The sequence below is a fragment of the Bartonella sp. ML70XJBT genome (assembly GCF_028618425.1).
In the GTDB taxonomy this organism is placed as follows: domain Bacteria; phylum Pseudomonadota; class Alphaproteobacteria; order Rhizobiales; family Rhizobiaceae; genus Bartonella.
Genome location: NZ_JAQISX010000017.1, coordinates 1 through 47,413 on the forward strand (window position 1 = coordinate 1; position 47,413 = coordinate 47,413).

At 38.0% G+C, this 47,413-nt stretch carries 39 protein-coding genes, 1 tRNA gene and 2 pseudogenes; 19 read left to right on the plus strand and 23 right to left on the minus strand.

The window, feature by feature from the left end:
* From PVV65_RS07075 to PVV65_RS07085, 3 genes and pseudogenes are all read right to left on the minus strand, one after another.
* Window positions 1-343: pseudogene (locus PVV65_RS07075) on the minus strand (late control protein); the annotation flags it as partial.
* On the minus strand, window positions 343-597 hold the full coding sequence (locus tag PVV65_RS07080; RefSeq protein WP_273789701.1) for a tail protein X: 255 nt from the start codon (window positions 595-597) through the stop codon (window positions 343-345). The pseudogene PVV65_RS07075 and the gene PVV65_RS07080, both read right to left, overlap by 1 nt.
* Entirely contained in the window at window positions 594-1,055 is a 462-nt protein-coding gene (locus PVV65_RS07085; RefSeq protein WP_273789702.1) for a phage tail protein, read from the minus strand. The genes PVV65_RS07080 and PVV65_RS07085 overlap by 4 nt, the downstream gene beginning before the upstream one ends.
* A 724-nt stretch (window positions 1,056-1,779) precedes the next feature.
* Here PVV65_RS07085 and PVV65_RS10035 point away from each other — a divergent pair.
* Together PVV65_RS10035 and PVV65_RS07090 are read left to right on the plus strand one after the other, a co-directional pair.
* Window positions 1,780-2,475: pseudogene (locus tag PVV65_RS10035) on the plus strand (right-handed parallel beta-helix repeat-containing protein); the annotation flags it as partial.
* Window positions 2,476-2,496: 21 nt separating this feature from the next.
* Window positions 2,497-6,072, plus strand: coding sequence for an autotransporter outer membrane beta-barrel domain-containing protein (locus tag PVV65_RS07090; protein WP_404978396.1), 3,576 nt, complete (start codon window positions 2,497-2,499; stop codon window positions 6,070-6,072).
* 603 nt (window positions 6,073-6,675) lie between these two features.
* Here the strand turns inward: PVV65_RS07090 and PVV65_RS07095 are convergent.
* The 12 genes from PVV65_RS07095 to PVV65_RS07150 form a co-directional block, all read right to left on the minus strand.
* Complete coding sequence (locus PVV65_RS07095; RefSeq protein WP_273755720.1) at window positions 6,676-7,458, minus strand: ABC transporter ATP-binding protein; 783 nt, start codon at window positions 7,456-7,458, stop codon at window positions 6,676-6,678.
* Window positions 7,445-8,329, minus strand: a complete 885-nt coding sequence (locus tag PVV65_RS07100) for an ABC transporter ATP-binding protein (RefSeq protein WP_273755721.1) — start codon at window positions 8,327-8,329, stop codon at window positions 7,445-7,447. The genes PVV65_RS07095 and PVV65_RS07100 overlap by 14 nt, the downstream gene beginning before the upstream one ends.
* Window positions 8,322-9,251, minus strand: coding sequence for an ABC transporter permease (locus PVV65_RS07105; protein ID WP_273755722.1), 930 nt, complete (start codon window positions 9,249-9,251; stop codon window positions 8,322-8,324). Before PVV65_RS07105 ends, PVV65_RS07100 begins: the two co-directional genes overlap by 8 nt.
* A gap of 2 nt (window positions 9,252-9,253) precedes the next feature.
* Window positions 9,254-10,327 (minus strand): ABC transporter permease, encoded by a 1,074-nt coding sequence (locus PVV65_RS07110; RefSeq protein WP_273755723.1) that lies wholly within the window; start codon window positions 10,325-10,327, stop codon window positions 9,254-9,256.
* A gap of 89 nt (window positions 10,328-10,416) precedes the next feature.
* Entirely contained in the window at window positions 10,417-11,985 is a 1,569-nt protein-coding gene (locus tag PVV65_RS07115; RefSeq protein ID WP_273789727.1) for an ABC transporter substrate-binding protein, read from the minus strand.
* Window positions 11,986-12,385: 400 nt separating this feature from the next.
* On the minus strand, window positions 12,386-14,011 hold the full coding sequence (locus PVV65_RS07120; protein WP_273789704.1) for an ABC transporter substrate-binding protein: 1,626 nt from the start codon (window positions 14,009-14,011) through the stop codon (window positions 12,386-12,388).
* 1,257 nt (window positions 14,012-15,268) lie between these two features.
* On the minus strand, window positions 15,269-15,895 hold the full coding sequence (locus PVV65_RS07125; RefSeq protein ID WP_273789728.1) for a DNA-3-methyladenine glycosylase I: 627 nt from the start codon (window positions 15,893-15,895) through the stop codon (window positions 15,269-15,271).
* Window positions 15,873-17,303, minus strand: a complete 1,431-nt coding sequence (gene xseA / locus PVV65_RS07130) for an exodeoxyribonuclease VII large subunit (RefSeq protein WP_273789705.1) — start codon at window positions 17,301-17,303, stop codon at window positions 15,873-15,875. Before xseA ends, PVV65_RS07125 begins: the two co-directional genes overlap by 23 nt.
* 398 nt (window positions 17,304-17,701) lie before the next feature.
* Window positions 17,702-19,333 carry an ABC transporter substrate-binding protein gene (locus tag PVV65_RS07135; protein WP_273789706.1) on the minus strand — a complete coding sequence of 544 codons (1,632 nt, stop codon included), beginning with the start codon at window positions 19,331-19,333 and terminating at the stop codon, window positions 17,702-17,704.
* A gap of 924 nt (window positions 19,334-20,257) precedes the next feature.
* Window positions 20,258-21,889 (minus strand): ABC transporter substrate-binding protein, encoded by a 1,632-nt coding sequence (locus PVV65_RS07140; RefSeq protein ID WP_273789707.1) that lies wholly within the window; start codon window positions 21,887-21,889, stop codon window positions 20,258-20,260.
* Window positions 21,890-22,773: 884 nt separating this feature from the next.
* On the minus strand, window positions 22,774-24,399 hold the full coding sequence (locus tag PVV65_RS07145) for an ABC transporter substrate-binding protein (protein WP_273789708.1): 1,626 nt from the start codon (window positions 24,397-24,399) through the stop codon (window positions 22,774-22,776).
* 151 nt (window positions 24,400-24,550) lie between these two features.
* Window positions 24,551-24,889 carry a hypothetical protein gene (locus tag PVV65_RS07150; RefSeq protein WP_273789709.1) on the minus strand — a complete coding sequence of 113 codons (339 nt, stop codon included), beginning with the start codon at window positions 24,887-24,889 and terminating at the stop codon, window positions 24,551-24,553.
* 592 nt (window positions 24,890-25,481) lie between these two features.
* Here PVV65_RS07150 and PVV65_RS07155 point away from each other — a divergent pair.
* Window positions 25,482-25,763 (plus strand): DUF6460 domain-containing protein, encoded by a 282-nt coding sequence (locus PVV65_RS07155; protein ID WP_273789710.1) that lies wholly within the window; start codon window positions 25,482-25,484, stop codon window positions 25,761-25,763.
* A gap of 23 nt (window positions 25,764-25,786) precedes the next feature.
* On the opposite strand, the gene PVV65_RS07160 is transcribed toward PVV65_RS07155, so the two are convergent.
* The 3 genes from PVV65_RS07160 to PVV65_RS07170 form a co-directional block, all read right to left on the minus strand.
* Window positions 25,787-26,596, minus strand: a complete 810-nt coding sequence (locus tag PVV65_RS07160) for a TIGR02186 family protein (RefSeq protein ID WP_273789711.1) — start codon at window positions 26,594-26,596, stop codon at window positions 25,787-25,789.
* Between the two features lie 2 nt (window positions 26,597-26,598).
* Window positions 26,599-27,525 carry a sulfite exporter TauE/SafE family protein gene (locus tag PVV65_RS07165; protein WP_273789712.1) on the minus strand — a complete coding sequence of 309 codons (927 nt, stop codon included), beginning with the start codon at window positions 27,523-27,525 and terminating at the stop codon, window positions 26,599-26,601.
* Window positions 27,526-27,704: 179 nt separating this feature from the next.
* The gene (locus PVV65_RS07170) at window positions 27,705-28,577 is read right to left on the minus strand and encodes a hypothetical protein (protein ID WP_273789713.1); all 873 of its coding nucleotides are present in this window, start codon (window positions 28,575-28,577) and stop codon (window positions 27,705-27,707) included.
* Between the two features lie 537 nt (window positions 28,578-29,114).
* On the opposite strand from PVV65_RS07170, the gene PVV65_RS07175 reads away from it, so the two are divergent.
* From PVV65_RS07175 to PVV65_RS07210, 8 genes are all read left to right on the plus strand, one after another.
* Window positions 29,115-29,861, plus strand: coding sequence for an electron transfer flavoprotein subunit beta/FixA family protein (locus tag PVV65_RS07175; RefSeq protein WP_273789714.1), 747 nt, complete (start codon window positions 29,115-29,117; stop codon window positions 29,859-29,861).
* Between the two features lie 47 nt (window positions 29,862-29,908).
* On the plus strand, window positions 29,909-30,829 hold the full coding sequence (locus tag PVV65_RS07180) for an electron transfer flavoprotein subunit alpha/FixB family protein (protein WP_273789715.1): 921 nt from the start codon (window positions 29,909-29,911) through the stop codon (window positions 30,827-30,829).
* 3 nt (window positions 30,830-30,832) lie between these two features.
* On the plus strand, window positions 30,833-30,994 hold the full coding sequence (locus PVV65_RS07185) for a hypothetical protein (RefSeq protein ID WP_273755420.1): 162 nt from the start codon (window positions 30,833-30,835) through the stop codon (window positions 30,992-30,994).
* 3 nt (window positions 30,995-30,997) lie between these two features.
* A complete protein-coding gene (locus tag PVV65_RS07190) occupies window positions 30,998-32,659 on the plus strand; it encodes an electron transfer flavoprotein-ubiquinone oxidoreductase (RefSeq protein ID WP_273789716.1) in 1,662 nt (553 codons plus the stop codon).
* A gap of 295 nt (window positions 32,660-32,954) precedes the next feature.
* Window positions 32,955-33,845 (plus strand): 16S rRNA (cytidine(1402)-2'-O)-methyltransferase, encoded by an 891-nt coding sequence (gene rsmI / locus PVV65_RS07195; RefSeq protein ID WP_273789717.1) that lies wholly within the window; start codon window positions 32,955-32,957, stop codon window positions 33,843-33,845.
* A gap of 16 nt (window positions 33,846-33,861) precedes the next feature.
* The gene (locus PVV65_RS07200) at window positions 33,862-34,230 is read left to right on the plus strand and encodes a YraN family protein (protein ID WP_273789729.1); all 369 of its coding nucleotides are present in this window, start codon (window positions 33,862-33,864) and stop codon (window positions 34,228-34,230) included.
* 108 nt (window positions 34,231-34,338) lie between these two features.
* Window positions 34,339-34,584 (plus strand): hypothetical protein, encoded by a 246-nt coding sequence (locus tag PVV65_RS07205; protein WP_144753644.1) that lies wholly within the window; start codon window positions 34,339-34,341, stop codon window positions 34,582-34,584.
* A 55-nt stretch (window positions 34,585-34,639) separates the two neighbouring features.
* A complete protein-coding gene (locus tag PVV65_RS07210; RefSeq protein ID WP_273789718.1) occupies window positions 34,640-35,431 on the plus strand; it encodes a pyrroline-5-carboxylate reductase in 792 nt (263 codons plus the stop codon).
* Window positions 35,432-36,281: 850 nt separating this feature from the next.
* On the opposite strand, the gene PVV65_RS07215 is transcribed toward PVV65_RS07210, so the two are convergent.
* On the minus strand, window positions 36,282-37,343 hold the full coding sequence (locus PVV65_RS07215; protein ID WP_273789719.1) for an Mrp/NBP35 family ATP-binding protein: 1,062 nt from the start codon (window positions 37,341-37,343) through the stop codon (window positions 36,282-36,284).
* A gap of 624 nt (window positions 37,344-37,967) precedes the next feature.
* Here PVV65_RS07215 and rpmH point away from each other — a divergent pair.
* From rpmH to PVV65_RS07255, 8 genes are all read left to right on the plus strand, one after another.
* Window positions 37,968-38,102 (plus strand): 50S ribosomal protein L34, encoded by a 135-nt coding sequence (rpmH, locus tag PVV65_RS07220; protein ID WP_005864709.1) that lies wholly within the window; start codon window positions 37,968-37,970, stop codon window positions 38,100-38,102.
* 119 nt (window positions 38,103-38,221) lie between these two features.
* Complete coding sequence (gene rnpA / locus PVV65_RS07225) at window positions 38,222-38,614, plus strand: ribonuclease P protein component (protein WP_273789730.1); 393 nt, start codon at window positions 38,222-38,224, stop codon at window positions 38,612-38,614.
* Window positions 38,604-40,466, plus strand: coding sequence for a membrane protein insertase YidC (gene yidC, locus PVV65_RS07230; RefSeq protein WP_273789720.1), 1,863 nt, complete (start codon window positions 38,604-38,606; stop codon window positions 40,464-40,466). The genes rnpA and yidC overlap by 11 nt, the downstream gene beginning before the upstream one ends.
* Entirely contained in the window at window positions 40,463-41,107 is a 645-nt protein-coding gene (gene yihA, locus PVV65_RS07235) for a ribosome biogenesis GTP-binding protein YihA/YsxC (protein ID WP_273789721.1), read from the plus strand. The genes yidC and yihA overlap by 4 nt, the downstream gene beginning before the upstream one ends.
* A gap of 139 nt (window positions 41,108-41,246) precedes the next feature.
* The gene (locus PVV65_RS07240) at window positions 41,247-41,939 is read left to right on the plus strand and encodes a glutathione S-transferase family protein (protein WP_273789722.1); all 693 of its coding nucleotides are present in this window, start codon (window positions 41,247-41,249) and stop codon (window positions 41,937-41,939) included.
* Window positions 41,940-43,102: 1,163 nt separating this feature from the next.
* Entirely contained in the window at window positions 43,103-43,915 is an 813-nt protein-coding gene (gene dapB / locus PVV65_RS07245; protein WP_273789723.1) for a 4-hydroxy-tetrahydrodipicolinate reductase, read from the plus strand.
* Between the two features lie 28 nt (window positions 43,916-43,943).
* Window positions 43,944-44,564, plus strand: a complete 621-nt coding sequence (locus PVV65_RS07250; protein ID WP_273755430.1) for a 2,3-bisphosphoglycerate-dependent phosphoglycerate mutase — start codon at window positions 43,944-43,946, stop codon at window positions 44,562-44,564.
* 114 nt (window positions 44,565-44,678) lie between these two features.
* A tRNA-Leu gene (locus tag PVV65_RS07255) sits at window positions 44,679-44,763 on the plus strand.
* Between the two features lie 98 nt (window positions 44,764-44,861).
* Here the strand turns inward: PVV65_RS07255 and PVV65_RS07260 are convergent.
* The 4 genes from PVV65_RS07260 to PVV65_RS07275 form a co-directional block, all read right to left on the minus strand.
* On the minus strand, window positions 44,862-45,065 hold the full coding sequence (locus PVV65_RS07260) for an AlpA family transcriptional regulator (RefSeq protein WP_273721450.1): 204 nt from the start codon (window positions 45,063-45,065) through the stop codon (window positions 44,862-44,864).
* A 72-nt stretch (window positions 45,066-45,137) separates the two neighbouring features.
* Window positions 45,138-45,761 carry a lambda exonuclease family protein gene (locus tag PVV65_RS07265; protein ID WP_273789724.1) on the minus strand — a complete coding sequence of 208 codons (624 nt, stop codon included), beginning with the start codon at window positions 45,759-45,761 and terminating at the stop codon, window positions 45,138-45,140.
* A gap of 1 nt (window position 45,762) precedes the next feature.
* Window positions 45,763-46,524 carry an ERF family protein gene (locus PVV65_RS07270; RefSeq protein WP_273789725.1) on the minus strand — a complete coding sequence of 254 codons (762 nt, stop codon included), beginning with the start codon at window positions 46,522-46,524 and terminating at the stop codon, window positions 45,763-45,765.
* A 122-nt stretch (window positions 46,525-46,646) separates the two neighbouring features.
* Window positions 46,647-47,192, minus strand: a complete 546-nt coding sequence (locus tag PVV65_RS07275) for a hypothetical protein (protein WP_273789726.1) — start codon at window positions 47,190-47,192, stop codon at window positions 46,647-46,649.
* Window positions 47,193-47,413 lie beyond the last annotated feature (221 nt).

The window sequence follows — 47,413 nt, forward strand, 5'->3', positions numbered from 1 at the left end:
CAAAATGTTCGCTTCCCTGTTCTTTGAGTTCTTTACGCATCGAGGCGCTTTTGCCACAAAGACGCAAGATTTCTCCATCACTGCCCCCACAACTGATCACCGATTCCACAACAAAACACCCCATAAAAGCACTGATGCTGTCCTGATAACCAAAGGTAACATGGAGCGCGCTGTTACTGGAGGGAATCTCTAAATCATTGCCGCTATCATCAAACTCTGCCTCGAATGTATCAGTTTCATTTCCCGCATGGTCTGTGATGGTTGCCGTTAAAAGACGTTGGTAAAAAACCTCATGAACAAGTTTCTCCCCTACCCTCACCTCAATAAAGGGATATGTGCGCATTAATCCCATAGCCTTTTGACCACACTGTTCTTTTCATGGGAGATAAATTCAGGCAGAAAGACTTTTAAGCCCCGCGGCAAAAAAGCATCATACCCAGCAATCTCTGGATTAGCCTCTAGGGTGGCTTCTAAATAACCTTTCAGTAAACCCGCTTGCCTCCGATCCCCTAAAACAGACAAGGCATGGTGATAACAAATCAGGTCTAGACTCATATCCTCAAGTTCGACCACAAGCTGCTTTGCGGGGATCTTCATGGACTATCCTCCTCTTGATATTGTCCCACTTGATATTGACCTTGTGGTTTTCCCCCATCAAAAAACGGCAACAGACTAATGGAATAGCGAATACGCCCCGATTGACCAGAGCGGCTAATATAGTCATGATCTTTCGTGACACTGGTAATCACCACGGATCCAAGCATTAAGGCACTGTAGCTATCATCACTCATCCAACAGATCATCTGAACGGGTTGAGCCGCACGTATGGTTCTGGTGATGGCATCAATGGCAACCCGGTCACCAAACTCTTCTGGAAATAATACCCCGTGGATGGTTTTGGGATCATTGCCATAGCCGGTAAATTGTAAACCAGGGGGTCCACCAAAACGCTCTAGACAAACCCATGAGGCAGAAAACTCTTCTTCAAAGGATTGGAAGTTCAGCCAGTCCACATAAAATTGATGCGGTCCTAACATCAGCAAAGGATCTCTCATGGCCTCCCTCTCCTCATTCTGTTTTTTGCATTATTCTGTCCAGCCATTTCTATCTTGCTTTAATATACCCATGAATATTGGCATCAAAGCACATCTGACCATTAATAAAATATCATGAGGAAATTCTGAGTGCCTTATAATATTGCACTAAATACTAAAAAGTATTTTTTAAATATAATAAAAAATACATTATAAATTAAACTTAAATATTGCGTATTTAACGATAAATTCAACTTTACCTTTGACAGAGAAAAAAAAATAAATTACCAAAGCTACGAGTAATTAACGAAAAGCAATATCTATTTTCTGTTCTTCTTTTGAAAAGTGCGGGGAAGTAAATATTGGGGGCTTTAAAAGGAGAGTGTCCGTGTATAAAAAATCCCTTCTGTCATCTATGGCAACAGCAGCTATCGTGCTGCTTAATATCCAATTCAATGTCCATGCTGCATCTCTTGAAGTTTCTGGAGAAGGGCAAGTAGTCACTGGAGAAACCGGAAAAGCCTATGAAATCATTCATGCAAAAGAAGGTGGAAAAATCACTGGTGAAAATTTAACAGTAACCGGAAATAAAAATACCAGCGAAGGGTCTGTAAAATCATTCGCTGCTGTAACAGCTGAAAGTAAGGGCAGTATAATAACATTAACGGGGGATAAAACAACCATTAAAGGAACTGATTCTGCCATTATCGTAGGTGTTGGAGCAACAAACGGCGGCGCGATCTTTATGAATGGAGGCTCTATTAAAGCTTCACAAGCTGGCGCTTACTTCACGAACAGTAATAGCGACAAAAACAAAATAAAAGACGTAGAAATATCAAGTAATGAAGACGGAAAACAAATAAGCTTTGGAATAAAAGCAAAAGAGAACAGTACAGTTACTTTAGAAAATGTAACCGTACAACAAGCAGGAAACGCCATTCTTGCAGATAGTAACTCTAAAGTAAAAGTCACTGGAGGCTCATTTGCTTCAAAAGAGGCAACAATAGCTGCCTTGCAAAACAGTGAAATCACTATAGAGGGAGCTCAAATTACATCATCTGGTAACTCTGGGCTCATGGCACAAAAAGGTGGCTCGATCTCTATGAATGGAGGCTCTATTAAAGCTTCACAAGCTGGCGCTTACTTCACGAACAGTAATAGCAACAAAAACAAAATAAAAGACGTAGAAATATCAAATAATGAAGGCGGAACTGCAATACTTTTTGGAGTAAAAGCAGAGAAAAAAAGTAAAGTTTATTTAGAAGGTGTAAGTTTCTCTCAAGCAGACAGTGGTGTATCTGCAGATAGTAATTCTGAAATAACAATCTCTAAAGGAGAATTTGACTCTAAGAAGATAACAATACACGCTGAAAATGGCAGCACAATCACTTTAAAAGACAATACTAAAGTTACATCATCTAATAACGTTGGACTCGCAGCAGAACAAAAATCAATAATCAAAATGACCGGAGGAGAAGTAACTGGAAAAACAGGGGCCATTGCGGCAAAAGAAGGCGGGCACATTACGATCGAAAATGTTACTCTAAAAATAGATGGTGCTGACCCCGTTGAAAATAATGATTTGATTACAAGTGGCTTTGGTGTATTTTCTGAAGGTAAAGACAGTCTAATTGAATTAACAGGTGATGATACAAAGATTAAAAATAGTATAATTGGACTTCAGGCAAAAAAAGATGGTGCAATCAGTATGAATGGAGGCTCTATTAATGCTTCACTCGTGGGTGCTCGATTTACCGAAAGTAAAAACAACAAAAACAAACTAAAAAATATAGAAGTATCAAGCAATAAAGGGAATGAGCTACTCATTAATGGAATCAAAGCAGAAAAAGAAAGTACAGTTGCTCTAGAAAATGTAAATGTAAAACAAGTCGGAAACGCTATTGTTGCAGATAGTAATTCTAAAATAGAGATCACTGGAGGATCATTTAATGCAAAAGGAGCAGCTATAGTTTCTGAAAACGGCAGTACAATCACTGTAAATGATTCTACAATTACATCATCTGAGGATGAAGGACTTCTTGCAAAAGATGATGGCGCGGTCAGCATGACAGGGGGATCCATTAAAGCTTTCTATAATGGTGCAACCTTTAAAGGTAGTAACAGTGCCGAAAACAAACTAGAGAATGTGACCATATCAAGCATTAAAGATGAAGATGATGCACTATTACGCTATGGAATAGATGCAAATAAAAGTACCATCATTTTAAACAATGTAACCGTGACAAAAGCAGAAAGCGCCATCTTAGCCGATAATGAATCTACAATAACAGTCTCTGGAGGCTCATTTGAAAGCAAAGGAGATGGAATATATGCAAAACAGGGAAGTTCCATTGCTTTAAACAACGCTACGGTCACATCATCTTATGGAAGCGGTATCTATGCAGACGGTCCAGATTCAAAAATTATAATGGTAGGAGGAAGAGCAACTGCAAAAAGTGGTAGTGCAGCATTATTGACAAAAAACAAGGGACAGATCGATGCCACAGATGTTACGCTCACAACAAATGGCATAGGGACCGGTGCACTTGCACTTGGTGAGAGCACAATTCAATTGCATGGCAATACAACAATCAACAATACTTTAGACGGTCTTAGAGCAGCTGATGGTGGTAAAATTACCGGTGAAAATTTAAATATCACCGGAGGAAAAGCTATCACAGATCCCGACACAGAACGCTCTGGTCTAACGACAGAAGGCGCTGGCAGTGAAATTAACTTAACAGGTAAAACAACTATTAAAAATGTTGATGAAGGTCTTTATGCAGACGGTGGAAGCAAGATCACCAGTGGCGATCTAGTAATGACCGGTGGTGAGAGCGAAAAAGTGACCATAGCTGTAAGCTCGTGGGAACCTGAGAGCAAAATTGAATTAAATGGGAACACAACCATTAAAAGTTTTGATCTTGGTCTTGCAGCAAGCAATGGTGCCTCAATTATCATGAAGAATGGCACTAAAAATGAAATAGACGTCAAAAAAGTTGCACTATTCGCAGCAGCTAGGGGAAAGATTGACCTAGCAAATACTGATGTAAAAGCAGAAAGAATAGGTATGCAACTAGTGGCTTTATCGAAAACCAATACAGATGAATTAGATGATCTACAAATATATGGAAATAGCGAAATCAATCTAACCAATAGCAATATTCATGTTGAAAATGGCACTGGAATTCTTGTTGGAGCTCTTGCTAAAAAGAGCATTGAAGATATTCCTACTCTATCAATCGGTACAGTTAATCTTAATAATTCAAAAATCCACGCCGATATGTTATTAGATGATGATATTTTTTGGGACAAAATTTCTGGGAAAGAGGAAAATATCTGGAATAATAAAAACGTAAAGAAGATCTCCAACGGTAGCTTTACCTTAAATGCAGATCATTCCACTTTAGAAGGCAGAGCCAACATTTCACAAGAGAGAAATGTACACTTTGATCTGAAAAACGGGACACAATGGTTCTTAAAAAACAGTACACAAGAGAAAGATGCTGAAGGCAATTTGCTTGATATTGCTCAAAGATCACGTTCTGACATTTCTGTTCTGGATCTCAATGATAGCTCTCTCATTTTTCAAGAGCCAACAGAAGATCATTACCACACATTGCATATAGGCTCTGGAAAACCAGATACCCAATCCGTCTATAATGCAACAGGCAATGCAAAAATTTATTTCAATACAAAATGGACTGATGGCACACCAATCACAGAGCAAGAAACCGATCATCTTCTTATTCACGGCGATGTTTCAGGCTCCACAACAGTTTATATTCAAAGCGATTTAGGAGATAAAGAGAGTGTCATAAATGCTTCCGATCCTTCTAACATAGGCGGGCTTTCACTGATCCAAGTTTCCGGAAAGGCTGATGAAAATTCTTTCAAATTAGCCCATGGTTATATCACAAGGGGTGGTTCGCCTTATAAATATACGCTAACAGGTTACGGACCAGAATCAAGCTATGGCCAAGCGAATATTGAACAAAGTCTCTTTGATGAAAAGAATGAGAGTTTCTGGGATTTCCGCTTACATAAAGAATTTCTTCCTGATTCAAAAGTAGAAGCGCCTGTAGCACAAATGGCAAGCTATTTGGTCATGCCAAATGCTCTCTTCTATAGTGGATTGACCGATATGGCTGAACAAAACGCATTGTTGGCAAATATCAGAACATCGCTCATAGATAAAGGACAAGAAAAACAGAATGGCTTTTTCTTACACACCTATGGAAGCAGAGGAACCTTATCCTCTGAAAGCGCGCCACGTCAATATGGTTATAGCGGTGCTGATCTTCGCTATGCCGCTCTACAAGGAGGGGTGAACTTTGCAACACTGGAAGGGCATAATACCACAACACGTTTCGGTCTTTTAGGAACCTATGGACAGCTTTCCTTTACGCCAAAAGATATGCAAGATGCTGGAAAAAACACCGTTGATAAATGGTCCCTCACAGCCTATGGAACCATACAATACGACAATGGCTTTTATCTTGATACGTTGTTATCCTATGGCTTCCTAAAAGGAGAGATCACCAATGCCCTCATTGGGACAACCGCAAAGTTGAAGAATGCCAAAATGTTGAACATCTCCACCACTGTTGGCAAACAATTCGCAACCAGCCTTCAAGGTGTAACGTTTGAACCACAAGCACAAGTTGCTTATCAACATTTGACATTTGATACAATTTTAGATGCTGATAATCTGACCATTGACATGCAAAATCCTCATCAATGGATGATCCGTGTTGGCGGACGTTTGACCAAAAGCATTGCCGCTGAAAACAACCGTCCTATGTCCTTCTATGGAAAAGTCAACTTGATCAAAACCTTTGGAGATGATCAAGCACTCCATATTGATAATGATTATAAACTTGATGCTATGGGGGCTGCGATTGAAGGTGGGCTTGGCATCAATGCACAATTGTCCACGAACCTCTCCCTTCATGGTGATGTGAGTTATCAACAAAAGCTGCAAAAAACCGGTATATCGGGAGCAAGTTTTTCAGGCGGAATACGCTATCAATTTTAAGGTAAAACGTTAACAACAAGTGTATTGTTATTCTATACACTTCATCAAACAAAAAAGGCAGCATAATAGCTGCCTTTTTTATTCTATGACGATTTGTTTTTTAAATGTTTTTTTAAACAGAAAACAAAAAAATATTTGAAGACTGTCATTGATCATTGGATTTTTTTTACAAAAACTCTTCTTTTATAAAGAATAATGCTTAGCATTTTCCAATAAATCATGCCTAAAACTATAAAAAGAGTACAACTAAAAAATAAGATGATATTATAAAATAATAAGAAGCTTTTTCGGAATACGCAGCCATTATTCTCTTCTGTTATTTCTCATACATTTAATGCTTAAAATCTTAAAATAAAAAAACTAAACATAAAATGATAAGCAAAAAAATAAGATAACACTATCAAACAAAGAGTTTATGTTAAATCACTTATATATTTCAAAACCAGAGTTCGAATAGGATTTTTAAATATTATAGCTCAAACACTATCCAGCAAATTCATAACTAAAAAAAATCCTATTATCCTCCCTTCCCTTTCAACAAAGCCGCCAAACATCTCCGAAAACTTCAAAACAGAAAAAATATTTTTTCTTCTGGAAAATCGATCACGCTCTTTGTTCTCTATGGACTATAGGCTCAATACTGGCTTCAAAAAACTCTTTTGTATAATCGTGTTGTGCATGGAGATTACGCAATTCATCATTGCTAAGTTCTTCAAGTATAATTCCTTTATGCATAATTCCAACCCGTTCACAAATATGGGCAACAACAGAAAGATCATGAGATACCATCAAATAAGTAAGTTTTTTTCTCTCGCGTAACGATTTCAACAAGTTTAAAATTTCAGCCTGCACCGACACATCCAATGCAGATGTTGGCTCATCAAGCAACAAAACCTCTGGCTCGATAATTAAAGCACGAGCAAGAGCAATACGTTGACGCTGCCCTCCAGATAATTCATGAGGATAACGATAAAGAAATGAAGAATTTAAGCCAACGGAATCTAAAGCATCCTCCACCCTTTCTCTTTGATTATCCATGCCGTGGATTTTGAGCGATTCAGAAAGAACCGTATGAACCATTTTTCTTGGATGAAGCGACGCATAAGGATCTTGAAAAACCATTTGAATACGGCGCAGAAAACTCTTGTCCCTTTTTTTTGCAACCTCTTCTCCATCAAAAAGAAACTTTCCACTATATTCTGGAATAAGCCCCACCAATGTATTCAAAATAGTTGATTTTCCACATCCGGATTCACCAATTAAACCATAAGCTTCACCACGCTTAATATGAAAATTAACATTTTTAACAACGGTTACAGCCTTGTGCCTGTGCCCAAACGTTACAGATAAATTAGAAACATCAATAATATTCTCACAATTTGCCATGAGGAACCTCCTCAACACCATTAACAATCGTAGGATTACACAACCAATCAGGATCACGCTCAGGAACAGCCAAAACATCAACAGGATTATCAAGCCGTGGCAAACTTGCTAGCAAAGCCTTTGTATAAGGGTGACAAGCGTGAGACAAATCAGAAGCAGGCAACTCTTCTAGCACACGTCCCGCATACATCACCAAAATACGATCACAAAAATCAGCAATCATATTCAAATCATGACTAATGAAGATAAGCCCTGATCCAGACTTTGTCACAAGTTCATCTAATACAGATAAAACTTGTCGTCTGACCGTAATATCAAGCGCAGATGTTGGTTCATCGGCAATAATTAAATCAGGTTTTGGAATGAGCATCATTGCAATCATCACACGTTGCCCCATCCCCCCAGATATTTCATGAGGAAAGAGACGCATCACATGTTCAGGATCACGAATATGAACAGATTCTAACATAGATACGGTTCGCTCCCGCGCTTCAGCTTTTGAAACACGATAATGAATACGGTAAGCCTCCATAATCTGCTCCCCAATCCGTATTAAGGGATTAAGTGAATATTTGGGGTCCTGTAAAATCATTGAAATACGCTTACCTCGGATTTTTCGCATCTGAGGTTCACTTGCAATCAATAAATCGACATCCTCAAAGCGCATTTTTTTAGCTTTAACAATGGCTGATTTTGGACTCAGCTTTAGTATTGCCCGTCCAGTCATTGATTTTCCAGACCCAGATTCACCAACAATGCCAATTTTTTCTTTTCCGACAGAAAAGCTAACACCGCGCACAACTTCTGCAATGCCGCGCGTTGTAGGAAAAGAAATACGTAAATCTTCTACTTCTAATAATTTATTACCCATTGCGTGGATCCAATACATCACGAAGACCATCACCCAACAAATTGAAAGCAAGGCTTGCAAATAATATTGCACAGCCTGGTATTGCTGCCAACCACCAATTTGTCATCATAAATTCCCGCCCCGAAGAAAGCATCGCCCCCCATTCAGGACTTGGAAGTTGTGCTCCCAACCCTAAAAATCCAAGGCCAGCAGCTGTTAAAATAATCCCAGACATATCTAAAGTTAAGCGTACAATCACTGAAGGAATACACATGGGCACAACATGAAACAAAATAATTCGCCAAGCAGAAGCACCCTGCAAGCGAACTACAGAAACATAATCAGAAGAACGTATCGTCAAAGTTTCAGCACGCGCTAAACGTGCAATTGGTGGCCATGCTGCAATTGAAATTGCAATAGAAGCATTTTCTATCCCCGGTCCCAATGCCGCTGAAAAGGCAAGAGCTAAAATCAAACCTGGAAAAGCGAGAAAAATATCGACAATGCGCATGAGCACAGTATCAACCCATCCTCCCATATAACCAGAAACAGTCCCAACAATAAGCCCTATTGGCCCAACAATAATTGTTGTAAGAAAGACAACATAAAGAGTAATACGAGAACCAAAAACAAGGCGACTAAAAATGTCACGTCCTAATTCATCTGTCCCAAAATAATGGGCCATAGAGGGAGGCTGCAACCGATGACCCAAATCATTGCTAAGAAAATCGTGCGTCGCAATCCAAGGAGCAAAAAGTGCACATACGATAATAATACAAATAATAAACAAACCAAATACAGCCGAAAAGTTATGAAAAAACTTCACCAGTGCATGGTAAATTCTTTGTATGTTTGCTTGAATTATGGACCGTGGAACAGAATCGTTTAACCAAGAGCTCAAAGAAGATGATGATTGTGATTTATGATGATTACTGACTGTCATATTCAACGTGTCCTTGGATCAAAAATGCGATAAAGCAAATCAGAAAATAAATTAATGGCGACAAAGATAAATCCTACAAGTAAAGTACATCCTACAACTGCATTCATATCTCCAGCGAGAAGAGCATTAGTCAAGTAATGTCCGAAACCAGGCCAAGCAAAAACTGTCTCCGTCAAAACAGCCCCTTCTAATAAAAAAGCATAAGAAAGTGCAACAACAGTAATAACTTGAACAGCAGCATTTCGAAAGGCATGCCCCCAAACAGTTCGCGCCCATGATAATCCCTTTACACGTGCTGTAATGATATATTCCTGATTGAGTTGCTCAATCATAAACCCACGAGTCATACGACTAATATAAGCCATAGCCCCGAAAGCCAAAATCAAAGCAGGCGTAATAATGTGGCTAAAGACATTCCCAAAAGCCTCCCATTGTCCTTGGCTAGCAGTATCCCAAAGGAAAAATCCTGTTTTGGGTTCAAAAGAAAATTCATAAAGAAAATCAAGACGCCCTGGACCACCAACCCAGCTAAGCTTAGCGTAAAATATTAACAATGCCATGAGCCCCAGCCAAAATGTCGGCGTAGAATAACTCAAAAGTGTAAAAACACGGACAACATAATCAATAAATGAATCGCGATACATTGCCGCAAAAACACCAAATGGGATTCCAAGAGTCGTGCCAATAACAATAGCAACAGTTGCAAGCTCTAATGTTGCAGGAAATACACGCATAATATCTTCTAAAACAGGACGCCCAGACGTTAAAGCATCTCCAAAGTCAAATAAAAATACATTATGAAGATACTTCCAATATTGAACAATCAACGGCTTATCAAGACCCAGCTTATAATACATGGCATCATAAGCTTCCTGGCTGATATTATCACCAAGAATAGAGAGAACAGGATCGAGAGGAAGAAGATGACCAAGAAAAAAAGTAATCGTCACCAACCCAAGCAATGTGATAAAAACTGAAATAAGAACTTTTAATCCCTTGAACAAAAAATTCCATAAAAATAATTTTCTCTGCTTTTCTGATACAGCTCTTTCAGTCTCTGAAAGTGGCAAAACCATTATAAAAATCCCCTCTGTAGCGACAAAACATATGGAACGATTTATTATTCGGCATGTTTTGCAATTCTTCTCGATAACAATGCTTCTTTTTATTTTTCTGCTTCATTGTAATAAAGTCTAAAACTATTCCAAGCCCATTTTTTGACATCTGGTCCCATCCCAACAGTATAATATGTCTGAAATAAATAAACCATAGGGCCATGTTCAAATACATAATTCTGTAAAGCACGATATTGCAAAAGACGCTTATTTTGGTCTTTTTCAAATAAAGCATCCATCACCATTTTATTGATATTTTCATCATAATATCCAGTGCGCCAAGCTAAATACATATTATGCTTTTTTGTAAATGTTGGATCAGGATTAAAAACATGATTTAACGAAGCAGGATGCCCATCAGGATCAGCACTTCCCCATCCCATAAGTGCACTATCATAATTTCCACTACGCACACGATTTAACAATTGATTTTGTGCCATTTTCTCAATGGTAAAATCAACACCAATTTTGCGTGCATTGGCTTGAATAGACTGCGCGACAGAGGACATATAACTAAGACTCCCCAATAAAAGATTAGCTTTAAAACCATTGGGATAACCAGCCTCACTAATCAACTGTTTGGCTTTTTCCAAATCTAATCTAAAGGGCAATCCTTCTTTTTCATCCAAAGCGCCAGGAATTCCCAACGCCATATAGCTCGCGCGTGGAATGCCAATACCCTTTAAAACGGTCTTTCCAAGCCCCTCATAATCAACCAAATAACGAAGTGCCAAACGTACTTTTTCGTTAGCAAAAATTGTATTCTTATTATTCAGCGACAGGTAAATAATCTGTGGTCGCAAAACGCGACTAATTTTGACTGGTCCTCCCTGCTTTTCAATATCTAAAATATCCTCTGAAGAAAGATCACGCGCTATATCCACATCACCCTTTTCCAAAAGAAGTCTTTGGCTTGTTGAATCCGCAACGTGCTGTACAACAATTTGCTTAATTTTAGGCGCATCTCCCCAATAATGTTGTGTTGCTTCCAATATAACTTTTTCTCCAGGAGACCAACGTACCAATTTATAAGGTCCAACACAGGCTGTATGGGTAGCCAAATATTTATTACCCATATCACCATTAATACTTTCTGCTTCAACTATTTTGCGATCAAGCAAAGCAGAAGCATAGGATTGTCCAATAGCCGTCAATATAAGCTGAATAGGATAGAGTTTATCTAATTTTAGCTGTAAAGTTTTATCATCAAGGGCTTGAATATACGTCTCCATATTGTCTTTATTAAAGCCATAATCCTTCAAAAACTGAGAATATCCTAATCCCAATTTAATAATCCGGCGCATTGACCAAGCAAGATCTTGTGCTGTAGCAACCCTTCCATTATCAAATTTCAAGTCATCACGAAGATGAAAAATAATTCTTTTCCCATCATCTAATACGTCCCAAGATTGTGCCATAGCAGGACGAATTTTTGTAGGATCATGCTCATCATATTGCACAAGCGCGCTGCAAATATTCGTCAATAATTCACTTGTCACAACTTCAACGGTTTGCGCTGGATCAAAACTACTAATTGAATCAATATTCCATGCCATCACCAATATATCTTTAGACGAAGCACTGAATGCTGATACTATAGCCCCATTTAAAAATCCCATTGTGCTTAATAAAATACAAATTCTTTTCAACACCCTTTTTTCCCCATTTTATCTTTTCTTTCTGTGCTCTTGTACCTTTTCATACAAAGTGCTTGTGCACTTTATCTTTTAAATAGCATGATATCAAACATCAACTTCATTTAATCAAACTAAGCATCAAAGTAATTTTCTCATAGAGAGATTTATTATTCAGATGAAGAAAATCTGTAATCATAAACAAAAAAACTCCCCAATATAACCTCCCCTCTTCATCCCTCCTTATAAAGGACCTCAATCATATACGTCCCCCCCACAATTTCAGCCCTCTTAAAAGACTGAAGAACTCTTACTTAGGAGAATATTTTTACCACGTAATGATGCCTCAAAGCTCTTTTTATCTTGGACGGCACGAAAAGCACACTTATTTTTCAATTGCACTATAAAAAATACGCGGAGCACTGTTCCAAACCCATTTTTTGACATCAGGTGTCATCGCGATAACACTATATTGTTGATAGATAAACGCATAAGGGCCTTTTTGCATCAATTCACGTTGCAAATCAGCATATATTTTCGCCCGTTTTTGTGGATCTTTTTGAAATAAAGCCTCTTCAACTTTTTGATTCATCTCTGCATCAAAATACCCATGCTTCCAACTAGGATAGGCTGTATTTTTTGCCTCAAACCGATTATCCGGATTATAAACAAGACGTGAAGCCATTGTATGAGGATCCGCAGAATCATTATTCCATCCGATAAAAGCCGTATCAAAAGCCCGTGCATTTACTTTTGAAAACAACTGTGTCCCTGCCACACGTTCAATTTTAAGATGCACCCCCGCCTGTGCAGCACTATCCTGGAGTGACTGAGCAAGGAGCAAAGTATAAGGAGTATTTGAGACGAGAAAATTTGCTTCAAATCCATTCGGATAGCCAGCTTCTGCTAAAAGTTTCTTGGCTTTTTGAATATCAAGCTTAAAGGGTTGCCCTTCTTTTTCATCCAAAGCCCCAAAGTTGCCAAGAGGAATAAAACTTGCCCGTGGAATACCAATCCCTTTGAGAAGCTTCTTACCAAGACCTTCATAGTCTATGAGATAGCGCATCGCCAAGCGTACTTTTTCTTTAGCAAAAATGGGATTTGTCGTATTAAACCCCCAGTACATCATGGTTGGCACTAATACTTTTTCGATTTTAACATCTGTTGTTTTTTGTAGATCTGCAAGATCTTCAGGGGTCAAATTACGAGCAACGTCGATATCATGTTTTTGCAACAATAAACGTTGTGTTCCGGGTTCTGCAACATGACGAATGAGTATCTGCTTCAATTTTGGTGCATCTCCCCAATAATGAGAGCTTGCACGCAACAAAAGAGCTTCTCCAGGGCGCCAACTTTTTAACTGATAAGGACCAACACAAGCAGCATGTGTTTTCAAATATTGATTGCCCAGATCGCCATTTTTTTCATGCTTCATAATGGTTTCACGATCAAGCAAAGCCGTCGCACGGCTCGCAACAACATTATTAAGAATAAGCTCTGCTGGATAAGGCTTATCAAATTTCATCACCACCGTTTTTTCATCAGGCGCTTGCAAAGCATCATCAATATTTTTCTCTGTAATGCCATATTCATTAAAAATCGCCGCATTACCCATTTTCAATTTGACAAGCCGCTTCATCCCCCAAACAAGATCATTAGCGTTGGCTGCTCTACCATCATTAAACTTCAAACCATCACGCAAATAAAAGGTAATCACCGTATTGTGATCATCTCCAGAAATATCCCAGTGTGTTGCTAAAGATGGAACTATTTTCGTTGGATCATCTGTCGCAGTACTGACCAAGTTATCACAAACATTTCCAATAATTTCACTTCCATAAACATCTGTGAATTGTGCGGGGTCAAACGTACTAACCGCATCGAGATTCCAAGCCATCACAAGGGTATTCGCCGGTGTTTTTGCTGAAACTTGTTGTACCAACATTCCCAGTGCCATAAAAGCAGAAACAAGAGAGCTGCTTCTTTTCAAGATTTTTCTTTTCAAGTTCATAAATTTTCCCCTTTATTTTTTTATCAATGAATGACAATGAAATGATATGCAAATTTATAATTATAAAGATTGAAACAAATATTTTCCCATCACCTATACAGAGCTGCCTACTTTAAAGTTTCATCCACTTTATAACTTCATTGACTGACAGTCTCAATCAAACGATAGCAAACATAGAATGCATTTTTTGCTAACCACTATCACATTCTTTTCGTAATATCTCTTTGCACGCGACAATAAGCTCTATCCCCCTAATTCATCATAAAAACAAAATTTACTATACAATTTCCCCCAAATATATAACAAATATACATCATTCTAAACTTTAATTTGCATCATTGCTTTGCTGTTATAAAAATAAAATAACAAACAACATGCTGTAATAAAATGTTTAATTCCAAACAGCAACATATAGAGACTTAACGAAGCAATGGAGTAAATACCCGTCTGTTTGAGCTTAAGTATGCTTCCCAAAACTGGAGCTCATACGCACAACAAACCCCCTCTCTAATGGTAGGAAGTTATCAGATAAAAAAAACGAACACAAGTAGCTTGAGTTATTTAATGTCAATTTTTCATCGCGGCATTTTATTTTGTATTATTTAGGCTGGTCTTGAGCAATCGATCACCACACAAATAAACGAACGATCATACAACCCAAGCAAAGTATAGCAATGTAACAACAGCACCCATCTAACAACCACTTTCATTCATCAATAAACATGAATAAAATATTCATTACTTATGATAACTTCCTTGTCATTAACAGAAATAAAATACCTTTTTTCTAAGCCATTTCAAATACCAAGCGTTATCGCAATATTTTAGAGTTGGCAAAATGTGTGTGATGCTACCGGCTCATTCTTTCATAAGCGTAAGATAGTGATGCTCAATAACTTCACTGTTATACCATTCACCAAGACCGTCAAAAAATGAGCTTAGGAGCGGAATATTTTTAAAGAAAGCACGTGAATTAGAAACCCAATGACATCCTTGCTTTATATATAAAATATCACCCTTATCTAACTCCAAATACAGAATAGTTAAGATATTATTCTTTTTTGCATTTGTTTTCTCATTCTCAAAACTATACTTTTATCGTTTTGATGACCAACAACAATTAAAAAGAATCATCACTATTGTATCATTTCCATGTTTCAGTTATCTTATATAATCGAGTTTTGTAATCACACATTTATGAAATAATTTGATGGTTATCCTATCGATCACTGCTTTTATGGCAGAAATTTTACCAATTTATCGACAAAAACACCCTTCAAGATGATCATTGACAATCCCTACAGACTGCATAAAAGCATAACAAATCGTGGGACCAACAAATGTCCAGCCGCGCTTCTTTAAATCTTGAGAAAGGCGAAGAGAAGATGGAGTGATAGGATTTTCCAACAATGTTTGAAAATCTATCTTTTCATAACGCTCCGATTGTGGAGGCTGAAAAGACCAGAAATAGTGGGACAAGCTCCCCCACTCGGTTATAATTTCCTGTGCTCTCAAGGCATTATTAAGCACTGATCTAATTTTTCCTTGATGACGAACAATGCCTTTATTCTGCATCAACGTTTGTACCTTTAACGCATTATAATCACTGATTTTTTCGAAATTAAAGTAATCAAATGCCTCTCGAAAAGAAGAACGTTTTTTTAAAATCGTAAACCAAGAAAGCCCCGCTTGGAAACCTTCAAGACAAATTTTTTCAAACAAAGGGATATCCTCAAAAACAGGTTTTCCCCATTCGTTATCATGATAAGCACAATAAAGTGGATCCGTTCCTGCCCATGCGCAACGAACTTTTCCATCCCTCCCCTTAAGAAGTCCTTCATCAAGCACCACATTTACCATATTAAAAAAGCGTTCCTTGGTCATCACTTGGCGATTTTATCTTCTTGTGTTTTGAACGTGTCGGGGAAACAGGCTCTTGTGTTGCAACACAGATATCTCCATCAAAAAAGCGTAAATTTATTTGTCCATTTTCAGGAAACTGTGCCAACCGTTTAATAGGCTTATGATCTTGCCCCAAAGACAAAACAAAACCACGCTCTAAAATATTCTGATAAGAAGTACTTTTTAAAAGCCTACATGCCAACTCTAACGCCGCGTGTTGTTTTTCTACACTGCGCACAAAAGCACGATGAAGGCGTGCCGTATATTCCTTTGTATGGCGATGTGCTTTTTCACTATTTAATAAACGGGGCGAAAGACGGAGATGAAGGGCATGAAAAGAAAAACGTTTTTTATCATAACTCACACAAAGAGCACGCTGTAACCGACTTGAAATTTCATCATAACCACGCCGCGGTAGAGCAAACAATTGGTCAACAGTAGGAAGACCTCGTCTAGCTGCACGCAGCTTTTGTTGATGAAAATCAAAAGAACGCGCAAGTCCTTTACGCAAACGTGCCCCAAGTGACGCAACACTCACTTCAAGATCAAGCTTAACAGGAACAGCCTTTTCTGCGGCTCCTGTAGGGGTTGGCGCACGCCAATCAGCGACATAATCAATCAAAGTCCAGTCTGTTTCATGCCCAACAGCAGAAATAACGGGAAGGTCAGAACCATAAACAGCACGAACAACAGCTTCATCATTAAACCCCCACAAATCTTCTAAACTTCCCCCTCCCCGTGCAACAATAAGCAGATCAGGTTTTGGAACTGGTCCTCCTAAAGTAAGCGCATTAAAACCTTCAACAGCAGCAGCCACTTCACTCCCACTTGTTTCCCCTTGAACACGGACAGGCCAAACCAAAATATGCAACGGAAAACGATCAGATATACGATGAATAATATCGCGAATAACAGCCCCCGTTGGTGATGTTACAACACCTATAACTCGAGGCATATAAGGCAAAGGCTTTTTTTTTGCTTCATCAAATAAGCCTTCTTCTGCAAATTTTTTCTTACGATTTTCAAGAAGAGTCATCAAAGCACCAACCCCTGTTGGTTCAAGAGCCTCAATGACAATTTGATATTTCGATGACCCTGGATAAGTCGTAAGCTTACCGACAGCAACAACTTCCATCCCTTCTTCAGGAGGGAATTTGAGCTTTTCCATAAACCCGCGCCAAATAACAGCTTCCAACCGCGCTTTATCATCTTTTAAGGAAAAATAAGCATGTCCCGAAGCATGAGCACCGCGGTAACCCGAGATCTCCCCACGTACCCGTACGTACCCAAACTTTTCTTCCACAACACGCTTTAAAGCACCTGCTATTTCGGAAACAGTAAATTCTGCAACATTCGTTGCAGTTATCTTTTCACCAAATAAACCTACCATTCTTCAATTCTTTACGCCTATTTTGTGGTTCTTTTCAAAACAATGCATCTTTAATTTTTTAACTTATCGCTTCACCCCATATCCGTGGTAGCAATAAGAAAACAACCTCTATCCTTAGTCTCAAACTGATGACTAAAATCATCAAGGTTTTTAATATACTGATTATTTCATCCAAAATTTTATCAACGACAGTGAAAATATTCAATCTCAACATCCATAAAAATTTAATGAAAAAAAAATATCTTTCTAAAAGAGCTCTATCTTGAGAAAGCCTTCCCTATACAACAGATCGATTTGTTAGCGATAAACTTCAACGTTTTGCAAAAATTTTAAATCCTATGCAAAACATCGAAGATATCGTGATCGTATTTTTATAAGTTATAACATTGAAAATAGGTTTATTTTTCAACGGAAGCATAAAAAATACGTGGTGCACCATTCCACACCCATTTTTTCACATCAGGTGTCATAGCGACAATGTTATATGTCTGATAGATAAAAGCATAGGGACCTTTTTGCATGAAGTCACGCTGCAAATCAGCATACATTTGTGCCCGTTTCTGTAGATCTTTTTGAAAGAGGGCATCTTTCACCTTCTTATTCATATCTTCATTCAAATAGCCATGACACCAACTAGGATAGCCTGTGTTTTTAGCCTCAAACCGATTATCAGGGTTTAAAATAAAACGTGCAGCCATTGTATGAGGATCAGAAGAAGAATTATTCCATCCTATAAAAATTGTATCAAAGCTGCGGGCATAAAGTTTTGAAAACAACTGCGTACCGATAAAATGTTCAATCTTAAAGCGCACACCTACCTTTTTTGCATTGTCTTGAATAGACTGAGCAATAGGCAAAGCAAAAGGATAAGGAGATTTTCCAGCAAAAATATTAGCCTCAAAACCATTCGGATACCCTGCCTCTGTTAAAAGCTGCTTAGCTTTTTTAAGATCAAGTTTAAAGGGTTGCCCTTCTTTTTCATCCAAAGCTCCAAAATTACCAAGAGGAATAAAGCTTGCCCGTGGGATACCAACATCTTTAAGAAGAGTCTTTCCCAAAGTGTCATAATCGATAAGATAGCGCATCGCCAAACGTACTTTTTCATTGGCAAAAATAGGATTTGTCACATTGAATCCCCAGACAATCAGAGATGGAGCTAATATTTTTTCAACCTTAATATCTGTTGTTGATTGAAGATCAGCTATATCTTCTGGTGTCAAATTACGAGCCACATCAATATCGTGTTTTTCCAACAATAAACGTTGTGTTCCAGGCTCTGCAATATGACGAATTAAGATTTTCTTTAATTTGGGTACCTCTCCCCAATAATGGGAACTTGCCCGCAATAAAATTCCTTCTCCAGGACGCCAACTTTCTAACTGATAAGGACCAACACAAGCAGCATGATTAGCCAAATAGCGATTACCCATATCACCATCTTGTTCGTGTTTCATCAGTGTCTCACGATCAAGCAAAGCAACAGTACGATTAGTGGAAATATTGCTCAGAATAAGCTCTGCTGGATAAGGTTTATCAAATTTCATCACCACCGTTTTCTCATCGGGTGCTTGAAAAGCCTCATCAACATTTTGTTCTGTGATACCATATTCATTAAAAGTTGCTGCATTAGACAGCTTCAATTTGACAACTCGCCTCATCCCCCAAACAAGATCACGAGCACCAGCAGATCGACCATCATTAAACTTCAAATCATCGCGTAGATGAAAAGTAATCACCGTACTCTGGTCATCGCTTGCAACATCCCAACTCTTTGCCAAAGAAGGAACAATTTTACTTCCATCATTTTTAGCAGAATCGACTAAATTATCACAAACATTGACAACAATTTCAGCACCATACCGATCATTGAGCTGTGCAGGATCAAAATTACTAATTGCATCAAGATCCCAAGCCATCACCAGGGTATCGGCCGGTGTTTTTGCTGAAACTGGTTGCACCAACATCCCAAAAGCAATAATTACAGAAGCAAAAGGACTGCTCCCTTTTAATATTTTTCTCTTTAAGCTCATAGATTTTTCCCTTTAAAGTTTATTATATAAATTCCTCACGCAATAAAAACGTGCAAAAATAAAAAGATCAGGCTTTTAAAACACAGCTCCTCAAGACAAAATATCAAACCTTTAAACAGCAAGAACCACCGCTTGAGAGCGATATTGGTAGGCTAAAACAAAAGAGACAACGGAAAATGATCTGATAAACGATGCGTGATACCACAAATGACAGCATCTATTGGCGATGTCACAACACCTGTAACTTTGAAGATACAAGCCAAAGATCTTCTTTATCGCATCAAACAGAACTTCTGCTTTAAAAATCTTTTTGTGATTTTCCCAAAATAGCTTTCAGAGCACTGACTTCGGTTGTTTTAAAACCTCAATCACCCTTTAATACTTTGATAATCCTCACAAGCATAGTTTGCCCCAACAATGGCCACTCCTCTCCTTCCTCACAAGAAAATTTGAGCTTCCATGACCCCATACACAAAGGATAATCCCTGGGCGATCTCCAGCATTTCATCATTTTTTAAGGAAATATGGTAAATTTGAAGCATTCGCTCCACAATAACCTCATATTCCCCCAATGCACCTGCACATAACCCAATTTCTTCTCAACAGCACATTTTAAGGTCCCCGCTTTTTCTAAAAAATACTAAATTCTTCTTATATTCAGTATGCCCGTTTCTTGGACAAATAAATTTATTATTTTTTACTTCACTTAAGATTGAAATTTCCAATCCTAATACTTATGTATAGGACTTTTCATAAAATGCATAGCCCTTCTTTTAAAAAGAGTATGTTAAAATTATTCTGTAATGTATTTTAAATGCATTTTACCGATAAACTTCGATATTTTGTAAAGCTTTTAAACCCTGCACAAAACATCGAGGATATCGTCATTACATTCATCGTTATGTTACAACATTGAAAACGCGTTTATTTTTCAATTTTATTATAAAAAATACGTGGTGCACTATTCCACACCCATTTTTTAACATCAGGTGTCATAGCGATAATGCTATATGTCTGATAGATAAAGGCAAAAGGTCCTTTTTGCATAAATTCACGCTGTAAGTCAGCATACATTTGTGCCCGTTTCTGTGGATCTTTTTCAAACAAGGCTTCCCTTACCTTTTTATTCATATCTTCATCAAAATACCCAAGGCACCAACTAAGGTAACCCGTATTTTTAGCCTCAAACTGATTATCAGGGTTGAAAATAAGACGTGAAGCCATTGTATGAGGATCCGCAGAGTCATTATTCCATCCAACAAAAATTGTATCAAAACTGCGTGCATAAAGTTTTGAAAACAACTGCGTCCCCACAAAATGTTCAATCTTAAAGCGCACACCTATCTTTTTTGCATTGTCTTGAATAGACTGAGCAATAGGCAAAGCAAAAGGGTAAGGAGAAGTCCCTGCATAAATGTTAGCCTCAAAACCATTCGGATAACCTGCTTCTGTTAAAAGCTGCTTAGCTTTTTGAAGATCAAGTTTAAAGGGTTGTCCTTCTTTTTCATCCAATGCCCCAAGATTCCCAATGGGAATAAAGCTTGCCCTCGGAATACCAACATCTTTAAGAAGAGTCTTTCCTAAAGTGTCATAATCGATAAGATAGCGCATCGCTAAACGTACTTTTTCATTGGCAAAAATGGGGTTTGTTGCATTGAAGCCCCATATTATCATGGACGGTGCCAACACTTTTTCGGCTTTAATATCTGTTGTTGCTTGAAGATCGGCTATATCCTCTGGCGTTACATTACGGGCCACATCAATATCGTGTTTTTCCAACAACAAACGTTGTGTACCAGGCTCTGCAATATGACGAATGAGAATTTGCTTCAACTTGGGTGCCTCTCCCCAATAATGAGAGCTTGCCCGCAACAAAATCGCATCTCCAGAACGCCAGTTCACTAACTGATAAGGACCAACACAAGCCGCATGACTTGCCAAATAGCGATTGCCCATATCACCATCTTGTTCATGTTTCATAATTGTCTCACGATCAAGCAAAGCAGCAAGACGAAGCGTAACCATATGGCTAAGGATGAGCTGTGCTGGATAAAGCTTATCAAATTTCATCACCACGGTCTTATCATCTGGGGCTTGAAGAGTAGAATCAACATTTTGTTCTGTAATTCCATACTCGTTGAACATTGCCGCTGCAGACAATTTTAACTTAACAATCCGCTTCATACTCCAAACAAGATCATGGGCACCAGCAGGACGACCATCATTAAATTTCAGACCATCACGCAGATGAAAAGTAAGTACTGTCCCTTTGCCATCATCCGAAACATCCCAACTTTTTGCCAAAGAAGGAACAACTTTAGCAGCATCATCTGTTGCAGAATCGATCAAATTATCACAAATATTGCCAATAATTTCATTGCCATAACGTTCATTGATCTGCGCAGGGTCAAAAGTCTCAATTGAATCAAGATTTAAAGCCATTACAAGGGTATCGGCCGGTGTTTTTGCTGAAACTGGTTGTACAACCATCCCCAAAGCCATAAGAGCAGAAATAAAAGGACTACTCCCTTTTATTATTTTTCTTTTTAAATTCATAGATTTCTTCCTTTAAAGTTTATTATATAAATTTTCCACATTGCAAAAACACGCAAAGTAATAAAATGGAACGAACCATAAGCACCGAAAGATAAAGCTTTAAAACCTTTCCTCCAAAACCTCTTGTCAATCATTCCTCTTGCACACACCTATAAACCAAACCATACAAAAGAAAATACACTGATATACGATGAAACCCCACCAATAACAGAGTCATTCATGATCTCTTAATGTCTACGATTGAAGTCTATAAGACTAAGATTCCTTTCCTCTCTTACTGAGAAAGGTTCTCTCTTCTAACATTTTTGAATGTCATCAAAGTCCCCCCTATTAGCTCAAATACCCTAATAAAAAGAGCTTTCATAAGAATTTAAAACTCCGATAAAACAGGAAAATTCGTTAATTTGCTACGCACAACGACTTTTATTTTTTCTTCAAGTTTTTACTTCACTTACTGTAAAACAATACTTTCCAATTATCATCTCATCATCTTTCAAAGCAAAAAAGACGGACACCATAAAAAACTAATATTCCACACCCTCCCAATATACTTCCATAAAGATTTTTTTCTTCAACATGTAAATCCTTTTATTCTTTAGCAATATTAAATTATTCAACATTGGTTGCACTGATTTTTTCAGCAAATAATCAGCAAATAAATTGCCCCTTTTCAATTCAGAGAAGTTGAAATTTTCAGTCTTAATATCCACACAAACACATCCTCAATGAAAAAAACTCTTCATAGAATGTCTTGAAAAGATATTCAACAACATCCCCACCCATCATCCATAAATTCGACGTATTGTAAAACTCGAAAACTTATGCAAAACGCCGAATATATCATGATAATATTCTTTATTTATTTGAGAGCATTGAAGAGACAGCTATTTTTCAATTTTACTATAAAAAATTTGTGGAGCACTATTCCAAACCCATTTTTTGACATCAGGTGTCATCGCGATAACACTATATTTCTGATAGATAAACGCATAAGGGCCTTTTTGCATCAATTCACGTTGCAAATCAGCATAGAGTTGTGCCCGTTTTTGTGGATCTTTTTGAAATAAAGCCTCTTCAACTTTTTGATTCATTTCCGCATCAAAATACCCATGCGTCCAACTAGGATAGGCAGTATTTTTTGCCTCAAACCGATTATCCGGATTATAAACAAGACGTAAAGCCATTGTATGAGGATCCGTAGATCCGCTATTCCATCCGATAAAAGTTGTATCAAAAGCTCGGGCATCTACCTTTGAAAACAACTGTGTCCCTGCCACACGTTCAATTTTAAGATGCACACCCGCCTGTGCAGTACTATCTTGCAGAGACTGAGCAAGAGCTAAAGTATAAGGAGTATTTGAGACGAGAAAATTTGCTTCAAATCCATTCGGATAACCAGCTTCTGCTAAAAGTTTCTTGGCTTTTTGAATATCAAGCTTAAAGGGTTGCCCTTCTTTTTCATCCAAAGCCCCAAAGTTGCCAAGAGGAATAAAACTTGCCCGTGGAATACCAACCCCTTTGAGAAGCTTCTTACCAAAACCTTCATAGTCTATGAGATAGCGCATCGCCAAGCGTACTTTTTCTTTAGCAAAAATGGGATTTGTCGTATTAAACCCCCAGTACATCATGCTTGGAATCAATACCTTTTCCACTTTAACATCTGTTGTTTTTTGTAGATCTGCAAGATCTTCAGGGGTCAAATTACGAGCAACGTCAATATCATGTTTTTGCAACAATAAACGTTGTGTTCCGGGTTCTGCAACATGACGAATGAGTATCTGCTTCAATTTTGGTGCATCTCCCCAATAATGAGAGCTTGCACGCAACAAAAGAGCTTCTCCAGGGCGCCAACTTTTTAACTGATAAGGACCAACACAAGCAGCATGTGTTTTCAAATATTGATTGCCCAGATCGCCATTTTTTTCATGCTTCATAATGGTCTCACGATCAAGCAAAGCCGTTACTTGATTTGCAACAACATTATTAAGAATAAGCTCTGCTGGATAAGGCTTATCAAATTTCATCACCACCGTTTTTTCATCAGGCGCTTGCAAAGCATCATCAATATTTTTCTCTGTAATGCCATATTCATTAAAAGTTGCCGCATCGGCCATTTTTAATTTGACAACCCGCTTCATCCCCCAAACAAGATCATTAGCGTTGGCTGCTCTACCATCATTAAACTTCAAACCATCACGCAAATGAAAGGTAATCACCGTACTGTGATCATCCCCAGAAATATCCCAGTGTGTTGCTAAAGATGGAACTATTTTCGTTGGATCATCTGCCGCAGTACTGACCAAATTATCACAAACATTTCCAATAATTTCACTTCCATAAACATCATTAATTTGAGCCGGATCAAACGTACTAACCGCATCGAGATTCCAAGCCATCACAAGGGTATTCGCCGGTGTTTTCGCTGCAACCTGCTGTACAACCATTCCCAGTGCCATAAAAGCAGAAACAAGAGAGCTGCTCCTTTTCAAGATTTTTCTTTTCAAGTTCATAGACTTTTCCTTTTAACGTTTATTGTATCATTCCCCAGCAATAAGAACATGTAAAATAACAAGATTAGATGAACCATAGGTTCTGAGAAACAAGGTTTAAAAATTCAAACAACACTCCTTGACTAAGCACTCTTCCTGCCACACTTATAAGCTATCCTCCCATATGCACCGAAAAACAATTTAATATACAATAAATGGTATAACCAATAACAAAATCTACTGATGATATAGCAATGTTTGATATCACAACGTTTATCATTAAAACGATTAAGACAGAAATTTTTCTCTCTTGTCGAGCAAGCTCGTCTCTTCTTTTTTCTTCTAGCATTTTTTCCATCATCAAAGCACTCCTCCTGTTAGCGCAAGCACCTTGATAATAAAGAGCCTTAATAATAATTTGCTCTTTCAATAAAACAGAAAAATTCACCCATTTTTTAATATTAAGCACCTCTCCGCCTTCTACAAAATGAACTTTTAATTCTCCACTCAATAACAAGCGCCTCATTATATCTTATTTCAAAACAAAAAGAGCACGAGCCCCCCTGATATTCGCTCATACACTCGTAGAGCATAAAACTTTTTTCAACATCCTATTTTAATACCTCTGTTCCTTTAACAATACTCAATTCATTGCTTGTATTTTTTCAAAAAAAAATATCTTTTCAATTCACTAAGGTTGAAACATCTAAATATAATACCTATATAAGCATACCATTAAAAGAATAGATAGTCTTTTTTAAGTAAATTTTCTTGAAATATTATTTTTATACAGGGGATAATAATAAGTTCGTTATAAAATCTTCAACGAACGAAAACTTTTACTCTGATGCAAAATACCAAAATGTTTTAAAAATTTCCTTACAAATTATTAGAGGAAAAGGATTTTTTTATCTAATAAAGGAAGTTCCATGAAAGTAGCGCGAAAAACATACTAGAACACGCGTGTATTCCAACGATAAGCATCGACATTACACCAGTACAAAAGTGGTGAAAAAAGTGAGAAAATGTTTTTCCTTTATGATAACAATATTACTGTCCAATGATAATACAAAAAAACTCTAGAGATTCGAAAGTATATTTAAATGAGCCGAAAGAAAAAAATGTCAAATTCTTTTCATGTATTTCTTAAAGAAACATTCAGCCGTGTCAGTCTAAAGTTACTTATTCTTTCATTCTTCATGGGTATTATAATGAAATTTTTTGGATGGACACCTCACAACCTCATACAGAAAATAATAGATTTTTTTCAATCTTTATGGAAAACAGGGTTTATAACACTTACAAACTTCTTCCACATAACCATGATGGGTGCTATTATTGTTGTGCCTATTTTTCTTGTCTTGCGTATTTTTCATAAAAAATAAACACCTTAAATATCTTTCTTGCACTAATCTTTTCGAAAAATAAAACGACATAAAAATCCTGTGCTTACAGCAATAATCACCGCAACAATACCATAGAGGAAACGATACTTGTGCGCTGCATAAAAAATTGTATAAGCAATATGCGCTTTAACAATTTCAAGAGTCGTTGTTGCACTATCAATAAACTGTCCATCACGAAAAAGATAAGCACGAGCCTTATAATGTCCAACAGGAATATTGGCAGGTAAGCGAAAATGTGCTATAAAAAGTTTATCAGAACCAAAACGAACACCACCTACTTCTTCGTAATAAAGACTTTTAGCTTTTTGCAGTTTTGTAAGTTCATCACGAAAGATTTGTACTTTTTTCTGATCTTGTTCATCTGTCTGCAATGGCAAATAGGGTATCCCTAACCCCAAACGTTTATAATCTTCAATACTGGTAATATCATCAATCTCACGCGTTGTGACCATAGAGTAAAAAAGAGGAACATTTTTAAAAATAAGGGAATCCGCATTAACCCATACACCAGCATTGCGTTTTTTTTCCCGCATGACCATTGGGCGGTTTTGTCCTTCCAAGCTTACAATAACATCATAACGGTTCTGTTGAGAATATAATGGATCAATATTTTCCAAAACACCAGCAATATAGAGATCACGACCAGCAAAATTTGCATCCACCGTAATCGTATTCGTTGTGACGATAATTTGGACAGTTTCGTGATCAACTTGATCAATGAATGTTGCTGTCGTCTCAACATGTGACCATGTAGAAAAAGAAACAAAACAAAAGCAACCTGTAATGATGCATAAAGAAAACAATTTACCCATTTTTATCTCATAAGAATATTCAGAGAGAAAAGATTATCAGGGCGTACAAATAATTGAAAAGCAAGACGCATACATACAATCAACACCAAACATGCAAGAGCCATACGCAATTGTTCAGCCTTTAACTTCCGTCCAGCCCGTGTTCCATATTGTGCACCAATACTTCCTCCAAGCATTAACAAAAAAGCCAAAACAATATCAACGGACTGATGAGTCATACTCTGCAAAATTGTCGTGAAAGAAGACACAAATGTAATCTGAAAAAGTGAAGTCCCTATCACAACACTGGTTGGAACACGCAGAAGATAAATTAATGCAGGGATCATGAAAAACCCCCCACCAATGCCCATAATAGAAGACAACAATCCCACAATAAGGCCAATCCCTAACACTGGAATAATGCTAACATAGATCATAGATGTCCGGAAACGCATTTTTAGCGGTAAGCGATGAATCCAGTTATGCCGATGCCGACCTGCAAGACGAACACTGGCTTTTCCTGCCTTACGCTTGCGCATCATATCATACCAACTTTCAACAATCATCAAGCTTCCTATACTTCCAAGAAGAATCACATAAAGAAGCGAAATCATGAGGTCTAGTTGACCTAACTTTTTCAAAACAGAAAAAATCGCAATCCCGATTAATGAACCAATCCCTCCTCCAACCGCCAAAATAATACCAAGTTTGATATCAAGAGTCCGTCGTCTAAAATGTGTAATCGCTCCCGTTACAGATGATGCAATCATCTGGTTAGCTCCTGTTCCAACAGCAATAGCAGGAGGAATATTATAAAAAATCAATAAAGGCGTGATGAGAAAACCACCCCCAATACCAAAAAGACCTGAAAAAAAACCGGCAACGACTCCCATACCAATCAAGATCAGCATATTGAGTGACATTTCAGCAATTGGTAAATAAATACTCACAGGCAGAACCTTTAAGATAATTTGAGGCTTTTAACAATTGGAGAATCTTTCACCAACTTATCCTCTTTGTTCAATAATCTCTATTGCGTGTTTAAAAGGATAATTTTAATTGTTATCGCTTTCGCACAATTACGAATGCACAATACACTTCACATCTATTAACATTAACAGCATAAAAGCTAAAAAAAACGCGCTCCTTTTAAAAAGCTATAAAAACATAACGTTATCGCACCCATAAATGCAACGGTTAAAAAACAAAGGACACTGTTTTTTACAAAATAAGATAAAAAAGAGACATATCTGCGAGACTGTGCTTTTAAGGCAGAAGAAAAATCATTCTCAACGCAATGATGAGATTCTGGACAATGGTTAGATGCTGGCTCCCCTATATCCTTCTCTTCTATCGCAGTATGCTCCGCTGCTCCTTCAGCCTTTTTTAAAGAAGACTTCAATGCATCAATTGGCAAAAGTGTATTCTTGGTCAAAAATGCATCACTGGGCAGAGAGTTTCTATTTTCTTGCTGTAACATATTTTCAACATTTGTTTGGAGTGGCGTTATACTGTTTTGCCCTGAAAAATTTTGCGCCTTTTGAAGGAGTAAGTGTTCTTGATTTTCCTCATATTCCATATGAGCGAGTTTTTGTACAACGGAATCAGATAATTTTGAATGAGGCTTCCGTCGTTTTATTGCAGCTTCTTTTAAGCTTTTTTTTTCACTCTGCAAACTTTGAACAAGGGCTTTAATCTGCTCTAAAGACTCAAAAATTCTTTTTTCCCTTTGACGGCGAATATAATGCTCAGCCAAAATGGCCCGACTAATATCATCTAAGTAAGATTTAAAATGTTCTTCGACAACTCCCTGCTGATTCAAAGAACGGGACGAGTGTTTCATTTGCATTTGTGCATAAACAGTACGTAATTTTTGAGCAATATCCGACATTGTTACTTCCACAGGCGCCCCCATTCTCTTCTTTTTATCAATCAAAGAAGAAAATTGATCACTCCGAACCTGATTGGCAGCCTGGTCGATCGTATGACCCTTCGTATTCACAAACGTCTACCCCTCATTAACCTTTTTGAAAAGAATCACAAGAAATGATTAGAAAGTATGCTCTATTTTAGTAAATAGAGCTTTAAGAATTCCCTCAAAATTTTTATTAGAAATATTTTTTCCACTTTTTATATAAAATATTTGTCTAATATTCATCCCAACTATTTGAAAGAAAGATCTTTAATTTTTCTGCTCTTAAGGTTTGAAGTGTCAAATCATTCCCCCATTTTTATTTTTTTGCTTCATTTTTCATCATATAAAGTTCCTATTGCACCATCATAAACAAAGCCTACAAAACAAAAAAAGAATATTCTCCCAAGACAGATTAATTTTTTTACTTTTTATTCAAGCAAATAAGGCAATTATAAAAATGCAAAAGAAATGACGATTGAAAATGATGATAAGAAAGTACACGTAAACATAAAAAAATTATATGAAAGAGAACACAAGTTATAAATGAAGACTTCATTCTAAACAATTTGGTTTCTTATGAAGTATTGCTATAAACTTGTAATCAGATAAACAAAGAGGATCATCATGAAAATAATTGTCGCTGTTAAACGTGTTGTTGATTATAACATCAAGATACGCGTCAAGCCGGATAATACAGGCGTTGATCTGTCTCACGTAAAAATGTCTATGAATCCTTTTGACGAGATAGCCGTTGAAGAGGCAATTCGCCAAAAAGAATCTGGTAAAATTTCAGAAGTTGTTCTTGTTTCAATTGGACCAGAAGCAGCCCAAGAAACTTTACGAACAGGACTTGCCATGGGGGCTGATCGTGCACTTCTTGTCACAACAGATGAAATACTTGAACCCTTAAGCATCGCTAAGATTCTCAAAGCCATTGTTGATGAAGAAAAACCCGATATGGTCTTTTTAGGAAAACAAGCAATTGATGATGATAGCAACCAAACAGGACAAATGCTCGCCGCTCTTCTTGGTTGGGGACAGGCAACCTTTGCCTCACATCTTAACATAGAAAATGGGCATGCTACCGTTATACGTGAGGTTGATAACGGAACACAAACCCTTTGTCTTCCCCTTCCCATGGTTATGACGACCGATCTACGGCTCAATGAACCGCGTTACACCTCTCTCCCCAATATCATGAAAGCAAAAAAGAAAATCATTGAACAAAAAGCTCTTGCTGATCTTGGCATCGACACGAAAGCACGCCTCACAATTTTAAGTGTTGAAGAGCCCAAACCCCGTCAATCTGGAATTAAAGTTGCTAATGTGGCAGAGCTTGTCAGCGCACTAAAACAAAAAAACTGCATTTAATATTCTCTAGAGTAAAAGCAATACGCACATAAAAGGGTAAAAAAATTATGGCAATTCTTTTATTAGCCGATCATAATACAGAAGAAACCGCAAAAGTACTCACCGCTGCGCACGCACTTAAGAGTGATATCGATATTTTAGTTTGCGGAGAAAATATTCAAACGATAGCAGAAAAGAGTGCTAAACTTAATGGTGTGCGGCAAGTTCTTATCGCTGACGCTGATTATTTAGCCCATCAACTTGCCGAGCCTATGGCCAATACAATTGTCACACTTGCCAATGATTATGATGTGATCATGGCGCCATCCAGCAGTACTGGAAAAAATGTGATGCCGCGCGTAGCAGCCCTTCTTGATCTTATGCAAATTTCAGATATTACCGCCGTTCTTTCACCTGATACCTTCAAACGCCCTATTTATGCAGGCAATGCAATTGAAACTGTCCGCAGCCATGATCACAAAAAGATTATCACCGTTCGCACAGCCTCTTTCACACCAACACCTTTCCAAAGTAATTCTGCACCCATTAAAACAATAACACCAGCGCCCAATCCCAATCTTTCATTTTTCGTAAAAGCAGAAACCAACAAAAGTGATCGTCCTGATCTTACCTCTGCACGTATTATTATATCAGGTGGGCGGGGTCTTGGTTCACAAGAACAATTTATGTCCCTTCTTCTTCCTCTTGCAAACAAATTAAATGCGGCTTTAGGCGCCAGCCGCGCAGCAGTTGACGCAGGCTATGCTCCCAATGATTGGCAAATTGGACAAACAGGAAAAGTCGTTGCCCCTAAACTCTATATCGCTGTTGGCATTTCCGGTGCAATCCAGCATTTAGCCGGTATAATGGATGCACAAATTATTGTTGCTGTTAATAAAGATGAAGAAGCCCCCATCATGCAAATTGCCGATTACGCCCTTGTCGGAGATCTCCACCAAATTATTCCAGAATTGGAGAAAGCTTTATAAGCTATGAATGCCTCTCAGCATTCTCAACATGAAGAGATGGAATTTAACAAAGTCATTGTTCAAACAGAGCTAACACCAATAGAACTTTTTGCCATGCAAATCGTTGTTTTACCTCTTGTGGGCAATCCACACCAAACTGTTCCAGAATTGGAGAAAACTTTATAAGCCATGAAAGCACCTCTGCATGAACAGCGTGAAAGTATGGAGTTTGACATCGTCATTGTCGGGGCAGGTCCTGCAGGGCTTTCTGCGGCCATTCGTCTGAAACAAATTAATCCTGAGCTTTCTGTCACAATTGTTGAAAAAGGGGCTGAAGTTGGAGCCCATATTCTCTCTGGCGCCGTTATTGACCCCATCGGTATTGATACACTCTTACCGGAATGGAGAAGTGATCACGACCATCCCTTCACAACCCCTGTTACCCGTGACCAGTTTTTTTTTCTAAAGCCTCAAAAAGCGACACGATTGCCCAATATTTTGCACCCAAAAATCTTATCCAATGACGGGTGTTATATCGTTTCACTTGGGAATGTTTGCCGCTGGCTAAGCAAAAAAGCCCAAGCACTGGGTGTCGAAATTTATCCGGGTTTTGCCGCAACAAAGACCATCCAGAATGAGAACGGAGCCATCATTGGTGTCCTCACCGGCGATATGGGACTTAATAAAGATGGAACCCCTGGAAAAAATTATATGCCTGGTATGGCATTATTGGCAAAATATACACTAATTGCGGAAGGCGCACGCGGCTCCATTGCAAAACAACTGATACAAACGTTCAACCTTAGCAAAAATCGAGAACCGCAAAAGTTTGGTCTTGGTCTCAAAGAGCTCTGGGAAATTGAACCGCAAAAACACCAACGTGGTTTAGTTCAACATTTCACCGGTTGGCCCTTAAATAATAATACCGGCGGGGGTGGTTTTCTTTATCACCAAGAAAACAATATCATTTCCATTGGTTTTGTTGTGCACTTAGATTATAAAAATCCTTATCTTTCTCCCTTTGAAGAGTTTCAACGTTTTAAAACCCATCCAAAACTTTATGAAATCTTCAAAGGTGCAAAACGTCTTTCCTATGGGGCGCGTGTGATCAGTGAAGGAGGGTGGCAATCTGTACCAAAACTCACCTTTCCTGGTGGAGTTCTTATTGGCTGCTCTGCTGGCTTTGTCAATGTTCCTCGTATCAAAGGATCACACAATGCCATCTTATCGGGCATATTAGCAGCCGATAAAATTGCTACCGCTCTTGCACAAGGTCGTTCCCATGATGAAGTCAAAGAAATCGAAGAACAATGGCGAAAAGGCCCTATTGGCAAAGATCTTTATAAAGTGCGAAATGCCAAACCGCTATGGGCAAAATATGGCACAAAATATGGGATTAAACTTGCCGGTTTTGATATGTGGTGGCAACAACTGTTCGGATTTTCCTTATTTAAAACACTCTCCCATGGCAAGGAAGATTATGCCTGTCTTGAACCAGCAGAGAAATTTCACCCCATTACTTACCCAAAACCCGATGGTATTATAACTTTTGATCGCCTTACAAGTGTTGCCCTTTCCAATATACACCATGAAGAAAATCAACCTTGTCATTTAAAAATAGCCTCATTAGAAAAACAAAAGGACTCCGAATATGTAATCTATGGAGGACCTTCTACACGCTATTGCCCCGCCGCTGTCTACGAATGGCTAGAGTCCCACGATCATCTAACGTATAGGATCAACGCTTCAAATTGTATACATTGTAAAACGTGCGACCTCAAAGATCCAAACCAAAATATCACCTGGACCTGTCCGCAAGGCAGCGAAGGTCCCTTCTATCCCAATATGTAACCTCTCCCCCAATATCATCATTGTTCATTCTCCTAAAATTGAAATAGACAAAATACAATGGATCAAAATATTTCCCTTAAGATCAGAAATCTATCGATAACCTTCATACATTAAGCTTTTTTACAATACAAAAAGTTATCCTATTGTGAAGTGACCAACTATTTAAGTAAGGAGGCACGAGCAAATAAGCCGTTGTAATGATAAAAACGTGCTGGTAAAAAGTGAGTAAAAATAACTTATGAGTATGGATAAAAATCTTATTGTGGTAAGGGGAATTTGATGAAGAGAAAAGAGCATGTGTGAAAAAGCATATTTTATAGGTGCGCATGCTTATTCAGCTCCCATCATAGAGCCTGGGCTTTATCTTGTAGCAACGCCTATTGGAAATCTTGCAGATATTACGCTTCGTGCTCTGCAAGTTCTAGCAGGCGTTGATATTTTAGCGTGTGAGGATACGCGGGTAACACGTGTTTTGTTGGAACGTTACGGTATTCAAAAAAAAGCTTTTCTCTATCATGAATATAATGCGCAAAAAGCAGGTCCAAAGCTCTTAGCAGCTTTAGCAGAAAATAAAACGATAGCGCTCATTTCAGATGCGGGAACACCGCTTATTTCTGATCCTGGATTTCGATTAGTCGAAGAAGCCCGTAAGGAAGGTCATAAAATTATTCCAATCCCTGGAGCCTCCGCTCTTTTAGCTGCTCTGATACCGACAGGACTTCCAACCGACAGTTTTTTCTTTGCAGGTTTTTTGAGTGCCCGCAAGGCACAGCGTCAAAAACGATTGAAACAATTAAAAGAGATTCCAGCAACTTTGATTTTTTATGAATCACCGCATCGACTTATTGAAACTTTACAAGATATGGTCTCTCTTTTTTCGGCGGATCGACCTGCAGCCATTTGTCGTGAATTAACAAAAAAGTTTGAAACTATAGACGTTTCTAATTTGGGAAGTTTGTTGGAAAGTTATAAAAAACAGACACAGATTCGTGGAGAAATTGTCGTACTTGTTGGAGAATCATCATCTTCTTCTTTAAATGTAATAAGTGATCAAGAAGTTGATGAAATGTTATTAGAACACGTACAAACGCATTCCACGGCTCAAGCCGCAGCTTTGGTTGCAAAAAAAACTGGGTTTAAAAAGCAGAAACTTTTTCAGCGGTTAATTTTTCTAAAAAATATGTAAAATAATGCGTAAGACCATACAAAAAAAACAAAGACAAAGATCTTTTTATCGGGGAGTTCGTGCAGAAAAGTTAGCTGCTTGGTGGTTGCGTTTCAAAGGATTTCACATAGCCGAAATGCGTTTTAAAACAAAATGTGGGGAAATTGATTTAATTGCACGACGTGGAAATCTTGTGTTAATTGTTGAAGTTAAAGCACGTTCAACGTTGGCAGAAGCAATGGAAGCAGTTTCCCGAATGAATGAAAAGCGAATTGAGGCAGCAGCCGATATTTGGCTCGCACGACAAAAAGATTATGCCCTTTTATCTGTACGCTTTGATTTGATAGCAATTTTACCTTGGCATTTGCCACAGCATATTCCGGCATTTTTTACCTCTAATCAATAAGAGGCGAGCTACGTTTTAACCATACTCAATAAAAAACATTTCTCCTTTATGTGTATATGCGTTAAAAAGTCTATAACCGTTTGAGCGCTATAAGGAGTGAAATGAAATATGGATGATTATGAAAAGTTTGCAACAGGTTTGCTCATTGTTTTTGGAGCGCTGATTATTGGTGGTTTAATGGCAATGCATATTGTGCTGATGAATAAACCAGGTTTTTTATTTGCATTAGCTGCAGCTGTTGTGGGTTGGTTTTCTGCTTTTGCCGTTCTGTTTGACAAGCCAAAAATCTATTTGGGGTTGATTATTCTTGCAATGCTCTGCGTTGCTTCTTCAATTAGCATTTATGTTAGTTAAAACATCTCAGCTGTTGATTGAGATTCCTTTTAAAAGGTAAAACTGAGGAATAAAAATGAAACTTGGCTTTTTGGGAACAGGTACAATCAGTGCTTCAATGATCAATGGCCTCATGACAAGCGCCTTTAATGTTTCTTCCATTATTGTTTCACCGCGCAATGCACAAACAGCAGAGCGTCTTTCACATACTTATGATAAGGTCATGATTGCTAAAAATAACCAAGCTTTGCTCGATGTGAGTGAGTGTGTTTTTCTTTGTTTACCAAACCAAATTGCAGAAGGAATTTTGCGCTCTCTTCGTTTTCGTCCAGAACAACTGGTTATTTCCGTTCTCGCTATGGCAAAAGCAGCAGAAGTGGAAGCGTGGATTAACCATAAAGTTTATCGTGCTGTTCCGTTACCTTTTGTCGCAGAGTGCAAAAATTTGACACCCATTTATCCCGATCACCCTTTTTTACGCACCTTATTTGATACATTGGGGGGCACATTGGTACTAGAGAAGGAAGAACAGTTTAATCTTTTTATGACAGCGGGCTCTCTGATGGGCGTATATTTTAATTTTATAGAAACAGCGCATCAATGGTTTATAACACAAGGGTTAAAAAAACAGCAATCAGCAGAGTTTCTTACCATGATGTTTGGAAATCTTACGGACGAAATGCGTAAAATTATAGCAACGGATCGCTCTGCCCCTCTTAATTTTGCACTGCTTGAAAAAGAGTTTTCAACAAAGGGGGGGACAAATGAATTTTTGTCAAATTATTTTTCTCATCAAGGGGGAGGAAGAGCTTTAACAACAGCTCTTGAGGCAACTTTACAAAAAATGAACGCTTCTAAAAAGACTTGACCAACATTTTTTCTCATCTCAATTAAGAGGGAATTATGGTCGATAGATTTAGAGTTTTTAAACATGAATTGATAAAATTGTCTGCTATAGATCTTTCAAGAGCAGGACAAACGGGCTTTTAAAATACCTTTTCTTTAATTTCACCATCTCTTTAATAGACATGAATAGAAATAAATCTTTTGACTACTTTTCAAGATATTTTTATAGTACAAAATCGCTTATAGAAAGATCATTCATCCTTTAACATTTGAATGAAAATACTGACAAAATCTTTCCCATTTTACTTTTTCTTATCATGAAATAAAAAATGTTTGTTTGTCTATTAAAAGAAGAAACAACATTGAGATAAAATCGTTTAAGAAGACGTAAATAGGCTTTCTAACTTTATGCAAAAATCGAAAAAAACTTTGAGAGAGCAAAAAACATAATGGATATGGCTTATCTCTTTTATTGAAGTAAAAATGGTATGAGATCTGTACACTTCACAAAAGTTTTTACGTTATACCATTCACAAACCCTCTCGTGAGACGGTTAAGTCGCCTTGAGGAATATTCTCTTTAAAACAAACCTTGCATAAGAAACACAAATATATTCTTGAGAATTTTGTTGTTACATAAAAAGCATATCCCGATAAAAACCAAGAAAAATGAAAAAACGTGAAAGAATGCGTCATCTCCACTTTTTTAAAGATCTTTCTTTCTATGCTTTTGAACGCAGCAAAACCGAATAAAAAGATGATGATAGAAAATTATTTTCTCCGATTAGAATTCATATTTTTCTTACAAAGGAGCAACTATTTTGATGTCTTTCATCATTGTGTTTTAGCAAACTCTCTTAAACAAACATACGTTCAAAAGAGTTTATTTTTTATTTGATCAACAATTGTACGATACAGTTGAGCATGCTCGCCATCAGGCTGAGTAACAAAAATAGGCATCCCCTCATCTGAAGAAAATCGTAAAGCTGCATCAAGCGGTATTTCTGCTAAGAACGGGACCTCTCGACGTTCCGCCTCTCCCCGCGCTCCACCATGACCAAAAATATCGTAGCGTTTTCCTGTATCAGGAGCAATAAAATAACTCATATTCTCAATCAGTCCTAAAATAGGAACATTGACTTTCATGAACATTTCTATCGCTTTACGGGCATCAACTAAAGCAAGATCCTGCGGCGTAGAAACAACCAGTGCACCCGTTAATTGTATCTGCTGTGCAAGCGTTAATTGTGCATCCCCTGTACCCGGCGGCATATCGACGACTAAAACATCCAAAGGACCCCATACAACATCTCGTAACAATTGTGTTACAGCAGCCATAACCATAGGACCACGCCATACCACCGGTTTTTCTTCCTCAACCAAAAATCCCATCGACATTAATTTAAGATCAAATTTTTCAAGAGGTTGAATCTTTTTTTCTCCCATGAGCATTGGTTTTTGATTAACAAGTCCTGTCAAACGTGGCAAAGATGGACCATAGATATCTGCATCCATCACCCCTGTTTTGAAACCTGAATCTTGTAAAGCTAAGGCGATATTGATCGCCATCGTCGATTTTCCCACCCCCCCTTTTCCAGAAGCAACAGCAATAACATGACGTACACCTTCTATAGGCATTTTCACGGGCAAGAGATTCGCTCTGCGTCGAGGTACTCCCTTTGTTGTTTTTTCTGCTGTAAGCGTAACAACAACAGATTGGACCCCCTCCAAAGCACACACCAGCTCTTCCGCAGAACGGCGCAATGATTCCCATTCTTGCACACGTCCATCAGGAACTGTAATGGAAAAGAAAACCTTGCCATTAGCAATTAATATTTCTGAAAGAAGCCCTAACGATACAATATCTCTTTCAAGATCTGGTCCTTTAATTTTACGTAGCACGTTACGGACAACCTCACTTGTGATAGGATCCACGCTCTTTCCTCTCTATAAAATACCAATAAATACAAGCATAAGAACGAAAAATACTGACAGGTTCATCACTTAACATTTACGACTTTAATTTAAGAGTTATAAAGTATAAATGACTTATATTTTATCTCTTTAAAAATACAAAACCACCCTTAAATAAAGAAACTCAGACATAAAATCTGCTATTAAAAGACTATCAACCACGTCTGTACGCCAACACTTTAATAAATATTCTAATAAGGATTTTACAAAACAAAAAACTTGAGAAAAACTCTAATATTAAAGTATTTTAAAATTAAGCATACAATAATCTGTTATGCTTCAATCTGTTATGTTTCCTTGTAAGTCTTTAACACCCTTGTGATTTATTTTTTTAGACTCAATCGCTATTTTCTTACATTTTTAAAGTATCATAAACAAAGTGTCACAAATAGTTATAAGGTGTTTTATATTTTTTCAAGTGAGAGAAAAACAATCTGAGATTGACTTTTTTCATATTTTTTCTTATGAGTTAACAGCTGTCTGATAGGATAAAATTGTTCATCACGCGCAGAACTGCTCATAAAATGAAGATACAGCTCATAAAACGAAGATTAAGAAGGGCCGCACTCCGCGGTATTTAAATAAATGAAACGTACGTACCAACCATCTAAACTTGTCCGTAAACGCCGCCATGGATTTCGTGCACGCATGGCAACAGCTGGAGGACGTAAAGTTATTGCTGCAAGACGTGCTCGTGGACGTAAGCGGCTCTCTGCTTAACCATTTAAATTTTCACAACCGTTGAGGATTGCTCATTATTTCTTCGTTGTGAAACTTTTGTTATGAACCTCTACTGCTTGGTCAACCAAGCATTTAGTGAAATTGCGAAATGTTCTTTTATGAAGAAAAAACATCCCTGCCGTATTCGCAAAAGAGCAGATTTTTTGGCTGTCCGTACAGGAGAGAAACGACGTGGTCCTTTATTTTTACTCGAAGTTAAATCTCGTGAACAAACAACAGAAAGAAAATCTTCTCTTGTTGCGCGTGTAGGCTTCACTGTTACCCGTAAAAACGGTAATGCTGTAAAGCGTAATCGTATCAAAAGGCGCTTGCGTGAAGCGGTGAGAGTTGGTGTAACAAACCACATGGAAGCAGGAACTGACTATGTCATTGTAGCGTATCGTGATGCATTACATGCGCCTTTCACATCTTTGATTAGTGAATTAAATCGGCGAATAAAACCAAAAACAAAATATCAGCAACGACAACAAGGGAATACGAATGGAATATAACCGCAATTTCTTTATCGCTATTGGCTTATCTTTCGTAGTGCTCATCGCATGGCAATTTCTTCATGTTGCTCCCAAACAAGCAAAGTTACAAAAACAACAAGTCATCGCACAACAACAGCAATTGTCAAAACAACAGTCAGCCCTTTCTACTCCCACGACGAATTTTTCTGACGATTCCTCAACGCATCAAGCAACATCGATCATCGAGCACCCAATGACTCCTGAAGTCCGGAAAGCTGTATTAGCCAAAACAGAGCGTGTCGCGATCAAAACCAATGAATTGGAAGGCTCTATTAATCTTGTTGGTGCACAATTTGATGATCTTCTCCTTAAGAGATATCGTGTAACCGTCGATAAAAAATCACCGGAAATCGATTTACTAAATCCTAAAGGGTTTAAAACGACCTACTTGGCTGAATTTGGTTTTACAAGTGCATCTTTGCCAGCAAAAGCTTTACCACAATCCGATACACAGTGGCAAATAGAGGGGAACAATACAACCCTGACCCCTTCAACACCCATCACTTTAATTTATAATAACGGACAGGGGCAAATCTTCCGCCGTACCCTTTCTGTTGATGATCATTACATGTTTACCATTGAGGATTCTATCAGTAATGAAAGTGATCAACCGATTTATCTCTCATCCTATGCCCGCGTTGCACGTGCAGCACCACCAGAACATACAAATGCCACCTATTTGCTTCATGAGGGGATGATCGGTATTGCTGGAGATTCGCTCAAAACTGAAAAATATAAAACCTTAGCAGAGCTTGATCCAAATCCTGATAATGGACAAAAGAGCATGACTTTTTCCAAAGTAACAGGAGGCTGGATTGGTATTACTGATAAATATTGGGCTGTAGCGGTTATTCCCCCGCAAAATAAAGAATATACAAGCCGTTTTATTTATTTTGATCGTTTGCAAACGCATTATCAATCTGACTTGCTAGGATCGCCTTTAACGATTGGCCCCAATGAAACAAAAACCGTTACAAATCATCTTTTTGCTGGTGCAAAACAAGTTGAAATCATTAATCACTACCAAAATGACCTAAAAATCAACAAGTTTGCTCTCTTAATTGATTGGGGTTGGTTTGATTTCATCACAAAACCCATGTTTGCCCTCATTGATATTCTTTATAAGCAAACAGGAAATTTTGGTATTGCCATCCTTCTGGTCACAGTGCTTTTAAAAACACTTCTTTTCCCTCTCGCCAATAAATCTTATAAATCCATGGCGCGTATGAAACTTCTACAACCGCGATTACTAGAAATAAAAGAAAAATATCCCGATGATCGAACCAAACAACAGCAAGCAATCATAGAACTGTATAAAACCGAAAAAATAAATCCTCTTGCTGGTTGTTGGCCGATGTTGGTTCAGTTTCCAATATTCTTTGCTCTTTATAAAGTTCTCTATATCACCATTGAAATGCGCCATGCTCCTTTCTTTGGCTGGATTCAAGATTTAGCGGCCCCCGATCCAACGTCTCTTTTCAACTTGTTTGGTCTCTTGCCATATACAACGCCAGCATTTCTTATGATTGGTGCATGGCCTTTGATTATGGGAATAACGATGTTTCTACAAATGCGTATGAATCCCGCTCCTCAAGACCAGACTCAAGCGATGATCTTCACGTGGATGCCTGTTGTCTTTACTTTTATGCTCGCCTCCTTCCCTGTTGGTCTTGTCATCTATTGGGCATGGAACAATATATTGTCAATTATTCAGCAAGGTATCATGATGAAACGCCAAGGAGTTAAAATTGAGCTTTTTGATAACTTGAAAGCCATGTGGAAAAAAACACCTAAAAAAGAAGTGCAGGCCCCAAAAGAAGTGCAAGAATGACAAGAGATACTTCCCTTTCTGGAATTTTTTCTCGCAATTGGGTTTTTATTCGTGGTGTCCCCGCAATACGTTTTCTTCCCCCTGAAGGGCCACCAGAAATCGCATTTGCAGGACGTTCCAATGTTGGAAAATCATCTCTAATCAACGCACTTGTCCAGCAAAAAGCCTTAGCACGAACCTCAAATACACCAGGACGCACACAAGAACTTAATTATTTTGTCCCCGATGGCTTCAGTGGACAACAAGGAGACCTTCCCCCTTTCGCATTGGTAGATATGCCAGGTTATGGTTTTGCTGCTGCTCCTAAAAATCTGGTTGATGCTTGGACAAATTTGATTTTTAGCTATTTACGGGGACGTACAACACTAAAGCGTGTGTATCTCTTGATTGATTCACGACACGGAATCAAAAATAATGATGAAGACGTTCTTGCTCTCCTTGATAAGGCAGCCGTTTCTTACCAAATTGTTTTGACAAAAAGCGATAAAATAAAATCAAATACTTTAGAAAAATTAATGATGATCACACACACAAAACTTCTCAAACGTCCAGCAGCCTATCCTGAGATCCTTGCAACTTCTTCAGAAAAAGCATACGGTTTGGAAGAATTACGTGCTGCTATTTTGCAAACTATTGCATAAGAGAAGGTATTCATATTATTAACAATTTATTAAGCATAATTGCTAGCGGCTGCTAATGATCTTGTACTTCTCATCAAGCATCTTTATAAAAAGGATGACTTGAAAGAATTCTTATCCACTCTACTTAGTTGTGTAAATTATGCTGACACTTTTTCACTCTCCTCTCTCTACTGCTTCGCGCTTCATACGCCTCATTCTTGGGGAATATGGTGTAACTACTCAACTGATTGAAGAATATGAATGGGCGCGAAGACACGAATTTCTTGCTCTCAATCCCGCCGGTCATGTTCCTGTTTTTCTCGATGAACACGAAGTTCCGTTATCAGGTCCCTTTGTTATCTATGAATATTTAGATGAGACCCATGGAAGTTTACGACAAGAAAATAAACTCTTTCCGGAAAATCCTTTAGATCGTGCGGAAGTACGACGTCTTAATGACTGGTTTTTAAATAAATTTGAAAATGAAGCAACGCGCCATATTGTACGAGAACGAATTCATAAACGTGAAATGCCCCTCGCCATTGGCGGTGGCGCTCCCAATTCACAAATTTTACGCAATGCACGGGCCAATATTCCACCCCATATGAACTATCTCAACTGGCTCTGTGCCTCTCGTGATAGCTTAGTGGGTTCTTCCTTGTCCTATGCTGATCTAGCAGCCGCCGCCGCTGTTTCTGTCCTTGACTTTCTAGGGGAAATTGACTGGGAACAATCCCCTGCTGCCAAAGACTGGTACATGCGGATTAAATCACGGCCTTCTTTTCGTTCTCTTTTAACAGATCGTGTTCGCGGAATTGTTGCAAGTACTCACTATGCGGACCTTGATTTCTAGTCTTCTCTCACAAACACAAGTAAAAATAAATTTTATCTAAAGAAGACTTCTCCGTTTATAAATTTTTATGCCAGCCTATAAAAAATACAAGAATAGATTGATTCATAATCTTATTGAAGAGAAAATAAGACTCCTTCATACTCTTTTATTTCAAGCTCTCTTATCATGCACCCTCAAAATCATTTTTACAAAAAGATCAGTATAGAGATAAAAATATTTCACAAAAGGGTATAAAGTCTCTCTTTAAAGACAAGAGCTGCAGCACCATTAGAAAGTGAGGACAATAAAAAACAATACTTAATGCTTAGGTTACCCCCATTCTTCCCAATCTATGAAAAAACACACTCCCATACATAACGGCTTACTCTTAATAAAAAGGCGTTATCATGTGTTTTTACAAAATAACAATTTTTGCCAACTCGCTTTCCTAAAAGATAAAGAGTCAAACCAACGCCTGTATGTCAACAATCCAACTTCTCAGACATCTTCCTGCTTTCCCTCCTTTTATGTGTTTTTATTGATAGATAACATTTTGATTTAAAATGATAAATTTTAAAATTGCATCATAAACTTCAAATATGTTTCTTATGCGTGATAAGCGGGATTGGTGTGTAAAAAAATTATCTCAGAAAAGAATAAAAATACCTATGAACATTTCAAGGTCCAAAGGCTAGCAAAGCGTATGATGGTGCCAATTTGCGCTTTTATGAAACGTAGCAGTATAGAATAGATTTTATTATTCATGGAGATTTTCTCGTTATACCCTTCAAGCGCACCATCATAAAACGAGCTTTAAGAGCATTGAGATCCTATTTCTTTAAGACAAGCGTATAAGTTAAGTATATTTTGTTTGAAATATTCTATTTTACATGAAGAACGTGCCCCATAAAAGAACGAGAAAAATAAAAGCATCAAGCAATGAAAACCCACTCTTAAGCTTTTCAAGCAAGCTTTACTCTAATTCATCACATGATCTAACAAAAAAATATCTCTCTGTAAATTTATAAATCTTATACCACTTTCCCTAAACGATAGAATTTTACAGCACAAAAGGATAAATTAAAGTAGGAAAAAATTTTTTCCTATAAAGAAAAAGAACGGTTGGAAAGAAGTCAAGAATTTGCCTATACTACGGGATAGTAAAGTATCATAAGGAGATAAAAATGCGCCTTACAGTTGTTGGTGCAAATGGAAGAATGGGACGTGAACTCATTACAGCAACAGGGCTTAGAAAAGATGTAGAGCTTTGTGCTGTTCTTGTACGCAAAGGCTCACCTTTTGTAGGAGAAGATGCCTCTACCTTAATTGGTTCAGATTCTCTTGGGGTTTGCATCACGGATGATCCCGAAAAAGCTTTTTCAAACACAGAAGGAATTGTAGATTTTTCACAACCCCAAGCGAGTATTCTTTATGCTCACTATGCTGCTCAAAGAAAACTTGTCCATATTATAGGCACCACAGGATTTAGCAAAACAGAAGAAGAAAAAATTGCAGAGTTTGCGAAACATACAACAATTGTCAAATCCGGAAATATGAGCCTTGGAATAAATCTCTTAGCCAACCTTGTAAAGAAAGCTGCCAAAGCATTAGAAGCCAATGATTTTGATATTGAAATTTACGAAATGCATCATGCGAACAAAGTTGATGCCCCTTCTGGAACAGCCCTTCTTCTTGGACAAGCAGCAGCTGAAGGTCGAAATGTCATGCTGCAAGATGTACGTGTCAACGAACGCAATGGCCATATAAGGAAACGCGAAAAAGGCTCCATTGGCTTTTCTTGCTCACGGGGTGGAACAGTTATTGGAGAACACAATGTCATTTTTGCCGGTTCCCATGAGCGCATTATTCTTTCCCATACAGCGCAAGAACGCTCCATCTTTGCCAATGGCGCATTAAAAGCAGCTTTATGGGCAAAAAACCATGAAAATGGTCTTTATTCAATGCTCGATGTCTTGGGATTAAATGATGAATTTTAAACAATCAATAAAATAGAGGCAATTCATAATGGGACGCAGACTTGTACTCATCCGTCACGGACAAAGCGAATGGAATCTCAAAAACCTTTTTACGGGTTGGAAAGATCCTGATTTAACAGAAAAAGGTCATGCTGAAGCGATAGCAGCAGGAAAAAAACTAAAAGAATCTGGTTTAAAGTTTGATATCGCATATACATCTGCTTTACAGCGTGCCCAAAAAACAGCTCAGCACATTTTAGAGCAAATGGGACAATCAAATTTAGAAGTGATCAAAAGCTCTGCATTAAATGAGCGTAACTATGGAGATCTCGCTGGTTTAAATAAAGATGAAGTGCGTCAACAATGGGGGCAAGAGCAAGTGCAAATGTGGCGCCGCTCTTATACGATTGCCCCCCCAAATGGAGAAAGTCTACGCGATACCGGTGCACGCATTTGGCCTTATTATCTTTATCATATCCAGCCTCATATTTTGCGCTCTCAAACTGTTTTGATCGCAGCACATGGAAATTCTCTTCGTGCTCTTATTATGGCGCTTGAAGGTCTTACCAGTGAGGAAATTATATCTCAAGAATTAGCGACTGGCATTCCTATTCTTTACACCTTTAATCCCGATTCAACCATTGCATCAAAGACAATCATCACACCTTAAACTTTAAAAACCATGATGCCCTCCAAAAGTTTAATTCAATCGTTTTAAACAGAGAAAATAAATTCTATAATTTTATTGACAGAATTGCTTCATGCGCTTAGATGATTTTTATAAGCCCAGATGGCGGAATTGGTAGACGCGCAGGTTTCAGGTACCTGTGCCGCAAGGCGTGGAGGTTCGAGTCCTCTTCCGGGCACCATTTTGTGTCTTTAGCGCATTGAAATATATAGATTTTTCTTTAAACAATCATTTTAAGACCACCTTTTAGTCCACCTATTACAGTTTATACAATTTTATCTAATTTGTTGTTATTTGTTCCTTATTTTTCTCTGGAGTAAAGGCTAAGATCTCTTTTTTTCTCCACCTTACTGCTCTCCCTAGCTTATATGGCTTTGGAAATACACCTTGAAGCACCCAATTGCGAATCGTTGTTGTGGATACACTAAAAAGCTGTGCACACTCACGAGTTGTTACATATCTATCACCATCATCAAATATCATCTCATTACCTTTCTATTTTTTATGTTATGTAAATGGGTGGGGGTGCTGGGAGGAGAAAGCACCCCCATAGGTTTAAGCAGCTTTTGCCAAAATCTTTTGCATCTCTTGTTCTATTTCCCCTAAAAAGATTTCAACCGCTTGATTGATTTGTTCGATTTGTTCTTCATCACGATTGACGCGTTTGATCTTCATTCTCAAATTAGTGGATTTACCTACAAAGTTTGGATTATAGCTCATGAAATGACACCATTTACGTCCCGTACAAGCCATTTGGAATTGCATTTGCGCGTGATATTCAGGCTTGATAGTGTCATCTATAAAAAAGCGTAGATGGTTTGGTGATTGTAGGCATTTAATCTCAATTAAACCGTCCTCACCAATAAGCCCATCTGGACTAGCACCAGCCATTTGGATTGTGGGATGTTGGACAAATCCACACCTTGTGACCTCTGTGTCATAAATGAATTCATATTCTCTCAAGGCATCTTCTTCATGGTCAATGCCCCATTGCATAGCTGGCGTTATATAAGATTGGCTTATTTCCTCTGTTAATCGCTCCGTCATAAGCTTTATTTTGTACTCTTCATATTTGCTTGTAGGCGTTCCCTTAGCTGTTTTGCTAAGTATGTTATAAATGTTTGAAGCGGTGACTTTACCTAAACGGGCTTGAAACCACTCTGCTGTTCTTTGTTCCATTTCACACCGCCGGTTGCTCTTGTTGTGCTTTATTCATTTGCGAGCGTTGCTTTTTTTTCAAAGCAAACAAAACGGTTTGGGCTTGTTTATAAGACATCTGTGTGAGATTTTTTACGCCTATAAAAGCAAGAATATCGTTTTCCTTTGCTTGTGTCTTTTCCATTAATTCTTTGATTTCATTCATCTGTTCAGAAGAGATACCAGCAAGAATTGTGGCTCCATCTGTATCGTCTTCTTTTCTTGCGACATTAAGAAGCATGCCTAACAGATATCTGCGTGCATAGGTAATTGTAGAGCCAACCGCTTGTATGCTGTTTTTGCTCCCTGTAGCGTCAAAGGGAAATGTTCCTTGTGTTGATATTTCATTGCCAGATATATGCTTTAAAGTCATTTCCACGGTTATGCCATTTGAATTCTGTTCTTTGATCTGAGAAAACAAGGCAAAGTGATGTTTTGCAAGAGTTTCCTTGATTGCATCAATATATTTATCAAGCGTTGTATAGATACTTTTAGTATGTGTATTAAGAGCATTTTGTTCGATGTTTTTATATTCCATTTGCATAGCAGAAAGATCACGGATAAAGTTCTGGCGCTCTTGTCGTTCTATCTCCTTTTCTCGCAATTCAAGAAGGCTCTTGAGACGATCCAGATCTACATCACTTTGTAAAGCTCTTTCTAAAATAAGCTCCATAGCTGTAGAGTTGGTTTCACAAGCGTTTGTTTTTTCCACTAATTCCGTTTGTGTGGTAGTTAGTTCATTCATCTTGATTTCCTCCATTTAAAGCGCAATTCCCCCGTGGCGTGAATCACGCATGTGTTAAAAGTTGGTTGGTTTGGTTAGAAACGGCTTATAGAGATACTATAAGATTAGTCGTTCGTATTTTCTCATCTGGTTTGTTTTCTAGTTGAGATTCTTTTATCGCTATCAATCCAGTCGTCCCAACATACACATGCTTCACCGTAAATTTTTGCATGACCGTAAATATGCGCATCACCGTAAACTTGCGCATTGCCGTAAACACGCGCCCTATCGTAAATGTATGCCTCTTCGTAAACTTGTGCATTGCCATAAACTTCTGCATTATCAAAAACGTGCGGTTCACCGCAAATATATGCTTCACCGTAAACTTCTGCATGACCGTAAATGCATGGTTCATCGAAAACTTCTGCTTTGCCATAGATACGAGATTTGTCGTAAACTTGTGCATCACCGTAAACTTGTGCATTTTCGTAAACCTTAGCATCATCATAAACCTTGGCATAACCCCCAATCCAGCAATTACCATGATGCGATAGGTTGTCTTCTTTTGCTATAAAGCCGCCAAGATCATCTGCCTTTACATCTCCAAAGTCTTTCAATGCACGAATGCGGCGGAGCGTTTTGCGCCCAACTTCGATTGTTTCGTCTGTCAGTTCATATTTCTTTTCCATGGTTTATTTCCTTGATTTGCGTACAATCCACCCGTAGCGTGAAGCACGCATGTGTTAAAAGTTGGTTGGTTTGGTTAGAAACGTCCTACGTAGTCCACTAAGTGTTCACTTCTAGGAACCATTAGAGTTTTTCCACGAATTTCAAAATTACCAGAAATATTTACTTGATTGGAAATATATGCGTCGTCTAGAATTCTAATATCTCCAAAAATGCGTGCGTT

Excerpts from the sequence above, each read along its gene's own strand:
- PVV65_RS07080 (WP_273789701.1), bottom strand. The coding sequence starts at position 597 with ATGAAGATCCCCGCAAAGCAGCTTGTGGTCGAACTTGAGGATATGAGT.
- PVV65_RS07085 (WP_273789702.1), bottom strand. The coding sequence starts at position 1,055 with ATGAGAGATCCTTTGCTGATGTTAGGACCGCATCAATTTTATGTGGAC.
- PVV65_RS07090 (WP_404978396.1), top strand. The coding sequence starts at position 2,497 with ATGACCGGAGGAGAAGTAACTGGAAAAACAGGGGCCATTGCGGCAAAA.
- PVV65_RS07095 (WP_273755720.1), bottom strand. The coding sequence starts at position 7,458 with ATGGCAAATTGTGAGAATATTATTGATGTTTCTAATTTATCTGTAACG.
- PVV65_RS07100 (WP_273755721.1), bottom strand. The coding sequence starts at position 8,329 with ATGGGTAATAAATTATTAGAAGTAGAAGATTTACGTATTTCTTTTCCT.
- PVV65_RS07105 (WP_273755722.1), bottom strand. The coding sequence starts at position 9,251 with ATGACAGTCAGTAATCATCATAAATCACAATCATCATCTTCTTTGAGC.
- PVV65_RS07110 (WP_273755723.1), bottom strand. The coding sequence starts at position 10,327 with ATGGTTTTGCCACTTTCAGAGACTGAAAGAGCTGTATCAGAAAAGCAG.
- PVV65_RS07115 (WP_273789727.1), bottom strand. The coding sequence starts at position 11,985 with ATGGGATTTTTAAATGGGGCTATAGTATCAGCATTCAGTGCTTCGTCT.
- PVV65_RS07120 (WP_273789704.1), bottom strand. The coding sequence starts at position 14,011 with ATGAACTTGAAAAGAAAAATCTTGAAAAGAAGCAGCTCTCTTGTTTCT.
- PVV65_RS07125 (WP_273789728.1), bottom strand. The coding sequence starts at position 15,895 with ATGACCAAGGAACGCTTTTTTAATATGGTAAATGTGGTGCTTGATGAA.
- xseA (WP_273789705.1), bottom strand. The coding sequence starts at position 17,303 with ATGGTAGGTTTATTTGGTGAAAAGATAACTGCAACGAATGTTGCAGAA.
- PVV65_RS07135 (WP_273789706.1), bottom strand. The coding sequence starts at position 19,333 with ATGAGCTTAAAGAGAAAAATATTAAAAGGGAGCAGTCCTTTTGCTTCT.
- PVV65_RS07140 (WP_273789707.1), bottom strand. The coding sequence starts at position 21,889 with ATGAATTTAAAAAGAAAAATAATAAAAGGGAGTAGTCCTTTTATTTCT.
- PVV65_RS07145 (WP_273789708.1), bottom strand. The coding sequence starts at position 24,399 with ATGAACTTGAAAAGAAAAATCTTGAAAAGGAGCAGCTCTCTTGTTTCT.
- PVV65_RS07155 (WP_273789710.1), top strand. The coding sequence starts at position 25,482 with ATGAGCCGAAAGAAAAAAATGTCAAATTCTTTTCATGTATTTCTTAAA.
- PVV65_RS07160 (WP_273789711.1), bottom strand. The coding sequence starts at position 26,596 with ATGGGTAAATTGTTTTCTTTATGCATCATTACAGGTTGCTTTTGTTTT.
- PVV65_RS07175 (WP_273789714.1), top strand. The coding sequence starts at position 29,115 with ATGAAAATAATTGTCGCTGTTAAACGTGTTGTTGATTATAACATCAAG.
- PVV65_RS07180 (WP_273789715.1), top strand. The coding sequence starts at position 29,909 with ATGGCAATTCTTTTATTAGCCGATCATAATACAGAAGAAACCGCAAAA.
- PVV65_RS07185 (WP_273755420.1), top strand. The coding sequence starts at position 30,833 with ATGAATGCCTCTCAGCATTCTCAACATGAAGAGATGGAATTTAACAAA.
- PVV65_RS07190 (WP_273789716.1), top strand. The coding sequence starts at position 30,998 with ATGAAAGCACCTCTGCATGAACAGCGTGAAAGTATGGAGTTTGACATC.
- rsmI (WP_273789717.1), top strand. The coding sequence starts at position 32,955 with ATGTGTGAAAAAGCATATTTTATAGGTGCGCATGCTTATTCAGCTCCC.
- PVV65_RS07205 (WP_144753644.1), top strand. The coding sequence starts at position 34,339 with ATGGATGATTATGAAAAGTTTGCAACAGGTTTGCTCATTGTTTTTGGA.
- PVV65_RS07210 (WP_273789718.1), top strand. The coding sequence starts at position 34,640 with ATGAAACTTGGCTTTTTGGGAACAGGTACAATCAGTGCTTCAATGATC.
- rpmH (WP_005864709.1), top strand. The coding sequence starts at position 37,968 with ATGAAACGTACGTACCAACCATCTAAACTTGTCCGTAAACGCCGCCAT.
- rnpA (WP_273789730.1), top strand. The coding sequence starts at position 38,222 with ATGAAGAAAAAACATCCCTGCCGTATTCGCAAAAGAGCAGATTTTTTG.
- yidC (WP_273789720.1), top strand. The coding sequence starts at position 38,604 with ATGGAATATAACCGCAATTTCTTTATCGCTATTGGCTTATCTTTCGTA.
- yihA (WP_273789721.1), top strand. The coding sequence starts at position 40,463 with ATGACAAGAGATACTTCCCTTTCTGGAATTTTTTCTCGCAATTGGGTT.
- PVV65_RS07240 (WP_273789722.1), top strand. The coding sequence starts at position 41,247 with ATGCTGACACTTTTTCACTCTCCTCTCTCTACTGCTTCGCGCTTCATA.
- dapB (WP_273789723.1), top strand. The coding sequence starts at position 43,103 with ATGCGCCTTACAGTTGTTGGTGCAAATGGAAGAATGGGACGTGAACTC.
- PVV65_RS07250 (WP_273755430.1), top strand. The coding sequence starts at position 43,944 with ATGGGACGCAGACTTGTACTCATCCGTCACGGACAAAGCGAATGGAAT.
- PVV65_RS07260 (WP_273721450.1), bottom strand. The coding sequence starts at position 45,065 with ATGATATTTGATGATGGTGATAGATATGTAACAACTCGTGAGTGTGCA.
- PVV65_RS07265 (WP_273789724.1), bottom strand. The coding sequence starts at position 45,761 with ATGGAACAAAGAACAGCAGAGTGGTTTCAAGCCCGTTTAGGTAAAGTC.
- PVV65_RS07270 (WP_273789725.1), bottom strand. The coding sequence starts at position 46,524 with ATGAATGAACTAACTACCACACAAACGGAATTAGTGGAAAAAACAAAC.
- PVV65_RS07275 (WP_273789726.1), bottom strand. The coding sequence starts at position 47,192 with ATGGAAAAGAAATATGAACTGACAGACGAAACAATCGAAGTTGGGCGC.